This is a genomic window from Paenarthrobacter sp. RAF54_2, from assembly GCF_052113945.1.
Classification (GTDB): Bacteria; Actinomycetota; Actinomycetes; order Actinomycetales; family Micrococcaceae; genus Arthrobacter.
In genome coordinates this window covers 1-55,543 of the sequence record NZ_JBFRDV010000014.1, presented here as the reverse complement: position 1 = coordinate 55,543, position 55,543 = coordinate 1, and the positions used below count along the sequence as shown (strand labels likewise).

Genomic DNA, 55,543 nt, shown 5'->3' with positions numbered 1-55,543 from the left:
GCACGATCTCCAATTTGCCAGGCCAGCAGCGCGCGGCTGTCCGTCAGCTTTTCGGCCCCCAGCGGGCAACGATGGCATCCTCAATAGCTTTCCGCTGCGAGATCCCATGTTCAGCAATAGCTTGGTCCAGCAGTTCCATAACCGATATGGAGATTCGAGGGCCGATTGCGATGGTGGCCTCCCGCTTCTTTGTCGTCGCAGCAGCGGGAGTCTGTTGGAGGGCGGGCGCGGCAGCGGGTTGAGTCTTAGTGCGGGCGCGACGATGTCTACGGGATCCAGGCGCTCGTCCGGCGCCGGTTTGGGGCCGCGACGGGCTGGAAGGACCGGCCTGTCTTTCATAGTCTCTGTCATCGGATGATCTTCTCTGCTAGTTCCTTGTAGGCGTCAACGACAGGCGAGCCCTTTCGGTACTCCCCGTACCATTCCTGAGTAAGCCTCATCTTCTGGACGATTGTCCGGTGCGGAACTAGCGGCATCAGCAGCATGCCAGTATCCCTCAGCTGATCGATACTGTTTGCAGCGATCCTGCTGATCGGGCCGTTGATTCAGTGGCTGATGCCCTTGTTTACTGTTCCCGCACGCCCGCAAGAACCCATGCCAGCCGCTGCTGTGCGCAGGCAGTAGGCATTCGGGGAGGGCAGTGACGCCAAGCCACGCCGACTCGCGAAACGCAAGTGCCGCCGTCGTACTTCCTGTGAAAAGTACGACGGCGGCACTCGCCGTTTGTTCCGGGGCTGAACGCTAGGCGGTCTGGCCTGCGTGCTGGCCTTCCGAGATCTCTTCAACAACCTTCGCGTTGAACGCCGGGAGGTCGTCCGGATTCCGGCTGGTGACGAGGCCTTGGTCCACCACCACTTCCTCGTCGGTCCAGTTGGCGCCCGCGTTCCGGAGGTCGGTCTGGAGCGTATGGTATGACGTGACGTTGCGGCCCTTGATGACGCCCGCGTCGATGAGGATCCACGGTCCGTGGCAGATCGAGGCCACCGGCTTGTGTTGCTCGAAGAAGGCCCGCGTGAAGTTCTGGGCGTCCTTGTCGACCCGTAAATGGTCGGCGTTCACGACGCCACCGGGGAGTACCAGTGCGTCAAAGTCGGATGCGTTCGCGTCGGCTACCGCGAGGTCGACGTCGAAGGTGTCACCCTTTTCGACGCCGTTGAATCCCTGGAGCTTTCCCTTGGAGAGGGCTACGAGCGTGGGCTGGCCTCCGGCGTCCTTCACGGCCTGCCAGGGGCTGGTGAGTTCGACCTGCTCCACGCCGTCCGTCAGAAGGAATGCGACCTTCTTGCCTGTGATGCTGTGTTCTGACATTGTTCCTCCTCCATTTGCGCGGTGGATTGCTTCTTGAGCGTGGGCCGCCGCCGTGAGAGTTGTTTGTCTGACTTGTTCAAGCCTAGGGAAGGTCATTTTAGTAAGCAAGCTGAGTATTCATTTGCCGTCGATTCCGGGTGCGCACCGCCGGTCTCCGGGTCTACCCCTACTTCCCCTTCTTCCCCCGCTTAGCCGCAGCATTCATCGCCGACTTCACCGATGGCGGCAGTCCCGCCGTCTCGGTTTCCGGCTCAGCGACCGTCCCGCGCCAGCGGGCCAGTCCTTTCATGCCGTGATAAATCACCAGCGCAGCGGCAGACCCCAAAGCAATGCCGGTGAACTTCAGCTCGCCAATGGTCCACGTGTAATCAGCAATCCCGATAATCAGGGCAACAGCAGCCGTCGTCAGGTTGATCGGGTTGGAGAAGTTGACCTTGTTCTGCACCCAGATCTTCACGCCGAGCACACCGATCATGCCGTACAGCATGGTCGCCGCGCCGCCGAGGACGCCGGGTGGCACGGTTGCGATCAGTTCGCCGAATTTCGGGGAGAAGCTCAGCAGGATGGCGAAGATGCCGGCCACCCAGTAGGCCGCCGTCGAGTAGACCTTGGTGGCGGCCATGACGCCAATGTTTTCCGCGTAAGTCGTAGTACCGGAACCGCCGCCGAAGCCGGCAAGTACGGTTGCGGCGCCGTCCGCCATCAGCGCCCGCCCGGAGACGCCGTCGAGGTTTTGACCGGTCATCGCGGCCACCGACTTCACGTGCCCCACATTTTCAGCGACCAGCACCAACACCACCGGCACGAACAGCCCCACAACGCCGACGTGGAACTCGGGCGTTTGGAACAGCGGCAGGCCCACCCATGCGGCAGCGTCCATCTTCTCGTAGCTGACCTCGCCGCGCATCATCGCCACGAGATAGCCCACCACCACGCCCACCAGAATGCTCAGGCGCCCCAGAATTCCGCGGAAGAGGACGCTGACCAGGATGATCGTGACCAGCGTGACCAGGGCGGTGACCGGAGCGAGGTCGAAGTTGTTCTTCGCGGCCGGGGCCAGGTTGAGGCCGATCAGCGCGACAATCGCGCCCGTGACGATCGGCGGCATGAGCCGGTTGATCCATTCAGCGCCAAACTTCTGGACCACTGCGCCAATAAGGGCCAGCACGACGCCGGCAAGCACCACGCCGCCCAAAGCGCCGCCAACGCCGTACTGCTGCTGGGACGCCATGATTGGGGCGATGAACGCGAAGCTCGAACCCAGGTAGCTGGGCACGCGGCCCTTGGTGATGACGAGGAAAAGCAGCGTGCCGATGCCCGAGAAGAGCAAGGTGGTGGCGGGCGGCATGCCGGTGATGATGGGGACCAGGAAGGTTGCGCCAAACATCGCAACGACGTGCTGCATGCCGATGCCAATAGTCAGGGGCCAAGCCAGCCGCTCGTCGGGCGAGACCACGTGGCCCGGGCGGATCGACTTCCCGTTGCCGTGGAGCTTCCATTTGGTGCCGAGCATGCTCATGGCGGGCCTTCCTCAGAAGAATGTTGGGATTCGGTGCAACATTACCGCCATTGCGGGGCCCGCTCTACGCGCCTCGCTCGCCGTTTGGCAAGCAAAACGGGCCCCGCAAGGCGGAACCTGCAGAAGGACTGTGCCGAACGTCACGGTCCGTCATGGGAAGAGGACATGTGAAGTTGAAGTTGCAACCATGGAAAGCAGAAGCGCCTGGCCATCCCGAAGGCCCGGGCCCAGCGAAAGGTTCACGAATGACGATCGCCCACGAAGAAGCAGTCATTGACGCCGCAGCAGTCGACGCCATTTTTGCCGAAGCACGAACCGCCAACAGCTTTGCCGGTGAGGTCACCGACGAGCAGGCACGCGCCATCTACGAGCTCACCAAGTTCGGCCCCACAGCTTTCAACTCCCAGCCCCTGCGTGTGACTTACGTCCGCTCGGACGAGGCCCGCGCCAAGCTGGTTGATGCGCTCTCCAAGGGCAACCAGGCCAAGACTGCCTCGGCCCCGCTGGTCGCCATCCTCTCCTACGACACCGATTGGCAGGGTCAGTGGGACAAGTTCCTTCCGGCCTACGGCGCCCCCAAGGCCATGTACGACGCCGACCCCGCTTTCGCCGCTGCTACGGGCAACAACAACGCCCACCTGCAGGCCGGCTACTTCATTCTGGCCGTACGCTCGCTCGGCTTCGCTGCCGGCCCAATGACCGGCGCTGACTTCGCCGCAATCGACGCCGAATTCTTCCCGGCGGCGGACCAGAAGAGCTTCCTCGTGGTCAACATCGGCCAGCCCGGCCCGGACGCATGGGGCGAAGCCAAGCCGAAGTTCGCATACGAAGAAGTTGTTCGCACCGTTTAGTCTTTCCGGCTGTTCCGCCGATGCTCTCGTACGTGACGTGCGAGAGCATCGGCGTTTAAGGCCCCGGATGTGAGAGAAGATCCGGGGGTTTGGATGTTCTCTCACGTCCTGCGGCTATTTCGGCATCCCTCTCGCAGATCCCGTCAGTTCTGACTCGCTGAGTGGCAAACTATGCCTATGCGGAACCTCATCTGGGTGGCATTTACGGAGCCCGTACGGCCGGGGCTGGTGTTTCCGCGCAGCGACTGGCCCCTACACATCACGTTGTTAAGGTTCGACGTCGGAACTGACGTGAGTGCCGACGTCGCCGATGTCCTCGCGGACTTGGCCGAGGCGCCAGTCCAGGGAGCCCTCGGCACGCAACTGACCATTGGCGATGAAGCGGGCTTCGGCCACATGGGGTCGATTCCCGTGAGCCTGGTGGAACAAAACCCGTTGCTCCAAGGCCTGCACGAGGAACTCTTCGACGCCGTGGTCAGCGTGGGCGGGCGCATTGCGACACCCAACTACGTCCTCGAACGCTACCGACCGCACATCTCGCATCACGACGGCAAGCGCCCAAAGCCGGGAGACGTCGTCGTGCTTGACCAGGTTGCGCTGGTGGACATGGCGCCGGAAGGCAACCACACCATCCGGCGCATCCTCAGACTCTGGACGCAGGATGCGGCAGAGGCTGAGGATACGCAAACCGCGTAATGACGCGTAGTGCGCGGCCAGCGCATCAGAACCTAGGCGATGACCCCATCCACCAAAGCCTTGGCTTCCTCCTGCACCTTGGCCAGGTGATCGGCGCCCTTGAAGGACTCGGCGTAGATCTTGTAAACGTCCTCGGTGCCGGAGGGGCGGGCCGCGAACCAGGCGTTCTCGGTAACAACCTTGAGGCCACCGATTGACGCGCCGTTGCCCGGGGCTTCCGTGAGCTTGGCCGTGATGTCTTCGCCAGCCAATGAAGTGGCCGTGACGTCCGCGGCGGAGAGCTTGCCCAGCTTGGCCTTCTGCTCGCGGGAAGCCGCGGCATCGATTCGGGCGTAGACCGGCGCGCCGAACTGGTCGGTGAGCCCCTTGTACAACTGCGACGGCGATTTGCCCGTGACAGCGGTGATTTCCGAGGCCAACAGGGCCAAGAGGATGCCGTCCTTGTCCGTGGTCCACACGCTGCCGTCGCGCTTGTTAAAGGAGGCGCCGGCCGATTCCTCGCCACCGAAAGCACCCTCGCCGGACAGCAGGCCCGGCACGAACCACTTGAAGCCGACGGGAACTTCAACCAGCTTGCGGCCCAGCCCTGCAGCGACGCGGTCGATGATCGAGGACGAAACCAGCGTCTTGCCCACAACGGATGCGGGATTCCAGCCACTGCGGTTGCGGTACAAGTAATCGATGGCCACGGCAAGATAGTGGTTCGGGTTCATGAGTCCACCATCCGGCGTGACGATGCCGTGGCGGTCGGCGTCGGCGTCGTTACCCGTGGCGACGTCGTAGGCGGCGGTACCGTCCGCACCCAGAGACATGCGCTTGATGAGCGAGGCCATAGCCGACGGCGAGGAGCAGTCCATGCGGATCTTCTCGTCCCAGTCCAGTGTCATGAAAGCCCACTGCGGGTCCACCGTGGGGTTCACGACCGTCAGGTTGAGCTGGTGGCGCTCACCGATCTCGCCCCAGTAGTCAACGGACGCGCCGCCCATGGGATCGGCACCGATGCGGACACCGGCGTTGCGGATCGCGTCAAGATCCAGGACGGACGGGAGATCGTCAACGTAGCTGCTCAGGAAGTCGAACTTTCCAGTGGTGTCCGCGTTCAAAGCATCGTTCAACGGAATGCGCTTGACGCCCCGGAGGCCGTTCTCGAGGAGCTGGTTGGCGCGTTCGGCGATCCAACCCGTGGCGTCGGTGTCGGCCGGTCCGCCGTGCGGGGGGTTGTACTTGAAGCCACCGTCGCCAGGCGGGTTGTGGCTGGGCGTGACAACAATGCCGTCAGCCTGGGGTGTCCCCGGCGCAGCTTCGCGGTTGTACTTGAGGATGGCGTGGCTCAATGCAGGTGTGGGCGTGTAGCCGTGGCGCGCATCCACGAGTACTGTGACGCCGTTGGCCGCGAGGACCTCCAGCGCGGAGTTCTGCGCGGGCTCGCTCAGGGCATGGGTGTCGCGTCCGATGAACAGCGGCCCGGTGATGCCCTGGCGGCCGCGGTATTCAACGATTGCCTGCGTGATCGCGAGGATGTGCGGCTCGTTAAACGACGACTTCAGGCTGGATCCGCGGTGGCCCGACGTTCCAAACGCCACGCGTTGCGCGGGATCGCCCAAATCCGGGGTGACGTCGAAGTACGCGTCCAGCAGGGCTGTGATGTCAACAAGGTCTTGGGGGAGGGCAACTGTGCCCGCTCGGCTAGCCATGTCGTCCAGCATGCCAGACCACTGCACCCCCTGACAGGAAATGTCCCGCGATCCGGCCCCTGTGACGCAGAATGGCGGTGATGTGGCGCCGGATGAGCCAAAGATTTACCTCGCGTTTACGAGCGGCGGCTTTAGTGGGAGGATTCCGCCCTGACACCGTGTGACGCCTGCCATGGCACTGCGGGGAACCGGAAAAGCGCGTTGCCTTATGCGGCGCACCCGGCGGCGGTAGGGTGGGAAACAAAGACTTAGCGAGGGGGATTCCCATGTCAGATCAACCATCCAAGGGCAACGAGGACAAACCGGCGGGCTACGAACCGCCGCAGTACATCCCGCCCGCCGAATTCAGCCCGCCGGAGCAGAGCTCACAGACGCAGCCGCTTCCGCCGTACGACCAAGGCGCATACACGCAGAACGCCCAAGGCAAGGACGATTTCTACACTCAGCCGCTCCCGCCCCCAAGCCAGAGCCAGAGCAGCGCTGGCCAGAGCAGTGCCAGCCAGGGCCCGTACACACCCGGTGATTACAGCCAGCCGAGTCCCTCTCCCTACGGGCAGCCGCCGAGCCCTTATAACCAGAGCCAGTACAACCAGGGCCAGTTCAACCAGGCCCCGTACCAGCAGCAGCCCTACGGCCAGCAGAACCCGTACGGCCAGCCCGCGTATTACGCCATGCCCACCCAGCCAAAGGGCCTGAGCATTGCGAGCATGTGCTGCGGCATTGCCACTTTTATTGGCTTCGGGTTCTTCATCCTGCCGCAGATCGCAGCCGTGATCCTGGGCCACCTTGCCCTCAATCGCGAGCCCGCCAGCAAGGGCATGGCGATTGCCGGCCTGATCATGGGTTACGTCGGCGTGGCGATCACGGTGGTCGTCTTGATCTTCTTCTTTGCTGCGCTCGGGGCGTCTAGCAGCAGGTACAACTACTAACGCTCACTGCGCCTCTTGCTGGCGGCAGCTTTACACAAACGCGCACGACGGCGACCCTTACGTCAGGTGGGAATCCCACCCAACGTAAGGGTCGCCGTCGTTATTTAGCGCAGGGTGGGTCGAAAACCAGCTACCGAACCCCGCCCATCAGCTTCTTGATGGCCGGTGATCCAGCAGCGAGGGCCACAGCCAACACCACAGCCACGCCGCCAATGCCCAGGAAGTACGGGAGTTCGTCGTCGGGGTTGTAAAGGCCGGCAAGGATGCCTGCCAGGGTGGTGCCCAGGGAGACGGACAGGAAGAACAGCGCCACCATCTGGGTGTGGAAAGCCTGTGGGGCGAGCTTGGTGCTCACGGAAAGGCCAATGGGGGAGAGGAAGAGCTCCGCCAGCGTGAACAGGAACAGGATTCCCACCAGTGCCAGCAGCGGGGTCTTGCCCTCGCCGGCCAGAGGAATGAAGCAGAGGAAGGCAAGCCCCATGATGAGCAGGCCCGCCGAGAACTTCAGCGGGGAACTCGGCTGCTTGGCACCCAGCTTGGTCCACAGTGCAGCCATGACGCCGGCTAAGATGATGATGAACACCGGGTTGATGGACTGGACCCATGCGGCCGGCATTTCCCAGCCGAAGAGGTTGCGGTCCAGTTTCTCCTCGGAATACACGGCGATGAACGTGAACTGCTGCTGGAACAATGCCCAGAATGCGGCCGATGCGATGTATAGCGGGATGAAAGCGAGCACACGTTTGCGCTCCACGCCGGTAACGAGCGGGCTGCGGAAGATCAGGAAAAGGTAGATCACCGAGGCGCCGATGGCGGCATAAGCCATGCTGCGTGCCAGGTTGTCGGCGTTAACGGTGCCCGTGCCGAGCAGTACGCCGATCACGATCAGGATGCCGAGGAAGATCAGCCCGTACCGGGTGCGGTCAGCAGCCGGCAGCGGGTTGGGAACGCGGTGCGCTTCGGCGGGGAGCTTGTTGCGGCCCAGTGAGTAGATGAGAAGGCCGATCGCCATGCCCACTGCCGCTGCGCCGAAGCCCCAGTGGAAGCCGTTGCTCTCCTGCAGCCAGCCGGTGACCAGCGGGCCGATGAGTCCGCCGATGTTGATGCCCATGTAGAAGATGGAGAAACCGGCGTCGCGGCGTTCGTCCTTCTCGCCGTACAGGCTGCCGACCAGCGCCGTCGCGTTGGCTTTCAGGCCACCGGAGCCGATACCCACAAGTACCAGGCCCGCGATCAGTCCGGGAATGCCGGGCAGGAGGGCCAGCGCGATGTGGCCGGCCATGATCATGAGGGCTGAGCCGAAGAGGACCTTTTCGGAACCGAAGATACGGTCAGCAAGCCAGGCGCCGAGGATGGTGGACAGGTAAACGCCGCCACCATATGCGCCCACCAAGCCGGCGGCGAGGCCCTTGTCTATGGACAGCCCGCCTTGGTCGGCGGTGAAGTACATGTAGTAAAGCAGGATGCCCTGCATGCCGTAGAAGGAGAATCGCTCCCACATCTCCACGGAGAAGAGGCTGGCCAGCATCTTTGGGTGGCCGAAAAATGACGTATCGCCCGATGGTTTTTGGGGCGTAGCCGTGGTTAGAGGTGTGCTCATTTCCTCAATGCTGGCATTGACTGCGGGCATTGTCACATCGAAAGGTGCCCATGGCAACCACTTTCCATATGGTAGACAACCACACATTCCCGCTTACTGAAAGGCCTCCAGAACGGCCGCGAGCTGGAGAAGCTGCAGCTCAGAGCCCTGTTTCCCGATCACCTGAATGCCCATCGGCAGGCCACTTGCTGTCACGTGGACAGGAATGCTGATCGCCGGCAACCCGGACACGTTGACCATGGAGGACCATGGCGCGTACTCGCACTGCCTTTTGTAGTCCTCGTCCGCATCACCGGCCCATTCGCTGGGCCACGGCTCGCTGCTGTGGCCGCCGCCCGTGAACCAGCCGATCGGGCGCGGTGTCTGCGCCAGCGTGGGCATAAGGACGACGTCCCACTCCGCGTATTGCGCGATCGTGTCGAGCTCGAACTGCCGGAGGAAACTCAGGGCTTCATTGACCTTCAACGCGCTGCGCTGCTGCGCACGACGACGGAACGTCCGGGTGAGCGGGGTCAGGAGCGCCTCGCGCTGGGGTGCGATTCGCGCACTGCCGACGCCGGCAGTCCAAGCTGCGGTGAACGCCTCGGGGTAGCGGTTGTCGTAGCGGATCTCCGCTTCCGCAACACCGTGCCCCGCCTCCTCAAGCAGCTTGATCCCACGCGCCAGGGCGTCCAATGCTTCCTGTTCCACCTCGAAAGGGAAAACGCCGGCCCACGGGCTATCCAGGCTCACGCCTACATTGAGCGGCGTTGGGGCGTGGCCAACGTTGGCGAGATAACCGCCGTCGGGCGCTTGTTCGCGGGGGACCAGCGCATCCATCAGCAGGGCAGCGTCCGTCGCCGTACGCGCCAGCGGTCCGGCGACCACCAATTTAGCTGCATCGCCCGCGCTCGCTCCGGACGCCACCACGCCGCGCCCGGGCTTGAGTCCCACCAGTCCACAGGCACCGGCCGGAATCCGGATGGAACCGCCGCCGTCGGTCCCGGGAGCGAACGGAACCATGCCCGCTGCCACGGCGGCAGCGCTTCCGCCGGACGATCCACCGGAACTTCGGCTTAAGGAATGGGGATTGCGCGACGGCGGTGCGATGCGGTTTTCGCTGTACGCGGTGAGTCCGAACTCCGGAACCTGCGTCTTGCCAAGCGAGATGCCGCCCTGGCCTCTCAAAGTGGCTGCGAGGGCGCCGTCCTCCGGCGCAGGTTTGTGCTCCAACGCGGCACTGCCGTGAGTAGTGGGAATGCCTGCCACGTCAGTGAGGTCCTTGAAGGCCAAGGGCACACCATGCAACAGCGGCAACTCAGAAAGGCGGCCATCGCTGCGCAGTTTCGAATGGAGATTGTCTGCCCTGCTGGCGTCGGCCATCGCTTGCTCTGGGGTAACGGTGATGAAGGCGCCCAAGTGCCTGTTGCGGGCCTCGATGACGGAAAGGAAATGACTAGTCGCCTCCCTCGCCGACAGTTCGCCGGATGCGAGGGCATCGCGAAGCTCCACAGCGCTGAGGGCTTGAGGGGAAAGATCAACCAAGGAAACGAGACTCCAACCGTTCCTCCACGGCGATGGCGTCGACGCTCTCGCCAGCACCTGCAGTAACCCGGAATGCAGCCTTGTTCTTGACTTCGGACACCACTTCCACAAGTTCGGTGCCCCGGTAAACCAGCCCCACGCCGTCGTCGGTGCAATGCGCCTCGCCCAGCGTGCCGTTGGCCACGAGCTTGTGGATGGCAGGAGCGCGGCGGGGCTCGGAATCGTAGTGGACGCCGTTGGCGTAAGGAAGGAAGCCAAGCGCGTTGGTCACCGGCTGCAATTCAGGCCCGAAGGAGTCCGTCACGCCGCTCTTGAACCAACAAATGGAACCCGCGGAAACGCCGGCCAGGACCACCCCGCTTTCCCAAGCCTTCCGCAAAATTCCATCCAGGCCGTGTGCCCGCCACACGGCAAGCAGATTGACCACCGAACCACCGTGGACCCACACCACATCCTGCTGCAGAAGATGCGCTTCGGGGTCCTCAATATTGGGCATGGTGAAGAGGTTCAGATGAGCGAAATCAAACCCGGCGATGCGGGCGGCCTGATCCACCTCTGCTGCCCACCAGCGTTGGTCACCCGAGGCCGTACCAATGTGGGTCACACGGGGTGCGCGGCCACTTACTCCGGATAACTCCACGGCGTAGTGCATGAGGTGGTCGAACTCGATGCGGGTCCGGCTGCCTGGCTTGTAACCGCCGGATGTTGCGAGGATGGTGGGTTGGCCAGCCGCCATGGTCCTGCTCCTAACAGCCGATTCAAGGGAGTCCTTGCGTCCCAGTCTTAGTGCCGTAACCGCGGCGCGCAAGCGACGTCTCGCTTCGCGGCCGCTGCGACTAGGCTGGATGATGACCTGAATCGATGGGAAGGAACCGCCATGAGCGACTTCGAAACCGTGCCTGTGGGCGATATTCCGGCTGATGCCAGCATCCTGGACGTTCGTGAGGACTATGAATGGGTTGCCGGACACGTTGAAGGTGCACGGCATATCCCCATGGATCAACTGCCGAACCGCTTGGATGAACTGGATCCGGACGACGACCTTTTCGTCATCTGCCGTACTGGTGGCCGTTCCTTCCGAGTAGTCCAGTGGTTGGTTGGCCAGGGCTACTCCGCCGTGAACGTCGCCGGTGGCATGGATATGTGGTTCGAAGCCGGCCGGCCGATGGTGTCTGACAACGGCCTCAAGCCAGTGGTTCTCTAACTTCCGGCTAGCCTTTCCCACGCATATAACCACCAAGGAATACTCAATGTCAGCACCGACCTACACGTTTCTGGGCCCTGAGGGAACGTTCACTGAGACCGCCCTCATGCAGGTCCCCGGGGCCGCTGATGCCTTCCGTATTCCTTGTACCAACGTGAACACGGCGCTCGAGCGGGTGCGCAATGGCGAGGCCGACGCCGCCATGGTTCCCATCGAAAACTCGGTGGAGGGTGGCGTGACTGCGACACTGGATTCCATTGCCACCGGCCCGGAACTCCGGATCATCCGTGAGGCGCTGGTTCCTATTACCTTCGTGCTCGTGGCGAGGCCCGGCGTCGTGCTTTCGAGTATTAAGCGCATTTCCACACATGGCCACGCGTGGGCTCAATGCCGCCTGTGGGTGGATGAAAACATTCCGAACGCGGACTATGTCCCCGGTTCTTCTACCGCCGCATCAGCCATGGGCCTCCTTGAGGGAGATGCGCACTACGACGCCGCTATTTGCGCGCCGCTGATCGCGTCTGAGCAACCCGGACTCAACGTTCTGGCTGAAAACATTGGCGACAACCCGGACGCAGTCACCCGCTTTATCCTGGTGAGCCGGCCGGGTGCCTTGCCTGAACGCACGGGTGCCGACAAGACGACGGTTGTTGTGCCGCTGCCGGAGGACCACCCCGGTGCCCTCATGCAGATCCTTGACCAGTTCGCTTCGCGTGGGGTCAACCTGAGCCGCATCGAATCACGCCCCACCGGCCAGTACCTTGGCCACTACTTCTTCAGCATCGATGCCGACGGTCATGCGTCGGATTCCCGTGTTGCTGATGCCTTGGCTGGTCTGCACAGAATCAGCCCGGCAACCCGTTTCCTGGGCTCTTATGCTCGTGCCGATAAGCAAGCTGCGGTGGTTGCCCCACATACTTCGGATGCCGCGTTTGCCTCCGCTCATGCGTGGGTCCAATCGATTCTGAAGGGCTAGGTTGCGCTGGGTCTGGGGCTAAATAATTGAACCTTCAACCCCTTTCGCGCTGATGCAAGTGTGCGTATGCTTGCCTGATCCATAAACGATGGATGAATGCCCAAAAGAAGGGAGCGGTCATGTCTGTCCACCGAGATGACAAAGACGGCCAGGGCATGATCGTCAATCCCAAGCCCTCCGGCGAGAACAAGGACGACTGGGACGGCGACGAAGCTGACCGCGCGGATCGACTCCGTTTTGAAGAAGAACAAGCGATGATCCGTGAGCAGGCCGAGGCCCGGGCTGCCGCGAAGGCGGCGGCCGAAGCAGCCGCAGCAAATGCGGCCCAACCCGAGAAGGGCGCAGTCTAGAGGGTTTGAGCCTTCGGTACCCGCACCAACAGCGAACCCGGCTGGACCTGAACGGTGACCTGCGTGGCCTCGCCCGCGGGGTCGCCGTCGAGCTGGGTCGCCATAGGTTCCTGGCTGCGAATGGTGACCTTGCCGGAGCGATAGAAATTCATCACCGGCAGATTCCGCTTGTGCTTGAACAGGATCTTTGCGTACATCGCAATCCATCCGAAGGCACTGCGGGGGCTGATGACGACGATGTCCAGCATGCCGTCATCGATCATGGCTTCCGGAATGAAATCAATACCTCCCGGAATGAGGCCACAGTTGGCGAAAAGCACGCTGCGGATTTTCCGGGCCTGTTCAGGCTGGTCATCCATGGTGATGGTGACTCGCTTGCGGCGGCCGGGCAGATGCCGGACCCCAGCCTCGGTGTAGGCCAGCCAACCCACGGTCTTCTTCAAGTCTTCCTTGGTATCGCCAATAACCTCGGCATCCAGGCCCATGCCGGCGATCACCAGGAACGTGTGCGTGGATGATTCTCCCGTGATGTCGTTGTCTATGGCCATGGTGGCGGTGTCGATAAAGCGCTGATGGCCAAAGAGGGCGATCTGGATGCAGTCGGCGATGTCGTTGACGTCCAGTTCGACATTTCGAGCCAGAAGGTTGCCGGTACCCAGCGGGATGAGGCCCATCGCCACGCCCTTATGCGCCAGCGACTCAGCCACGACACGCACTGTGCCGTCGCCGCCGCACGCAAGAACGACGTCGGCCCCGTACTCCAGCGCTTGGCGCGACTGCCCGTAACCGGGGTCCTCCAGGGTGGTCTCGAAGAACTGTGGGCTGTCCCAACCGGCGAGGTCGCATGCGTCGATGATTGCTTGGCGGGCCTCGATCGACTTGTTTTTCACAGGGTTGAGGATCACCGCAACCTTCTGATGCCCAGGCTCCGGCTTGTGCGTGTCCTCCCGAACCGCGCTCCTGATGTGACGGGCTCTCAACCGGCGCACACCCCACCAACTGGAGACGGCAAACGCCACGCCCCCAGCGAGAATCACGTACAGGATCCAGTCGCTCATGGTGCTCCAACACTATCGCCCTGCGTAGTCCTGATTTCACGGTGTTAATTTCGGCGCTTGCACGGCTCTGGGTCCGCACGGGAAATCAGCGGCCCATTCGATACTCTTGTGTGGTGATCGACGTAAAAGACCTCAGCGAAAATCCGGACAAGTTCCGTGCCAGCCAGCGCGCCCGTGGCGCCGACGAGTCTGTTGTGGACGCGATCATCTCCGCAGACTCCGATCGCCGCGCCGCGCTGATCCGCCACGAAACCCTCCGTGCCGAGCAGAACGCCTTCGGCAAGAGGGTTGCCCAGGCAAAGGGTGAGGAAAAGCAGGCTCTGCTGGCGGAGGTCAAGGAACTGGCCAACTCGGTGAAGGCCGCTTCCGCTGAAGCCGCTGCTGCCCAGGCCAAACAGGAAGAGCTGCTCCGCGGCATCCCCAACCTGATCGTGGATGGTGTTCCTGAGGGCGGCGAGGACGATTACGTTGTGGTCAAGACCGTGGGTACCCCGCGCGAATTCACGGATTTCGAGCCGAAGGACCATTTGGAAATCGGCGAACTGATAGGCGCGATCGACATGGAACGCGGCGCCAAGGTTTCCGGTGCGCGCTTCTACTTCCTCCGCGGTGTTGGCGCCCGGTTGGAAATGGCACTTCTGCAGATGGCCATGGACCAGGCGATCGAGGCCGGCTTCGTCCCCATGATCACCCCCACTCTGGTGCGCCCGGAGACCATGCAGGGCACCGGCTTTGACGTAAAGCACGACGCCGAGATCTACCGTCTCGCCGAAGACGACCTTTACCTTGTGGGAACCTCCGAGGTGGCCCTCGCGGGCTATCACGCAGACGAGATCCTGGACCTCTCGGCCGGCCCCATCCGCTACGCCGGCCAGAGCTCCTGCTACCGCCGCGAGGCCGGTTCGCACGGCAAGGACACCCGGGGCATCATCCGCGTGCACCAGTTCAACAAGGTGGAGATGTTCATCTACACCACGGTTGAAGAAGCAGCCGCGGAGCACCAACGACTGCTTGCCTGGGAAGAGGAAATGCTGGCCAAGTGCGAGCTTCCCTACCGCGTGATCGACACGGCTGCAGGCGACCTCGGCATGTCCGCGGCCCGCAAGTTCGACTGCGAAGCCTGGGTTCCTACGCAGAACGCCTACCGCGAGCTCACGTCCACGTCCAACTGCACCACATTCCAGGCCCGCCGCCTCAACATCCGCGAACGCGTGATCAACGAGGAAGGCGTTGCCAAGGGCACCCGCGCCGTCGCAACCCTGAATGGCACCCTGGCCACCACCCGCTGGATCGTTGCCCTGCTGGAGCACCACCAGAACCCGGACGGCTCGGTCAACGTTCCCAAGGCGCTGCAGAAGTACATTGGCGGGCTTGAGGTTCTGCCGGTCCTGTAGTTCTCTCCGCGGAAGACCCCGCCCAACGGACCATTCACCCTCGCGCGCGGCGGTGAATGGTCCGTAGGGCGGGGTTTCTTGTCCTGGAAAGTCCGGCTGCTTCGAGCTTTGCAAGCAGCTTCTCCGGCCTGATGGCAGTGGTCCAGTCCCACCGCACTACGTGGAAGCCCATGGCACGGAGTCGGTCCTCGCGTTTCTTCTCCTTGAGCACGGTTTCACGTGCAGTTCCCCCATTGAGGTATTCGTCATTGAGGTACTTTGCATCTCCGTCGACCTCGCCAATAATCTTGAGTTCCCGCCAGTAGAAGTCCGTCCGGGCAACGAATCCCAAGGCGTCATGGAATTCGGCCTGAAGCTCGGGGGCTGGAAAACCAAGTAGATGCATCTGCGCACGGCTCAGGGACTCGCCAGCTGATCCCGAGCGAGCGTCGGCGAAGTCAAGGACTGAGCTGACCCAGAGTCTCTTTGCGGCGGATGCCAGGCTCTCTCCTGCAAGATGCAGGTCTTCAACGCTGGCGGCCGAAGCTCCGAACCTTTTTGGGCTGATGGCGTGATCCGCTAGAACCACCGCCCGTGCGAAGGGAAGCCGGGCCATTACGTCAGCCGCTGTTGAATTAAGGTCCGTGACGGTCAGCCCGTTCAGGTGTACTGGACTCGCTTGATAGGCATGGCGATAGATGCCGTAACTCTTGGTGCGCTCCAGTCCTGTGCTGCCAGACTTCGTGCCTCCGGAGGCCTGAGTAGTCGGTCGCTTGGAACCCGCGTGGCTGGATGACGAATTGGCCAAATGGATGTGCGCCGGGATTCCGACAACCTGCATCCCCCAGAGTACGGCCGCCGTCTCGTAGCAAAAGTGTGCAGAAGGTAGTTCCAGAGCGACTGCCCTGATGGTCGCGGAGTAGCGCTCCCAAGGCTTTAGGGACATCCACCGGCTCTTGTCCATGTAGACTCCCTTGCGCACTCTGACCAGCTCACCCTTCGTAAATCGCCTGCTGAGCGAACGAATATCTCCCGAGTTGGCTCTCTGTTGCGTGGACACCAGGAACTCGGCTGTTTCTTTCATGGAAACAACTTTCGATGGCGGAGGGAGCCGGCGGGTACGACAGGTCCGGTGGAGGGTGTCTGGTGCGGGCGGGGAGTGAGGGGCGGAGTGTTCACGCGGCGTTAATCCGGTGCTGTGTCCTCGGTCCTAGTGCGGTGTCAGAGGTGTCTGCTCTACTGGAACCATGACTATTTTGACTGACACTCCAGTTGCTGGCATCGATGACCAGCCAAATGACAACAACAAACTCATGATCGCATTGGACGTTGACGGCACGCTCGTGGACCACGACGGCCACATGTCTCCCGGGGTTAGGGCGGCTGCACAAGAGGTAGTGGCAAGCGGGCACGACGTCATGATCGCCACCGGCCGGTCGCTGAATGCCACCCTGCCCATCATCGAGCAAATCGGCTTGGAACGTGGTTACGCGGTGTGCTGCAACGGCGGCGTGACGCTTCGACTGGTTCCCACCTTGGAGGCCGGCTACGAGATCATCCACAAGGCAACGTTCGATCCCGCTCCGGCTCTGAAGGCCCTGCGCGAACGCCTGCCCAATGCGAAGTACGCGCTGGAGGACGAAGACGGGAACTTCCTCTCCACGGAGCGTTTCCAGGACGCCAGCTTTGGCGTCGAGGCAATCGGCGTGGACTTCCAGACCATGTTGGAGGCCACGGCTGTCCGCGTGGTGGTCTTCAGCAGTGACAACACCTCGGACGACTTCAACCACGCCATCCGCCACATCGGCCTTTCCGGCGTGACGTACTCGGTGGGCTGGACGGCATGGCTGGACATTGCCGCGGAGGGCGTCACCAAGGCCAGCGCGCTTGAGGCCCTGCGCCAGAGGATCGGCACGGAACAGGCCAACACGGTGGCGGTGGGCGATGGCCGCAACGACATCGAGATGCTCACATGGGCAGGCAGGGGAGTGGCGATGGGCCAGGCTCCCGAGGAAGTAATAGCCGTCGCGGATGAGGTCACCGCGTCAGTATTCGACGACGGCGCCGCCCTGGTTCTGCGCAGCGTGCTGTAGCAGCCGGACCCCTTAGTCCACCCGCCCGCGCCAGGCACCGGTTTCGCGGCCGCGGTCCTCGATGAAGTCCTTGAATTTGTCCAGGTCCGCGGCCACCTGCATCTCGTCGGCGGAGAGCGCGGCGCCGGCCTTCTCCACGAATCCTTCAGGCTCCCATTCGAGGGTCACGTTGACGCCGCAGTGCTCGGGTCCGAGGTTGTCGAAGCGGACTGTGCCGGCGTTGCGGGGTGCGTCGATGCTTTCCCACGCAATGACGGTATCCGGAACTTGTTGGGTAATGCGGGCATCATATTCGCGCCGGACTCCGCCGACCTTGGTTGAGAAGTGGAGTGTTGAATCGTTGATCTGGCGGACGTTTTCCACGCCGCTCATGAACTCGGGAAACTTTTCGAACTGGGTCCACTGGTTGTAGGCGACCGAAACCGGTACCTCTACCTCGATGGCCTTCGTGACGGTTTGCATGAGAGACACCTCGATTTGGATTGTTGTGGTTTAGGTGAGGGGTTTAAGTGAAATGGGTCTGGACGGGGCCGCCACCGGCTGAGTCAACGATTGCCTGCGCAACATCCCGGAGCTTGACGTTCCGGTTGCTTGAGGCCTTTTTGATCAGCTCTACGGCTTCAGCCTGGCTGCATCTGTTTTGGGCGATGATGATGCCCGTGGCGACGTCGATGACCGTCCGCGAGGCCATGGCTGCGCGAAGGTTGGCGGCTGTCTGGCTGTGTTGCGCAATGAGCACTGCCAGCTGAATGCCCTTGGATGCCTGCTGCACATAATCGCTGGCCCTCTGGACGGCGATCTGGTCAAAGCCGTTGGGGCGTTCGGAGTAGAGGTTCAAGCCTGCCCGTGCGGTGTCATCCGTGAGCGGGAAAGGCACAGCGAGGACGGAATGAACACCATTCGCTAGAGCCAGGTCGTTGTACTCAGGCCACGTGTTGTCTTTTTCAAAGTCCGGAATATGCACTTGGGTGCCTACCCGGCAGCAATGGATGCAGGGACCGTCTGCGAACTGATACTGGAGTTCGTCCAGCATCTGCGCTCGCTCGCTGCTGCTGGCCACGGTGGCCGTCGCCCTATGCCGAAGCATGGTGATTCCGCAAAAGACTTCATTGTCAGGTTTGGTGAACATCGCCGCTGAGTGGCGTGCAAGCTCGGTCAGGAAGGCCTCCACGTCGGGTGTGTCCAGAAGCAGGTCCTGGATCTCCGCTGCTACAAGATGCGGTTCGGTGAGTTGTTGGTCTTCCACGTGGATCTCCGATCCCTGGATGCGGCTACCCTTCGAGCCTAGTCCTGAATACCCGTTGAAAGCTAATAGTAAGTGTGCTTCTCTTTTTAAGGAGTCTTGCCGTGGGCTCACTCACTCCGAGCAGGTCTAAGGATTGAAGCCACATGCGACAAACCCGACCACACGACGTCCAAACCCGGCCTCCTGCGCCGGAGAGCACCATCCGTCAAAGCTTTCAAGACGGCTTGGTTTTGGACCATCTCAATCTCGCAAAGTCCATTGCCGCCAGGTATTCCGCCCACACGCACGACATCGACGACGTCCGGCAAGTTGCGTACATGGGCCTAATAAAGGCGGCCCGGGGATTCGATGAAACCAAGGGTGTCAGCTTCCCCGCCTACGCCGCCCCGACCATTGCGGGCGAGGTCAAAAGGTATCTCCGCGATCACTGCTGGGTAGTGCGGCCACCGAGGCCCATCCAGGATGTGCGGCGCCAAGTCCTCGCCAGGACGGAGGAACTGACCCAAGCCCTCCAGAGGACCCCAACGCCGGAAGAAGTGGCGGCGGACCTTCGACTGGAGCCCTGCCAAGTCAGGGAAGCGTTGATGGCCGGCACCAGCAAGCGGCCGGATTCCCTCGACGCCCCTGCTGCAGAGGGCCGCGACGGACTGCAAGGATGCCTTTCCGCTTTCGGATGCCCTACGGATCGGCTGGAGGACGTGCTCGCCCTGCGCAATGCCATCCGGGACCTGAGCGCTGAGGACAGGCACCTTCTGTATCGCCGCTACTACCGGGAGGAAACGCAGTCCACCATCGCGGAAGCTCTGGGCATGTCCCAAATGCAGGTCTCGCGGCGGCTTTCCAAAATCCTGGTGTCCCTGCAGACACAGTTACTGGATGAGGAAGCGCACCTCCAGGATGGAACTGCGCCGTAGGAACAGCGACCTAATAAACACAATAAGCAAACAACAACCAGCAGGACTCAGCAGCCCAACCCGTCCACGGCATCCAACACGTCACGGACGGTCACGGCAAGGAGCGCGGGATCGGGATCGGCGGCGAAAACGTCACCACGGCGGAGTTCGACGGCGGTAAGCACCACGTGCGGTCCAGGCGGCGGACCCCATTCTTCGGCAGGAGCGGGGCCGAACAGGACCACGGAGGGCCGGGCATAGGCGGACGCCAGGTGGGCCGCACCGGTGTCCGCGGAAACGACGAGCCGAGCATCCGCGATGGTTGCTGCGAACTCTGCGAGGCCCTGCCGCCCAGCCAGGACGCCGCCGTCGAGGTTTGCTCCTTTGAGGTTTGCCAAGGCGGCAGTCTCCACTGCCCGCTCGCGCTCGGACGTGCCCCCGGTCAGCACGATATCGTGCCCTGCCCGGGAGAGTTCGACGGCAACTTCGGCGAATCGCTCGATCGGCCAGAGCCTGCTGCCGTAGGCGGCGCCCACATGGATAACGGTTGCGCCGGGCCGGGGTGACGGAATGTTTGGTTTGTTGAGTCGGTAGTCCAGCGGATCGGCGTCGATGCCGTACCAGTTGAGGAGCCTGGCCCAGCGCTCGCGCTCAGGGATTCCGGTTGTCCAAACCGGTCCGTCGAGGCCGGGAGTTTGGTAGGCGAGCACCCGCTTCGCGCGAAGTTCGTTGATTCGTTGGCGGCTTTCGGGTCCGTTCCCGTGCAGGTTGACGGCGACGTCCACGACGCCTGGGGGGATGCTCAGTGGATCATCGAGGCCCGGCGTGGGCAGGTGGTCGATGCCGCCCACCAGTTCCAGGGCCTCCGAAATCCAGGCCGGCGCCGCATACAAAATGCGGTGCTCGGGGTACGCCCGGCGCAGGCCGCGAAGCGCCGGAACGGCAACCAGGAGGTCCCCGAGTTTCAGGGCGCGCAGGGCGAGCAGCAGGGGTTGTCCGTTCTTTTCGGCTGTGTCCATGGTGACCTCCCGCTAGGAGTCTAACGGCCAAGGCCAGCGCCGGCGCCGCAGGGAAACTTCTCGCCGCCACGCTGTTTAGTGTCGGGAGAACTGGGGAACGTTGCGGGTATGGGAGGAACTGGAACGTTGAAAGCGGTCCTGTTTGACCGCGATGGAACGCTCGTCGTTGACGTGCCATATAACGGTGACCCGCAACTGGTGCGGCCCATGGAAAGTGCCCATTTGGCGCTGGCGCGCGTACGCCGGGCGGGACTGGCAACAGGCGTGCTGAGCAACCAGTCGGGCATTGCCCGTGGCTTGCTGACCTTTGATCAGGTCCTCGCCGTGAACCAGCGGGTGGATGAGCTCCTGGGCCCGTTCGATGTGTGGGAAATCTGTCCGCACGGGCAAGCTGATGGTTGTACCTGCCGTAAGCCTGCGCCGGGAATGATTCTCGCCGCCTGCAGCACACTGGGGCTGCACCCGTCCCAGGTTGCCTTTGTTGGGGACATCGGCGCCGACGTGGAAGCAGCGACGGCGGCCGGCTCGCAGGCAGTACTCGTGCCCACTCACGTGACCCGGGCCGACGAAATTGAGGCGGCAGGGGTGGTCGCGGAGAACCTGTTGACCGCCGTCGAGCTGTTGCTTGATGCCGCGACAACCGGGACAACCGGGACGACCGCGACAACCGCAACCACCGCGACAGGAGGGGCATCGCCGAAACCCGACGCCAGGCAGGACGCACCTGTATGAGCCGCGTCCTGGTAGCCCGACTGGACAGCATGGGCGATGTTCTCCTTGCTGGACCCGCCCTCCGTGCCGTGGCGAACGGAAGCAGGCCGGACGGCAGCCGACGCAACGACGTCGTCCTCCTCTGCGGGCCCGAAGGCGCCGGCGCTGCGGAGATGCTCCCCGGAGTCACCCAGGTCCACACCTGGCCGTGCCCATGGATCGTCAATCCGGGGCCAGCCGTGACGGCTGAGCTGACCAATGGCCTGATTGAGTTCGTGCGCAGCTCCAGGATTGAGGAAGCTGTGATCCTCACGTCCTTCCACCAGTCCCCGCTTCCGTTGGCACTGTTGCTGCGGCTGGCAGGCGTCAAGCGCATCACGGGCGCCTCCACTGACTACGCCGGCTCCCTGCTGGACGTCCGGTTGAAACCTGGCGAAGACTTCCCCGAGGACCAGCCCGAAGTGGTGCGTGCTCTGGGGATTGCGCAGGCAGCGGGCTTCCAGCTTCCCCGCGGCGACGACGGCAAGCTGCACATCAACCCGCTGGACGAACCCGAGGAGCTGGTGGACGAACTCACCCAAAAGGGCCCGTACATCGTGGTCCACCCCGGTGCAGCCGCTCCGGCGAGGGCGTGGCCCGCACTCCACCACGCAGCCACCGTGGAACTCCTTGAAGCGTATGGGCACCGCGTGGTGGTCACGGGAGGGCCTGGCGAAACGTCGCTGACGGCAACCGTTGCAGGACCCTCGGCACACAATCTCGGCGGCCGGACAGACTTGCGCACGCTGGCAAAGGTACTCGCGGGGGCCGCCGTCGTCGTCACCGGCAACACGGGGCCCGCCCATCTGGCCGCAGCGGTCGGCACGCCGGTGGTGTGCCTGTTTTCACCTGTGGTTCCTGCCATCCGCTGGGCGCCCTACGGCGTTCCGATGGAACTGCTTGGCGACCAGGAAGCAGCCTGCAGGAACACCAGGGCTCGCGTATGCCCGGTCCCGGGCCACCCGTGCCTGAGCTCAGTTACCCCTGAACAAGTCCTGGAGGCGGTGGAACGGCTGTTGGGGGGAGTCTCCTCCCTCAGCACCCGAAGAAAGGTGTGGAAACCATGAGGATTCTGGTCTGGCACATCCACGGAGGATGGATGGAGGCGTTCGTCAGGGGCCCGCACGAATACCTCCTTCCTGTCGAGCCCGACGGCGGGGCCTGGGGTTTGGGGCGAGGCGGCCGTGAGTGGCCGGTCGCCGCGCAGGAAATTGACCTCGATACCGTTGATCCGGACAGCGTGGACGTTGTGGTCCTGCAACGTCCGGAGGAGATCGCCGCCGTTGCTCGGAAGCTTGGTCGCAGGCCCGGGGTGGACCTGCCTGCCGTCTACCTTGAGCACAACACTCCCAAAGGCGACGTTCCATTCACGCTCCATCCCTTGGCAGATCAGCACACTATCCCCGTGGTCCATGTGACGCACTTCAACCAACTCTTCTGGGACACCGGATCCACGCCAACAGTTGTAATCGAGCACGGCATCCCCGATCCGGGCCGGCTTTATACCGGTGAACGCGAAGAGATGGGAGTGGTGGTCAACGAACCCGTCCGTCGCGGCCGAGTGACGGGTACGGACCTCCTCCCTGGCTTCGCTGGAGTGGGGCCGTTGAGGGTGTTCGGAATGGGGACGGAGGCCTTGCCGGAAGCGCTGAACCTGAAGGGGTTCGGCCTGAGTGAGGAGCGCCTGCGGATCTCAGGTGATGTACCCGCGCCACGGCTGCATCAGGAACTCGCCCGCTGCCGGCTCTACCTGCATCCCCTTCGCTGGACATCGCTCGGGTTGGCCTTGCTCGAAGCCATGCACCTGGGTATGCCTGTTCTGGCGCTGGCAACCACGGAGGCGACGCGCGCCATCCCTCCGGGAGCCGGCCTTGTTTCGAACAGCCTGGACGAACTGCAACGGTTCGCGCGGCGCCTGTTGGATGAGCCCGATGACGCCTACGCGATGGGGATGGTGGCCCGGGCTGCAGCCTTGGAAAGCTATGGGCTGGGGAAATTTCATCAGGCCTGGGATGAACTCCTGGCCGATCTCCCCACGGCCCGCCCCTCACCTACCCATACCCGTCTTCCCGAAAAGCAGATTCCCGAAAAGCAGGTCCCCAACAACCAGCCCCCCAACACGGAACGCCGCCCGCAACCCGGCCCGGAGTCCGTCAGCCATGACACAGAGAGGACGCACCCATGAAAATCTCCATGGTTTCCGAACACGCCAGTCCATTGGCCGCCCTGGGAGGCGTTGACGCCGGGGGGCAAAACGTCCACGTGGCGGCCCTTTCATCGAGCCTGGCCAGCCGTGGCCACCAAGTCACCGTGTACACGCGGCGGGATGATCCGGATCTGCCTGCAAAGGTGCAGGTTGCGCCGGGACTCACTGTGGTACACGTCGACGCCGGTCCGGCCCGCCACATCCCCAAGGACGAGCTGCTTCCGTTCATGGGTGAACTGTCTGATGGCATCTGCCGGGACTGGGCGGGCTTGGTCCCGGACGTAGTCCACGCGCATTTCTGGATGTCCGGACTGGCCGCGATCCAGGCTTCCAGGCGCGCTGGTGCAGCTGAGCCGATCGCAGTAGTTCAGACCTTCCACGCACTGGGTTCGGTCAAGCGCAGGCACCAAGGTTCAGCTGACACCAGCCCACCCGCGCGTGCCTGGCTTGAGCCGTGGGTAGGGCGCACCGCGGACTGGGTAATCGCCACCTGCCCTGACGAGGTTTTTGAGCTCAAAGCGCTGGGCATTGGCCGGTCAAGGATTTCCATTGCGCCCTGCGGCGTGGACCTTAACCTCTTCCCAGGCACAGGAGAACCAGAAAGCAGGTCCCGCACACACCGCATCCTGAGTGTTGGCCGCCTGGTTCCCAGGAAGGGCGTGGACCTGGTGATCCAAGCCCTGCCTCTCCTGGCCGACGCTGGCTTCGACGACGTCGAGCTCCTGATCGTCGGGGGCTCCGGCGATGCCCTGAACCTTGAAGAGGACCCGGAAGCCCAGCGACTACGCGCGCTGACCAAAGAACTTGGCGTGGAGGACAAAGTGACCATGCGGGGCCAGGTCCCGCGCGACGCGATGCCCGGAATCTTCCGCAGCGCCGACGCCGTGGTCTGCACGCCGTGGTACGAACCGTTCGGCATTGTTCCCCTTGAGGCCATGGCCTGCGGAGTGCCCGTTGTGGCCGCTGCTGTTGGCGGACTCCGGGAGACCGTCGTCGACCAGAAAACCGGACTGCACGTACCGCCGCGGGACCCCGAAGCAATTGCCGACGCCGTGGGGCGGCTCCTCGCGGACCCCACCTTGCGTGCCGAAATGGGTCGGGCCGGAAACCGCCGCGCCCGCTCACGCTACTCCTGGGACCGGATCGCCGCAGACACCGAGAAAGCGTACCGGTCCGTCTTGGCCGCGGGTCTGTCCCGGCAGGCTGGCGAAGGCCTGGAACCACTGGAAGGAACAGCACTGTGACTACAGAATCGACAGTTCCCAAGAGGATCACGCCCACCACGCAGCCCGTCCCGGACACCGTGCCCGTGGGGTGGAGCGGGTCTGCCTACACAGCCGCACGTGGACCACAGATCGCAGCAGAGGTTGCCGCGCATCTGGACAACGTACTTCCAGCGCTTGAGTCCCTGCGCTCGCAAGCCGCCCGCCTCTCCGAATGGGGAACAGAACTCGCCCACCGGCTCCTGTCCGGACAACGGCTGCTGGCCGCCGGCAATGGGGGATCGGCGGCTGAAGCCCAGCATCTCACCGCCGAACTCGTGGGCAGGTTCGATGCCGAACGCGCGCCCTTCTCGGCGATTTCCCTGCATGCCGAAACCTCTGCCCTCACGGCACTCTCCAACGACTACGGCTACGAGGAAGTCTTCGCCCGCCAGGTCAGGGCACACGGCCGTGCAGGGGACGTCCTCATCCTGCTCTCCACGAGCGGGCGCAGCCCGAACCTTCTCAACGCCGTCAGGGCAGCAAACGAACGCGGCATCACCACCTGGGCCCTGACGGGCGCTGGCCCCAACCCGCTGGCCGACGCCTGCGATCAAGCCATCACAGTGGAAGCCATCGCCGCCAACGCCCAGGAAGGCCACCTCATTGCCGTCCACGCGGTGTGCCGTGCCTTCGATGCGGAAGTCGCGAGGCGGACTGTGCCCGGCACGATCGGAGACGGAGCGCAACCATGAAAGTGACAGTGGTAGGTGACCTCCTCCTGGACGTTGACATCAACGGCACCGCCACGCGGCTCAGCCCCGACGCGCCTGTCCCCGTTGTGGACGTCGCCCATATCCGGCGTCGGGCCGGCGGCGCGGGTCTCGTGGCTACCCTCCTTGCACGCGACGGTCACGACGTCGCCCTGGTCACCGCGCTATCGGACGACGACGGCGCCAGCCACCTCAGGCGCGCCCTGACCGGCGTCGCCGTACTCACCGGAGCCCCGCTCGCCCCAACGCCCACCAAGACCCGCGTACGTATTGGCACCCACCCCATGGTCCGGTTCGATGAAGGATGTGCCCCAGCTCATTCACCGTCATGCACCGCGGAGATGCTCGCAGCCATTGCCTCCGCGGAAGCGGTTGTCGTGGCCGACTATGGCCGCGGAATCACGGCCAATGCTGACATTCGCACTGCGCTCGCCGACGCCGCACGCCACGTACCGGTGGTGTGGGATCCGCACCCTGCCGGTTCGGAGCCGGTGCCGGGTATCGCCGTCGTGACGCCCAACCTCGCAGAGGCCCGGGCCGCTGCCAAATCCGCCGGGCTGGATCCATCCACGACTGATGCGCAGGACGCGGGGAAACACTTGCTGGATCGCTGGCGCAGCGATGCTGTCCTGGTCACGACCGGCGAAAACGGTGCGGTTTTGGTGGAAGCTGCGGGGCCGGGCAAGGTCATCCCCGCTCCGAAGACAGTCGTGGACGATCCTTGTGGTGCCGGGGACCGCTTGGCCGGGAGCCTTGCCGTGTATTTGGGTCTGGGACTCGCGCTGCCTGCTGCTGCGGCCAGGGCTGTTGAGGATGCCTCTGCATTCCTCGCCAAGGGTGGGGCCTCCTCCCTGGCCATGGATACGAGCAACGCTGCAACCGGAGGCGACGGGCCAGCCAGCCAGCCTGTAAGCGCAAAGGCGAGTCCCGTCGTCGAGCTTTTTGGCCGCTTTCCGGGCCTGGAACCCGGAATCCAACTCGCGCGGACAGTCCGCGCGAAGGGCGGGACCGTCGTGGCGACCGGCGGCTGCTTCGACCTCTTGCATGCCGGTCATGCCAGGACTTTGGCCGCAGCCCGCAGCATGGGCGATTGCCTCATTGTTTGTTTGAATTCGGATGATTCTGTCCGGCGCCTCAAGGGCATGCACCGGCCGATCGTCAGCATGGAGGACCGGGCAGAGCTCTTGCTCGCGTTGTCCTGTGTTGATGCCGTGGTGGTCTTCGATGAGGACACCCCCGAGGCCTGCCTGGACCAACTCAGGCCCGATATCTGGGTCAAAGGCGGAGATTACGAACCCGATGAATTGCCGGAAGCCAGCCTCGTGGCTGCGTGGGGAGGGCGTTGCGTTACGGTGCCCTTCCATCCGGCCCGCTCCACCAGCGGCCTGGCTGAAGCACTGGCCAAAGTCAGCTGACCGTACCTGCCAACAAAGAATCGACCACCGAAAGGAACCGTATGAACACGCAAATTCCCGGCCGCGTCATCGTCACCGGAGGCGGCTCGGGCCTCGGCGCTGCGATCGTCGATGCCATCCGTGACGCCGGAGGAACTCCCTTCGTCTTCGACCGCAACATCAGCAACGTGTCCGGCGCGAAAGCCCTTGAAGTCGACGTCTCCAATCGTGAATCAGTGGAAGCGGCTGTAAAGGAGGCAGCCGAAAGCCTCGGCGGCCTGGACGGAGTCGTGACCGCTGCGGGCATCGACCGCTGTGGCAAGTTGGCGGACGTTCCAGCAGCCGAGTGGGAAAAGGTGATTGGAGTGAATCTCCTGGGCACCGTTTCCGTGGTCCGTGCGGCGTTGCCCTACTTGAAGGAATCCCGGGGCCGGGCCATCACCATCGCCTCAACCCTGGGCCTGCGGGCTCTGCCGGACGCGACGGCGTACTGCGCCTCCAAGTTCGGCGTCATAGGATTCAGCCGGGCATTGGCCGCTGAAACCGGGGGAGTCATTGGTGTCACCACCATCATTCCGGGGGGCATGAAGACGCACTTCTTTGATGACCGCGACGAACAATACAAGCCGCAGGACGACTCCAAGCTCAACGATCCTGCGAATGTGGCGCAAGCCGTGGTGTTCGCGTTGTCGCAGCCGTTCGGCAGCGAGGTCCGCGAGCTCCTTATTTGCCCCGCAGAAGAAGGCTCGTGGCCATAAGGTCATGCACGTCCTGAACAACGTCGGCCACGGCGATGCCCCTGATCAGGGTGTCGTCGTGGCCGCAGTGCTGTGCAGACCAGCCCACCTGGGTCACATCCGCCCCACACACCGGGCACTCGGTCACCCACGACATATGGATACGGTGCAGGCTCCGGCCTCGGGGCCCTGCGTTGAAGACGTTGCCTACCCAGAAGATTCCGACGGTTGGTGTTCCAAGGGCTTGCCCCAAATGCCGGGGACCGCTGTCGCTGGCAAGCATCACGGTGGCCGCGTCCAAGAGCGCCGCGAGTTCGCCGATCTCCAGTTCGCCGGCAACTGAGCGCACGGCCTCCTTGTTCGTCAGTTGCCTTGCCGCGAGTTCTGCCACTTCCTGGGCCAGCGCCTTTTCGGAGCGGTCACCCACCACCAACACCTGCGTACCTTCCTGCGCCATGGTCGCCGCGGCTTCAGCAAAGTACGACGCCGGCCATCGCCGCCGCGGATCGCTGGCACCTGGGTGGACCACCAGGAGGGGACCCCGTTGGGGATTAAGCAGACTTTGGACGCTTTGTTGGTATTCGGGCAGGGGCCGTAAGGGTGGAGAAATGATGGTTGGGACGCCCGCCAGGCCTGCTACCTCAAGCCATCGGTCAGGCTCGTTTTGGTAGTAGATGTAATCGAGATTCCGCTCCAGGGGTTGTGCGTCCTTGGTTCGGGTGCCCACGGTGTGCCGCGCCCCCAGACGGAGCAGGAAAGGGTTGGAGTACCGGCCGCCGCCATGCATTTGCAGCGCGAGGTCGAACTTGCGGGCGCGCATGGCGGAGAAGAATTCCTCTTGGGCAAGTCTGTCTTCGGTATCGTCGTTTTGATCGCCGTCATTTGGGCCGCCGTCTTTGCGGTCGCCGTCGCGGACGCCTTTGGCGAATGGGAGGATTTCGACGTCGTCAATGGGCCCATCTGTCCCGGCCGCCAACGCTGCGTGGATCGGCGTGCCCAAGAGCGTGATCGCGGCTTCAGGATAGGCCGCTTTCAGGGCATAGAGCGCAGGGTATGCGTAGATCACATCGCCCAGGCCGCCACCCCTGAGGACCGCGATCCGTTCCACGTCCGGGAACTTCTCCAGCACCGGGCCAACGCCTGAATTCGGTTGAACGACCATCTGGACTTCCCTTCGTCAAAGGTGGTGGAAAACTACCGAACCCGGCGTGTGAACCGCGGGCTGTGGGGTACCTGAGGGGAGCAGGAACATGCCGCCTCTACCGGAAGGTACCCAATGGCACGCCTATCCAATCAAGAAGGTTTGGCCGAGTGGCTGCCGCGTCGCTTGGCCGAGGAACGGCCCGTGGTTACGGTCGTCGGCGACGCCATCTTGGACGGTTGGTGGGATGGGCTGATTGAGCGCTTTTGCCGCGAAGCTCCCGCCCCGGTGGTCCAGGTCAAGCGCCGCGACTTCGCCCCCGGGGGAGCCGCCAATACTGCCATGAACCTGGCGGCCCTTGGCGCGGACGTCAGGTTTGTCTCCCTGGTGGGCCAGGATACTGCGGGTCAGGAGCTCCTTGGGAGACTCGCGGCTGCCGGCATCGACATATCAGGCGTGGTGCAGCATCCCGGCATGATCACCACCACCAAGTTCCGGATAAGCAGCGCCGGCCAGGTGATGCTTCGCCTGGATGACGCCGCCACTGACGTTCCCCCGGAGGGCCTCCAGGAGTTGGCGGCCACCATCCCGGGAGCACTGGCGGGTTCCAACGCCGTGGTGCTCTGTGACTATGAGGCCGGTGCCTTGGTGGGGCCGGTGCGTGCAGCTTTAATGGATGCACTCGGACCCGCACGTAGTCCTCAGACTGGTTCTCACCCTGGCTCCAGCCACAAGCAGGGCACCCTCCTGGTGGTCGATGCCCATCATCCTGCCCGGTGGGCCGACCTCAAACCGGATCTTGCCACCCCGAACGCCCAGGAAGCTGCCGGGCTGCTCGGAACAGAGCTTCCCGGTGGCGCTGCACGTTGCCCCTTCGTGGAGKCCCACGCGGACCAGCTCCTTCGCGCCTCAGGTGCGGGCGCCGTCGTCGTGACTTTGGACCGTGACGGGACACTGACGCTGCGTTCCAGCGATCCGGACGCAAGCGGTGACGAAAAGAACGGATCCCTCGCCAACCACCGGACCTGGGCCAGGCCGGAAGCCGAGAAGCAGGCTTCCGGCGCCGGCGATACGTTCGTAGCTGCGCTGACCTTGGCGCGCGCGGCCGGGCTGCCCCTGACTACGAGTGTTGACCTCGCCCAAGCCGCGGCTGATGTGGTGGTCCACCGGCCCGGCACGTCCATCTGCACCACCGAGGAACTTGCCCGACACCTCGGCGGGTTCGCCGATACTGCGTTGACTGCCGACGAACTGGCCAGGCAAATAGAGGCCCATCGCAGGGAGGGCCGGAGGATCGTGCTGACCAATGGATGCTTCGACGTCCTGCATCGCGGCCACACCCGCTACCTGAACCAGGCCAAGCAACTGGGCGATGTCCTGGTGGTGGCACTTAACAGCGATTCCTCGGTGCGGCAGCTCAAGGGGCAGGACCGGCCCGTGAATCCCGAGGCGGACCGTGCCGCCGTGATCGCCGCGCTCAGTTGCGTGGACCACGTCACGGTGTTCGATACCCCAACACCCATCCCGCTCATCGAGATGCTGCAGCCCGATGTGTACGCCAAAGGTGGCGACTACACGCCGGAAATGCTGGCCGAGACCGCGGCTGTGGAGCGCTATGGCGGCACGGTGACGATTTTGGATTATGTCCCGGAACACTCCACGACGGCGGTACTGGAGCGCATTCGCTCCACAGGCGAGAACCCGCATGCCTGAATGGCCTTGCAGGAACGCGAAGGGAGAGTTTCATGCGCATAGTCATCACGGGAGCCACCGGTAACGCAGGTACGGCGTTGCTGAAGCGGTTGCAGGCTGCGCGCTCGGAAGAGGGCGCGGCCCTTGACCTCGTGGGGATAGCCCGGCGCGAACCCGACAAGAGCGCAGCCCCTTACAACGCGGTGGAATGGCACAAGCTGGATGTTGGCGACTATAGGGACCGGGAAGCACTGGAGAAAGCTTTCGCAGGTGCCGACGCCGTGGTGCATTTGGCCTGGCAGATCCAGCCAAATCACGATCGCGAACTTCTGCGCCGGACCAACGTGGCAGGAACAGCCCACGTATTGGGCGCGGCCAGGAAGGCCGGCCTGAAGCACGTCGTCTGTGCTTCATCGGTTGGTGCCTATTCGCCCGCCCCCAAGGATCAACGGACCAAGGAAGGGTGGCCGGCCGGCGGTATCAGGAGATCCCATTACAGCGTGGACAAGGCAGCGCAAGAGCGGCTTTTGGATGGTTTTGCCAAAGAAAATCCGGATATCGTGGTGGCTAGCCTACGCCCGGCACTGATCTTCAGCGCCGAGGCAGGCAGCGAAGTGGGTCGCTACTTCCTGGGGAGCGTTCTCCCGCGGCTCATTCCCCGTAAGCCCTGGCTGCCCATTCTCCCCATTCCCAACGAGCTGATTTTTCAGGCCGTTCACGCCGACGACGTCGCCGATGCGTACTGGCGCGTGCTGGAACGTCGCGCAGAAGGAGCGTTCAACATCGCCGCAGAGCCCGTGCTGGACCCCAACGCCCTCGCCTGGATCCTCAACGCCCGGCGGCAGTTGCCGTTACCGCTCCCGGTGCTGCGCGCCGTCGTCGAGGTCAGTTGGCGCTTGCGGTTGCAGGTAACCGACGGCGGCTGGGTGGACATGGCGGCCGGGGCACCCATTATGGACACAAGCCGCGCCCACCGCCTCCTGGGTTGGATGCCGCATCGCTCATCGCTGGAGGCGCTGACCGAAGTGCTGGATGGCCTCACTGCCGGCAAGGGGCGCAAAGCCTCGCCACCGTTGACGCCACGCTAGTTTTTGGTGTGTATGGACCTAATCCGCAGGGGATACCACCGTGATGATGCGGCGCAAACTCATGGCCACTGACGCCGCAGCGTTCACTGATGCCTGGCCAGCTGCAGCTTCCGTGACCGCATCCCCGAGCTCCGAGATGCTGTCCTTCGCCTCCGCTAAATGGCTTTTCAATTCCTCGTCATCCCCGCCCCGCCACTGATCAATCACCCGGGAAACGGCCTCCAGCGCCTCGGACAGGTTGGCCAGGACGCTGTCCGGGATGACTGTCCCCGCATCCTCTTCCCAGATCACGCTGGCCAGGACGTCCGTGATGTCCTGGACATGGAAGGTCAGCCGTTCCACTATCCGCAATCCAGCCAGATCGCTTGGTAGGCGGCCAGCACGACGCCGGCTCCTGGGGTTCGCTTTTGCGCTCAGTTCCGCTTCATGAACGGCAGTCCGCACGGCTGCGGCGGTAGCTGACAATTCGCCGCTACGGCTTGCCCAAGCTTCGTGGTTGGGCGGCCAGGATTCCTCCATTGCGCGCGCCATGTCCTTCAATTGTTGGGACAGAGCGCGTTGGTGCCCGGACAGGGCGGGGTCGATTCCTTCAAGGTGCAACGGCGGAAACACCAGCCAGTTCACAGCGAAGCCAACGGCAACGCCCATGGCCATCTGCAGGACGTAGGCAAAGGAGAAGCCCTCCGCGTTGGAATCCCCAAGGACAAGGACGAACAAGGCGGCCATGGGAACCCATTCGGAGGCGGTGCCCAGCCGGGGGAGACCGCCGATGATGACGCCCAATCCCACCACCACGGCAACTGCCAACGCCGTCGGCGCTGCCACCGTGGTCACCGCAAAAGCCATGCCGATACCCAGAACCAGGCCCATGAGGCTCTGCAAGCCGTGCCTCGCGGAGTCCGCCACCGTGGGATGCATGCTGACGAGCGCGCCGAGTGGTGCGTAGTAAGGGTAAGACGCGGCAGGGCCCGGCATGAAGGGCGCGAGATACCAGGCCAATCCCGCTGCCGCGGCAGTTTTGGCTGCAAACAGGAGTCGGTGACGGGTGACAGTTTTTCGAAGCGCGGGAATCAGCCGTCGCCTGGAGGGCTTGTGGCTCATTGGTCCAACGTAGACGGGTCTTGCTGCGCGTGTCGAGCTGGGATTTCGATCAATATGTGGCGATTGAATCCCCGGCAAGCGGGTACACACCCATTGATAGTAACGATACTTACTATCCCGGCTGCTGTCCGCAGCCTGCCAACTGTGGAAAGAGAGCGACAATGACTGAGAGCCAATCGCCGCAGGACGGAAGCTTCGCGGCGCCACGGACTGGGGTCCCCGCCGGGACCGAGCCTTACTCGGGAAGTTACCTGGACTCACCGGTCGAAACCGATACCACCGGCATGGAAACAGATGCCGGCGCGGGAACCACCGGTTACGGAAGTACCACTGGAGGATTCGGAACCACGTCCGGCACAGGAACCGTCGAATCGGCCAAGCAGGAAGCCGCCGAAGTCGCCGGCACAGCGCGCGATGCTGCTGGCGGTGTGGTTGAAACAGCCAAGGCCGAAGCCGGAAACGTGGCCCAAGAGGTCAAGATGAACGCCCGGCAATTGCTGACGCAAACCAAGGGCGAGCTGACCGACCAGGCCGCCACCCAACAACAGAGGATTGCGGAGGGTTTGCGGTCCATTTCCGACGAACTACACACCATGGCCAATTCGACCCAGGACGGCGGAGTCGCCACGGACCTGGTGCAGCAAGCGGCCCAGCGCTCCTCCTCGGTTGCCCACTGGTTGGAGAACCGGGATCCCGGTTCACTCCTGGACGAGGTAAAGAGCTTTGCCCGGCGTAAGCCCGGCACGTTCTTGCTGTTGGCTGCCGGTGCTGGCGTCCTCGCCGGACGTTTGGGCCGGGGAATGGCGGACAATTCGCCCATGACGGGAACGGCCACCTCGGATACCACCCCGCGTGCCCAGTACTACCCAACCCAGGGTGGCGCTGTGTCGCCTCCGGCCGTTGATCTGCCCGGGCGCCAGACGACCACCGCTGGATACGGAACGACGGGTGCTGGAACTGGTGCTGGATACGGAACCGGTGCCGGAACAGACGCCGGATACGGCGCGGGTGCCGGAACTGACGCCGGATACGGCGCGGGTGCTGGAACTGATACCGGATATGGCGCGGGCACCACGGGTGGCCTTGAAGGATCAACCATGCCGTACCCGGAAACCGATGCCGGTGGAGTTAAGGCGCAAGGAGATCCACTTGTGGGTCCCGACGATCCCAGCGATCCCGATGATCCCGTATATGGAGGTCCCCGATGAGTAGTCCTGCCGACCTTCCTCCCACTGAAGCCCATATGAAAGCCGAATCCGTACCCCTCGGCGAACTGCTGAGTGACCTGACGCGCGACGTCTCCACGTTGATGCGACAGGAAGTTGAGCTGGCCAAGGTAGAGCTCAAGGAATCGGCCACCAAGGCCGGAAAGGGCGCCGGGATGATGGCCGGAGCCGCTTGGGCCGGGCATTTGACCGTGCTGTTCCTTTCCCTGGCGCTTTGGTGGGCCTTGGGTCAGCTCATCGGCCTGGGATGGTCCGCAGTTGTTGTGGCGGTCATTTGGGGCATAGTCGCAGCAGTGCTGGCCTCGATGGGTCGCAAGGAGTTGAACACTATCAAGGGCATGCCGCGCACCACCGAGACAGTCAAGGAAATACCTCCAACCTTCAAACCGAATACTGAGGAGACACGATGACGCAGAACCCCGACGCCCTGCGCGCCGACATCGAACAAACTCGCAGGCGGCTCAGTACCAACGTTGACGCCGTTGCTGACAAGGTCACGCCCTCGCACATCGTCAACCGCAGGGTAGACAGGATCAAGACGGCAGTGTTTGGCGCCCGCGACGATGTTCAGGACAGGGCGGGCCATGTTGCCCACCAGGCCCAGGACACTGTTTCCGGTGTGGTCTCGGACATTGGTGATGCACCACAGGTGATCACACGAAAAGCCCAAGGCAGCCCCATTGCTGCCGGCTTGATCGCCTTCGGTGCCGGTCTGCTGGTTTCGGCCCTCATCCCGCCGTCGGACAAGGAGCGCGAGGCTGCGCAGGCAGTGAAGGAAGCAGCCCAGCCCCTGACCGAGGAACTGGGCCACGCAGCCCAGGAGATGGCCGAGCATCTCAAGGAGCCGGCACAGGACGCAGTCCAGAACGTCAAAGACAGCGCCACTGAAGCAGCTGCCAACGTGAAGGACGAAGGCCAGGCCGCTGCTGCAGATGTTCAGGACCGCGCCGCCATGGCCAAGGAGAACCTCGGCAACCAGTAATCGCGTTACTCACCCAACTGAGTCGCAGTTAAGGCCGTTTTGAGCTGTCAGAGCGGGCTTAACTGCGACTCAGTTGGGTTCGTGGCTGCGGGTCCGCGGGGGCTCGTTAACGCACTTCGAGGATCATTTGCAGCAGGCGGGCTGCGGCGGGTCGGGCAGCATGTTCTTCCACCCACTGCGCGCGGGCAAGTGCTTTGCTGACGGCCTGCGTCGTGATGCCGAGTTCCTGGGCAACAGCCTTTTGTTGGCCGCGGACTCCAGGAGTGAGAAGGTCCAGGACCCGCCACTCGGCCGCGCTTCGGTGCTGCACGATGTGTCCGAGGAGCCGTAGCACTGCTTCGGCTTCTGCTGCCAAAGCCGTGAAGGGACCATCCACGGCAACGGGGACCCGTTCCTTCCCGTTGCGGAGGCGGTCGACAGCCCGCCGGGCATAGACAAGGCCGTGCCCGGAAGCGTCTTTGACAAGGTTGGGAAGGGGCTCGTTGATGGGCCCAACGCCGATTCCCACGTACCACTGACCGGTGCGGAGGGCGATCAGTGCTGTGTCAACAGCTTGGTGGCCGGACTCGACGATGCCCTGCACCTCATCCTCAACCGAACGGTCGAAGTCGAGCCGTGCCGGAATATGCCGCAGGTCCTTGAGGAGCTCGGGCACGAGGTCGCCATCCCGGCGGCTGTCGCGTTGGTTGATGGTCAGAGTGAACATAGTGGATCACATGCTACCGGCTGGTAGCCGCTCTGCAAGGGCTTATTTTTCTTATTTCTTTAGCTGCTGCGCGGCGACCACTTTGGGGTCCGGGACCGGCTGCCGGCCCTGTGCCACGCCGGATCGTCGGTCAAGAGCGGCGAACTTGGGATCCCACGTATCGTCCGAGCTCCCGCTGAACGCCGCAAGAATCAGCATCACCACGAAGAATGGGAAGAAGGACCAGCAGATGGCACGCCAACCGCCCAACCAGGCACCCGCCGTCGTGCCGTCCTTGATCCGTACCGAGCGCATGCCCGCGGCAGCATCTCCCACACTGCCCGCTGTACCCCAGATCATGCCGTAAACGAACAAGCCAACGAACCAGAGAACAATGTAGAGCGTCAGCCAGAAGCCGTCATTGAAGGCCAGGAGCGAGCCACTGTTCATCATGGCATTGCGTGCAACGGCCACGATCGTGGCCAGGACGCCGTACCCGGCAAGAAACACGATTGCGTCAAGAACGCGGCCCCAGAAGTGGGCTCCTCCGGACGCTTTTACGAAGTAGGCTCCAGTCTCGGGATGGCGGCGTACAGGGCGGCCGTTGACGGCATCAACCAAGCCAGTAGCGGTTTGGGACTTCGAATTGCTCATGGGTCAGGCCAGCCCAGCCAACCCGCCGAGGACGCGGGCAAGGGTGGATGCGGACGTCTCCTTCAACTCAAGGGAGACAGATTCGCCTTCTACGCTGGGAGTTACGCGGGGAGTAAGGACGTGCACGCTGGTGGGACCGGTGTACACGGTGACAGTCGGAAACTCGTTCGTGTCAGTGTTGAAGACCACCACGTTGCTGGCCGCCTGGGTATCGGCAAGGGCCGTTGCAGCATATTCTTCGAACGCAGCCTCCGTATAAACAGTGGGATCGGTGTCGCGGTGGGCGGCCGTGTTCGGGTCAACAAATTCAGTAAGGCGCGGAGCCAACTGATCACGGGTGACAACAGTGAAGCCGTGCAGCCCGCCTTCGTCCACTTCCTCCAGCAGCACGCCGTCGTCGTGGATGTAGCCGTAGAGCCAGCGCTTGCCGGTGGAAACGGTCCGTTCAACGGAGACCACGCTGCTGCCACTGCGGCGCAGCGTCAGGGCACCGGTGATTTCCTCAATTGCATGCAGGCGGGTGGGCTCGGTCTCGCCTTCAAAGACCACGGGGTAGACGAGTTCCTTGGCGAGCAGTCCGCGCAAGGCCACCGCGCACATCAGCTCCTTGCTGGCATCCTGTGCCGTGAGCCACGGAAGGGCCACGATTTGCTCGTGCTGGACGCCGTCCAAGGCAACAACCTCTTCATCGGTCAAGGTCGTCAGGGCCTTGCCTGTGGCGCTGGCCGACGCCAGAACCTTCGCTGCAGCCTGTACATCCCGCTCGGTCCAATTCATGGTGCTCGTGGTCATCCGAATATCCCTCCGACAAAGTTTCCGACTGACTTGGCGGCATTACCGACCCCGTCTGCCACCTTACTGCCTACATCCTTGGCGAAATTGCCTACTTCCCGGGCGCCGTCGGCGATGTAACTGCCGGGGTTCCGGGCGAAGTTGCTGATGGAATCCCAGTTGTCCGCCACCAGGTTGCCCAAGGCCCAGGCGCCGGCGACGATGCCCGCACCGATCACGATCGGGGCGCCAATGGGCCCCAGCAAGGCTGCACCACCAGCGGTCATCAGCATGATGCTGCCCACCCCGCCTACTACGGACAGGCCGCCGGCTACCCGGTCTCCAGTACCGCGCCAGCCGTCGTGCTCGGGACTGATCATGTCGCTGATGCCGCCAACGATGTTTAGCGGCGCTGCCAAGGCTCCGGCGATTCGGAGGCCCTTGGAGAACTTGGTGGCGTCCTGGAAAGCCTGGCTGTAAGGAATGTTCGCTTTGAGGTCGGTGATGACGTCAGTGACCTGCTCGCCGCTGCGCAGGGCGCTCAGGGCATCCCGCAGGACTGTACCGCCAGCCCGCCAATTGGTGAGTACCTCGCGGGTCTTGACCCATTCGGCATGGCCGAGCTTGCCGTATTTGTAAGCAGTCCAGAGCTGCGCGCCGAGTTCCTTGACACCCGTTGCCGTGTCGTAGACATCTGCAAGGACGCCCACAGATGTACCCGAGCCGTCATTGTGGCTGGCAAATTCCTGCTGGTTGGCGTTCTTCTTGAGTTGGCTCGCGTTGTCCCTCAGCATGTTGGCGGCCTTCACCAGGCTCTGCCTGTGCTGGCTGTTCCAATCGCTCTTGAAGACTGTGGCGTCGCGCCCCTGCCAGGCGGTTGCGGAGTTGATGGCGTTGGACAGCTGCGCGCTCTGCAGATTGATGGCATCGGCAGCCTTGCCCATGACACCGGCCAGACTGCGAAGCTGCGCAATGTCCGCGCCGTAGAACCCAGCCATGTGGAACCCCCTGTTACATGCGTCGTAAAGTCTCGTCCCAGCCTAGGGGGACTCCGAAGCTGCCGCGATGGGGAGAGATACCCATGTGGACAACGCGGGGTCAGTTATGGCCCATGTGGGGGTCCACAAAGGGCCAGAAGTGACCCCGCGTTGCTTAAAGCACGACGGCGGGTGGTGCTGTTCACAGGGAACAGCGCCACCCGCCGTCGTAAGTGTTGCTAGTGGCCTTCGGCCGAGAAGCGCTTGATGGAAGCTTCCAGCTCGGCTTCGGCAGCGGCGCGATCGCCCCAACCCTCAGCCTTAACCCACTTGCCGGGCTCCAGGTCCTTGTAACGGGTAAAGAAGTGCTCGATTTCCTTGATGAGGAATTCGCTGACGTCGCTGACTTCCTGGATGTGGTCGAAGCGTGCATCCACCGGAACGCAGAGGACCTTGGCGTCTCCGCCGCCGTCGTCGGTCATGTTGAAAACGCCGATGGGGCGGGACTCAACAATGACGCCCGGGTGGAGGTCGAAGTCCTGCAGGAGCACCAGTGCGTCCAGCGGGTCGCCGTCTTCGCCCAGGGTGTTCTCGAAGAAACCGTAGTGCGTGGGGTACTGCATGGAGGTGAAGAGGACGCGGTCCAGGCGGACGCGGCCGGTTTCGTGGTCAACTTCGTACTTGACGCGCGATCCCTTGGGGATCTCGATGGTCACGTCGTGCTTCATGGCGTGCTCCTTGACGGGTGGGGGTGGGGCGCGGCATGCAAAAGTGCAGCCAGCGCCGCCGACTACTATTGAGGATATAGCGAGAGGCCCGGGTTTCTTGAACCGGCGGGGACATTTTCAGGACTGACAGGACCAAGCAACTGCATGAAGGGCGTTAAAAACGGGGGTGCCCGGAAGTGGGTGTCCACGGCGTGGGGGCGCTTGAAATGGCCGATGCTGTTGACGTTGGTTCTGCTGTGCCTGGGAGCGATCGTGGTGGTCGGCATGGTGCCAGGACTCCTCAGCGCACCCAAGTCCTCCCCTTCCGCGCCGCCATGGCAGCAGGAACCTGACCGCCTGTCCGAGGCCAACGGCGTGCTTCCCCTGGACGCAGATGCGCCCGTGCCAGTACCGGCTGAGCTCTCGCGACTTGTGAATGACGCCCTGAAACCTTCCGGTGCCGGTAGCATTACGGGCATTGTCATGGACGCCTCCACAGGCACGGTCCTGTTCGACCGCGATGCCAACGCCAACCGTATCCCGGCGTCGAACATGAAGCTGTTGACCGCCGTCGCCGCTTTGAAGGCGCTCCGTCCCGAATCCCGCTTTACCACCCGCGTGCTGTCCGGTTCTGATGCGTCAACCGTGGTGCTGACCGGGGGAGGGGACGTGCTGCTCGGCGGAGGTGCCACGGATCCAGCTGCCGTGATGGGCCGGGCCGGGCTTGCAACCCTGGCCGCCGATACCGCCGCTTCTCTGGCTGCGGCGGGGGTCAAGGGGCCGGTGACCGTGCAGGTGGATGATTCCCTGTTCAGCGGAGCGCCCCTCAATCCTGCGTGGAGCCTGGACGACGTCGCGGCTGGCGAGACCGCCCCCTTGTTTTCCCTTGCCCTGAATTCCGGGCGCTACTCACCCGCGGTTACCACTGGGCCCCGTCCGCAGGATTCGGCCGTCACCACCGCCCAGGCTTTCGCCGAACAGTTGGTGGCTGCCGGCGTCCAGGTGAGTCCCGGCGTCGAGCGTGGCAAGGGCGTCCCCGCCAAGGTGCTGGCCGCCGCCGAGTCCGCCACTGTGAGCGAGCAAGTGGACCTCATGTTGGAGACCTCGGATAACTTCCTGGCGGAGGCGCTCGGACGGATGACCGCCATTGCATCAGGTCAGGAGGCGACGTACGACGGCGCCACTTCAGCCGTGCGGCAGCGGCTGGGGGAGTTGGGAATCGCCACAGGTTCAATGCAGTTGGCGGACGTTTCGGGGCTGGCCTTGGAGAACCAGGTCACTGCCCGCCAGTTTGCCGAGGTAGTCCGTGCCATCACCAGCGGACGGGACTTGAGCCTGAGGACGGCCTTGGACGGATTCCCGGTGGCGGGCCTTACGGGCACCTTGGACGACAGGTATGTGGACCCGAGTACAGCCCAGGGCGCAGGCCTTGTCCGCGCCAAAACCGGCACGCTCAACACCGTCATTGCGCTGAGCGGGTACGTAGTGGACGCTGATGGACGCCTGCTGGTGTTCTCGTTCATCGGCAATGGCTTGGAACCGGGTGCGGCTGGAAACAAGGAGGCGATGGACCGCTCGGCGTCGGTGCTGGCCTCATGTGGGTGCCGCCAGCCCGGTTAGGGAACAGCAAACCCCGTCGCTCCGCGCGGAGCGAACTTAAGGGTCGGTTGTCAGAGTCATGTGGTGTGATGGACCGTATGGTGTCATCTGCCCGAGATTCGTCAGCAGGGGCCCCGTCCCTGATCAATTGGGACCTGGCCGCCTCCACGGCTGCCCGGCTTACCCCTCCCGGTCCCGCGCTGAGCGCCGGGGAGATCGGCAAGGCGGTGGATAACCTGCGCTTCAACGCCGATATCTCCGTCCCGCATGTCCATGACATCACCGGCCTTGAAGCGGCGCGGGACCTGCGGGATTCGCACGTCCTCGTCGTGGACCGAGCCTCCTGGTCCAAGGCCAACACCCAGAGCTTCTCCGTCATGCTCCAGCCTGTCCTGGAGAAAATGCTGGAGTCCCGCAGCAGCCTGTCCCTGTCACCTGCTGCCGCTGCCGCCAGTGGGGCCATCACGGGCAGCCAGCTCGGCGCCATCCTTGCTTTCCTGTCCAGTAAAGTCCTGGGCCAATACGATCCCTTCGCGGCCTTGGCCCCGGACGCCAACGTTCCTTCGGGCGGCCGGCTGCTCCTTGTTGCCCCCAACATCATCTCCGTGGAACGCGAACTCAATGTGCACCCGGACGACTTCAGGCTCTGGGTATGCCTCCACGAACAAACCCACCGCGTTCAGTTCGCCGCAGCGCCGTGGCTGCGGGACCACATGCTCGCCGAAATCGAAAAGCTCAGCGGTCATCTCCTGGGCAACATGGATTCCCTGGTTGAACGGGCAGCCGCCGTAGCCAAGTCCCTGAAGGACCGCGCTGCATCAGGGAACGTGCCAAGCCGGGGCGCCATTCTGGACCTGCTGCAGGATCCTGAGGAGAAGGCTTCCCTATCCCACATCACTGCCGTCATGAGCCTCCTCGAAGGTCACGCCAATGTGGTGATGGATGCGGTCGATTCCAGCATCGTCCCGTCCGTGAAGACGATTCGCCAGCGGTTCAATGATCGCGGCAAGGACCGCGGCATGATCGAGAAGTTCATCCGCAATCTCCTCGGTCTCGACGCCAAAATGCGCCAATACACAGACGGCGCAAAGTTCGTGCGCGAGGTTGTCGAGGTGGGTGGCATGGAAGGCTTTAACCGGGTATGGAACTCGGCGGAAAACCTCCCCACCGAGGAAGAGATCCACAATTCCAGGATGTGGCTCGAGCGGATGGGGCTTTGAGCGCACCCGTATTTGATGGCCCCTCAGATGGTGGTTCCAGCCGTGGTTCCGAGAATGGAGCGACAGGCAAGGGCCGACGCCGGCCCGGTCGTTTGGCGCCCGTCGTCGGCAAGGCACGCAAGCAGTTGCAGAACGCCTTGGCCGCTGCGGATTACCCGGAACGTGTTCTCGTAGCCTGCAGCGGAGGACCGGATTCGCTTGCGCTGGCCGCGGTGGCTGGATACTTCGCCCGGCGCGGCCACGTGGACGGGCATCCCATTTCCGTGGCAGGTGTGGTTGTTGACCACCAACTTCAGGCTGGCTCGGCAGAGGTAGCTTCGCGGACGGCAGCTGTCTTGCGGGAACTGGGCCTCTCACCTGTGGAAGTGCGTACGGTGGAGGTGGCGTCCACTGGATTCGGGCCCGAAGCTGCAGCCCGCGATGCCCGGCACGCAGCACTCGATGCCGCTGCGGCTGACCTTGGTTGCGATCGAATCCTGCTCGGGCACACCTTGGACGATCAAGCCGAACAGGTGCTCCTGGGCCTGGCCCGTGGCTCGGGTACGCGTTCTTTGGCCGGCATGAGGCCGGCCCGGGGACGCCTGCTAAGGCCCTTCCTGGGCCTAAGGCGGGAAGAGACCCTGGAAATCTGCGAGGTCGAGGAACTGCAGCCGTGGCATGATCCGAGCAACAGTGACTCGGCTTTCGCACGCTCGCGAACCCGCGTCGAGGTAATGCCCGTCCTCGAAGAAAAGCTGGGGCCAGGCGTTGCCGAATCTTTGGCACGGACAGCCGCAATCCTGCAGCAGGACGCCGATTTCCTGGAGGATCTCGCAAACGAGACGTATCTCTCGCTGGTGCAGCGAACAGACGACGGCGCGTGGTTGCCGGAGGACGCCGTCCGCGGACTTCGCGCAGCGCTGAGGTTCCGCGTCATCGCCAAGGCCGCTGCCGACGTCGGGGGCCAACAACCCGGCTACGGGCGGCTCCAAGCCGCGGAAGCGCTGCTTCGCCGCCAGGGTTCGGCCGGCCCTGTGGAACTTCCGGGCCACGTTAGTGTCTACCGCTTGTCCCTCAGCGATTTGGAGCAGGAACGGGCCGCCTCCGGCGGTCCCGGGTACGCTGCTTCGCCCACCGGCGGTCCCCGCGAGGCCGCACGCTGTGGGAAGCTAGTATTCCGGCATCAGAAATCGCCCCAACAGTAGCCGCACCCGAGCATCAAAACAGGAGCCATTGGTGGATTCAAACGACGTCCAGGCAGATCTCAAGCACGTTCTTTACACCAAAGAGCAAATCCAAACGCGCATTGCTGAACTGGCGGCGCAGATCGACAAGGACTACGAAGGCCGCGAACTGCTGATCGTCGGTGTCCTCAAGGGTGCCGTGATGGTCATGGCGGACCTGGCGCGTGCCTTGCACAGCCACGTCAGCATGGACTGGATGGCAGTGTCTTCCTACGGCTCCGGCACCCAATCCTCCGGTGTTGTCCGGATCCTCAAGGACCTCGATACCGACCTCATGGGCAAGGACGTGCTGATCGTCGAGGACATCATCGACTCCGGCCTGACACTGTCATGGCTCAAGTCCAACCTGGAATCCCGCGGTACCGCCAGCGTTGAGATCTGCACGGCTTTCCGTAAGCCCACCGCAGCCAAGGTCGAGATCGACGTCAAATACGTCGGCTACGACATCCCCAACGAGTTCGTTGTGGGCTATGGTCTGGATTACGCCGAGAAGTACCGCAACCTGGACTTCGTGGGCACGCTGGCTCCGCACGTTTACGAGTAACACACGCCCTTTCACGGGATCACAGGGACGTGGGGACCGGTTGACGAACAAAAGCATTGGCATCAAGGACGTAGCTGTTGCCGCCGGCGTGTCTGTCACCACTGTTTCCCACGTCCTGAATGACGTCGCCTACGCCCGCATCAGCCTGGAAACACGGGAGAAGGTCAAAGCCACGGCGGAACGCCTGGGCTATGGCCCAAACCGGCTGGCCCAGGCCCTGCGAACGCAACGGACCGGGATGCTGGGGCTCGTCAGCGAGGAAATCGCCACCACACCACACGCAGGGCGCATCATCTTGGGTGCGGATGAGGCCGCCAGGGCGCGGGGCTACAACCTGATGATCATCAACACCTCAGGCGCAGCAAGTGATGAGTCCCGGCAGGCCGACGTCGAGGCCCTCCTGGAGCGGCGCGTGGATGGCATCCTGTACGCCACCATGTACCACCGCGAGGTCACCTTGCCGGAAAACCTGAGTTCAGTTCCAGCAGTGCTTGTGGACTCCGAGAGCGTGGCAGGAAGCGTCGCTTCGGTAGTGCCCGACGAAGAAGGCGGGGCGAGGGTAGCCGTGCAGAGCCTCCTGGATGCCGGCCACCGACGGATCGGTTTCCTGAACAACACCGACGACGTCCCGGCTACCCGGGACCGCTTGCGTGGTTTCCGGAACGCCTTGAACGAAGCAGGGCTCGACGGCGCCGCCGCACCTGTGGAGTCCGAACTCTCGGAGGTGATGGGTGGCTATATTGCCGCCTTGCGGATGTTCAAGCGAAAGGACCGGCCCACGGGCCTGTTCTGCTACAACGACCGTATGGCCATGGGCGCCTACCGGGCAGCGGCCGAGGTAGGAATCAGCATTCCCAATGAACTGTCCGTGGTGGGTTTCGATGACCAGGAGCTCATCGCCGCCAACCTCTATCCTGGCCTGACAACAGTGGCGCTGCCCCACTACGAGATGGGCGCCTGGGCTACTGAACGCCTGATCGATGCCATCGAGGGCAAAGCGGACCTCGCCGTCCTGGCAGCTAAACCGACGATTCTGGAGTGTCCCCTGGTGGCCCGCGAATCCATCACGAATCCCCATCCAGGGCTGTCCTAGAGCGACGCAGGCGAGTATCCTGTGTACGCCCAGAGGGAACTTTTGAGCATTCCAGTGCGTGAATAACTGGGAACGGTGTATAGCTAGAAACTGAAGCAGCACCATTCGCGCGCAGAAGTTGCGCCTCGCAGCACTACCAGGAGGGACGGGGCAAAACCCCGATCAGATGAAAGCTAAGAGTTTCTTCAAGGGCCCGGGCATCTGGATTGTTGTCGTCGTCGGCTTGCTCCTGGTGGCATTCGCAACGCTGGCTCCGGGCGGTTCCACACGTATTGACACCAAGGACGGCCTCGAGCTCCTCGCGCAAAGCGGCAAGGTGGAGCAGGCCAAGATTTTCGACGCCGAGAACCGCGTTGACTTGGTACTGAAAGACAACCTGAATATTGATGGTCAGGACAAGGGCAAGAACGTCCAGTTCTTCTACGTCACGGACCGTGGCCCGGACGTCGTCAAGGCTGTCACCAGCGCCAACCCGGACAAGGGCTTCACGGACCAGCCGGTCGAGAACAACTGGTTCTCCGGTCTGTTCTCCCTGCTCATCCCCGTGCTGTTGCTCGGTGTGCTGTTCTGGTTCCTGCTTTCCCGCATGCAGGGTGGCGGCTCCAAGGTGATGCAGTTCGGCAAGTCCAAGGCCAAGCTGGTCAACAAGGACATGCCGCAGGTGACCTTCTCTGACGTCGCCGGTGCTGACGAAGCCGTGGAAGAGCTCCAGGAAATCAAGGAATTCCTCCAGGAGCCGGCAAAGTTCCAGGCCGTTGGCGCCAAGATCCCCAAGGGTGTGCTGCTGTACGGCCCTCCAGGTACAGGTAAGACGCTGCTGGCCCGCGCTGTTGCCGGCGAGGCAGGCGTTCCCTTCTTCTCCATCTCCGGCTCGGACTTCGTTGAGATGTTCGTCGGCGTTGGTGCTTCCCGTGTTCGCGACCTTTTCGAGCAGGCCAAAGCTAGCTCCCCTGCCATCATCTTCGTTGATGAAATCGACGCCGTTGGTCGTCACCGCGGTGCCGGTATCGGCGGCGGTAACGACGAGCGCGAGCAGACCTTGAACCAACTCCTCGTTGAGATGGACGGCTTCGACGTCAAGACCAACGTCATCCTCATCGCGGCCACCAACCGTCCGGACGTGCTGGATCCCGCGCTGCTGCGCCCGGGCCGTTTCGACCGCCAGATCACCGTTGAGGCCCCGGATATGATCGGCCGCGAACAGATCCTTAACGTCCACGCCAAGGGCAAGCCGATGGCCCCGGGCATCGACCTCAGGGGTGTTGCCAAGAAGACTCCCGGCTACACGGGTGCGGACCTGGCCAACGTCCTGAACGAAGCTGCGCTGCTGACTGCGCGTTCAAATGCCAACCTGATCGATGACCGTGCCCTGGACGAGGCCATCGACCGCGTCATGGCAGGCCCGCAGAAGCGCAGCCGCGTCATGAAGGAACTCGAGCGCAAGATCACCGCGTACCACGAAGGTGGTCACGCACTCGTTGCTGCCGCGCTGCGCAACTCCGCTCCGGTCACCAAGATCACCATCCTTCCCCGTGGCCGTGCCCTTGGGTACACCATGGTGATTCCTGAGGACGACAAGTACTCGGTTACCCGCAACGAACTTCTGGACCAGATGGCGTACGCCATGGGTGGCCGCGTTGCCGAGGAAATCGTGTTCCATGACCCGTCCACCGGTGCGTCCAACGACATCGAGAAGGCCACGTCAACGGCACGGAAGATGGTCACCCAATACGGCATGAGCGAACGCGTTGGTGCTGTGAAGCTGGGCCAGGGTGGCGGCGAGCCGTTCCTTGGCCGGGACGCCGCGCAGGAGCGCAACTTCTCGGACCAGATCGCCTATGTTGTGGACGAGGAAGTACGTCGCCTGATCGATCAGGCGCACGACGAGGCCTACGCCATCCTCACTGAAAACCGCGAAGTTCTCGATCGGCTGGCACTGGAACTCCTTGAGCGCGAAACCCTCAACCAGGCCGAGATTGCCGAGATCTTCCACGACATCCGCAAGCGCGATTTCCGTGAGATCTGGCTGTCCAAGGAGTCCCGTCCTGTCCAGTCGATTCCGCCGGTAGAGTCGCGCGCAGAGAAAGCTGAGCGCGAGGCCCAGGAAGAGGCCAAGAAGGCCCGTCTGGACGAACCGCTGGATGCCGTAGCCCCGCATGCCCAGGGCGTCAGCAGCCAGGAGTCATTCCAGTCACCGGGACCCGACGGCGGCAACGACTCTCCGCTTCACGGCTAAGCTTTCTGCTGTGACTCATTTCGACGACGACGACCTCGCCGCCGACCACGGCTCAGCCGCGGACGGCAAGCGGGGCCACAAAGTAGACCGCCCGCGCATTGAAGCGGCAGTACGTGAAATCCTGCTGGCGATTGGTGAAGACCCTGATCGCGGGGGCCTGCATGACACGCCCAAGCGCGTTGCCAAGGCCTATGCGGAGGTCTTCGCGGGCCTCCACCAGCACCCGGCAGATGTCCTCTCCACCACGTTTGACCTTGACCATGAAGAGCTTGTCCTTGTGAAGGACATTCCCTTCTACTCCACGTGTGAACACCACCTGGTGCCGTTCCACGGGGTGGCTCATGTCGGTTATATTCCGTCACATGAGGGCAAGGTGACGGGCCTGAGCAAGCTGGCCCGATTGGTGGACATTTATGCGCGTCGGCCCCAGGTGCAGGAGCGGCTCACCACCCAGATCGTTGAGGCACTGGTCAAGCACCTCAACCCGCGTGGGGCCATAGTCGTCATCGAATGCGAACACATGTGCATGTCCATGCGCGGCATCCGCAAGCCCGGCGCCAAGACTGTCACCAGTGCGGTGCGCGGTCAGCTCCATGACCCGGCCACCCGCGCCGAGGCCATGAGCCTCATACTCGGAAGGTAAGCAATATATGGATTCCCTCGCTGCAGCACCCGGAACCGGCCCGGCCACAAGCCCACTGCCGATTCTCCGCAAGCCGCGGCCCGCGGCCAGGTTTGAGGACCTGCCAACGGACCGCACGCTCGTTATGGGAATTCTCAACGTCACACCGGATTCCTTTAGCGACGGCGGCACCCACCGCACGCCGGACACCGCCATCGCGCTCGGCCTGCGTATGTTCTACGCCGGCGCGGACATCATCGACGTCGGTGGCGAGTCCACGCGCTCCGGCGCCGAACCCGTTTCCCCTGAAGAAGAACAACGCCGGGTCCTCCCGGTAATCCAGGCGCTGGTGAAGGCTGGCGCACTCGTCAGTATCGACACGATGCACACCTCAACCGCGGCCGCTGCCGTTGAAGCCGGCGCGGCGATCATCAACGACGTCTCCGGCCTGACCATCGAGCCGGACATGCCCGAGCTCGTGGCACGAACCAAGGTCCCGTACATCCTCACGCATCGTCGTGGCGATGCCCGCACCATGGACAGCCTCACGGAGTACAACAATGTGACTGAAGACGTTGTGGCTGAGCTCAGCGGTGTCCGCGACAAACTTTACGCGGCAGGCGTCGCTCCGGAGCAGATCATCGTTGACCCCGGGATTGGCTTCTCCAAGAACGAGAACCAGAACTGGGAAATCCTTAAGAACCTGGACAAGCTGTTCTCACTCGGCCACAAGGTCATGGTGGCTGCGTCGCGCAAGCGGTTCCTCGGCTCGCTCCTCACTGTTGCCGGCAAGTCTGCCGCGCCGCTGGAACGCGACGCCGCCACGGCAGCTATCACCGCTTTGAGCGCCGCGAAGGGCGCCTGGGCTGTGCGCGTCCACGACGTCGGTCCCAGCCTTGACGCCGTCAAGGTCGCCGCTCGAATCGCCCGCTGACCGGAGGACCTTGTGGACAGGATCACGCTGACCGGTGTCACCGCCGTCGGCCATCACGGAGTGTTCGATTTCGAGCGCCGCGACGGCCAGCCGTTCGTCGTGGACGCCGTCCTTCATACTGACTTCAGCAAGGCTGCGGAGACGGATGACCTCCAGTACACCGCGCACTACGGTGAGGTGGCTGAGCTCATCACCTCGCACATTGAGGGCGAGCCGCTGAACCTGATTGAGGGGTTGGCAGTGAGGATTGCCGATGGCATCCTCGCCAATTACAACGTTTCCGCAGTGGATGTCACCGTCCATAAGCCGAAAGCGCCCATTGAGGTTCCGTTTGGCGATGTCACCGTGAGTGTCCACAGGGAGCGATCATGAACTCCGGATACACCAAAGCGATCCTGGCCCTCGGCAGCAACCTTGGCGAGCGGAACGACACCCTCTCCACCGCCGTCGCCGATCTCGTGGACCCGCCGGACATAAGGCTCCTTGGAGTGTCTCCGGTGGTCCAGACAAAAGCAGTCGGCGGCCCGGAAGGGCAACCCGATTTCCTGAACATGGTCATGGCAGTTGAGACAACGCTCAGTCCACTTGAGCTGTTGCGGCACTGCCACGACGTCGAGCAGAAGCACCACCGCACCCGTGAAGTGCGTTGGGGTCCGCGGACGCTGGACGTAGACATCATCGTTTTCGGTGAGGTGGTCAGTGACGACCCCGTCCTGACCCTGCCTCATCCGAGGGCGGCCGAACGCGCCTTTGTCCTGTACCCATGGTCGCTGCTGGAGCCGAACGCCCAACTGAACGGGCAGAGTGTTGCCGAGTTGGCGGCCGCAGCTGAGGACATGCCCGACATCCGTCGGTTCGACGGCTACGGAGACATCGCCGGTGTTCCTGCGACGGGAGCGGTGGAGTAGAAGTGAAGCCCATGCGCCCCGCGGTCCTGGTCATCATCGCCATCATCGCTGCCGCCATCGGTTGGCTGGCCACGGCGGCAACCAACCGCTTCAGCATGCCCACTCCCGTGCTTCCGGTCTCCGCGCTGGTCACCATGGGTGTCATCGCAGTACTCACCCTAATCATGGGAATCCGGGTGCTGCGGTGGCGCAACGGCAAGAAGAAGAACCTGCTCAACCCGATCCTTGCCGCCCGGACGCTGATCCTTGCCCAAGCCTGCGCATATGCCGGGACGCTCCTTCTGGGCTGGCACGCCGGCATCTCCTTTGACCTTCTCCGAATCGGGACTTTGCGGAGTGGTGAAGGCATCCTCTGGAACGCCGTCCTGATGGGCGGTGGTGGCGTGGTGATGGTGGTCGTCGGCCTGGTGGTCGAGAGATTCTGCCGGATCCCACCGGAAGACCTCGAAGGTGGCACTCCAGGACCGGAAACCCGCCGCGGGGAAACAAAAGGCGAAGGCGAATATGCATACCGGGGCGATTGACCCTCCCGGCGTCCAGTGGCTGCGGGTCTCCCCGAAGTACGTCACGGTCCGCTTGGTGGAGTGGGCCATCGGAAACCTGGTGATGGTGGCGATCCTCAGCCTCCCCCTGGTGTTTGTGCAGCTGGGTTGGTGGCGTTGGCCTCCGCTGTGGCTCGCCATCACAGTACCCGCGGTGATGCTTGTCCTGGCGTTGTGGCGGCTCGTGCTGATTCCGCGCCAGGTCCGTGCAATCGGTTACGCGGAGCGAGATGACGATCTCCTCATTCGCCGTGGCATCTTCTTCCAACGCACCATGGTGGTCCCGTACGGCCGGATGCAGTACGTGGATGTGACTGTTGGTCCGGTGGAACGCGGCCTTGGTCTCTGCACCTTGAAACTTCACACGGCTTCAGCTGGAACCAGCGCTTACCTGCCTGGACTTCCTGCCGAGGAAGGCGCACGGCTGCGTGAACAGCTCTCGGCACGTGGAGAAGCCAGGCTGGCCGGGCTGTGAGCCCGGAGGGTAGCGCCACCGTGGGCCTCCCGGCTAAAGCGGACGACGGCGATTGGCGGCGCGTGCACCCAGCGTCCCCGTTCGTACGCGGCTGGGTGGCGCTGGCCGCCGTCGGATACTTTTTCGGTCGCGACGCCTTTGAACGCGTACTGCAGGGGCGCGACATCCTGGATCCCAACCTCAACGGACGGGTGCCCTGGCTGTTGGCCGGTGGCGGCATTGTGCTTCTCCTGACCGTGGGCGGATTCATCCTGAGCTGGTACTTCACGCGCTACCAGGTGGCCGAGGGCTATGTCCGGGTCAACACAGGATTCGTGTTCAGGCAGCAGCGGCAGGCTCGGTTGGACCGGGTCCAGGCGATCGACATCGTGCAGCCACTTTTGGCGAGGATCTTTGGCCTCGCTGAGCTCAAGTTTGAAGTCGCCGACGCCGGTGAGTCGGCCGTGCGGCTCGCTTACCTTCCGCTGGCCCAGGCCAAACAGTTACGCGCCACTATCCTTGCCCGTGCCGCCGGAGTGGTGAGCGGCCCGGAAACTGCGCAAGAAATCCCCGAAGCGCCGGAGCACGTTGTCTTGTCCGTGCCGCCTTCCCGGCTTATTGGCTCGCTCCTGCTGAGCGAGCAGACCGTCGGGATCCTGCTCGGCGCCGCCGCATCCATAGCCATCTCCGTGTACACCGAAAACAGCGCCATCTTCCTGGCGCTGATCCCGGCCGTGCTGGGCATTGGTGCTGCTTATTGGAACTCATTCAACAAGGGCTACAACTTCACCGCGGCGATTTCCCCTGATGGGATCCGGCTACGCTACGGGCTCCTGGACACGCAAGCCCAGACCCTGCCCCCGGGCCGAATCCAGGCACTGAAGGTCAGGCAGCCGCCCATCTGGAGGATCTTCGGCTGGTACCGCATGCAAGTTAACGTGGCCGGCTACGGTGGCGCGGCAGGCAATGAGAACGCTGCGCGGACCACTTTGCTGCCAGTGGGCTTGAAGCCGGATGTCATGCGGATGCTGTCCCTCGTGCTGCCGGACCCGGGTGTTGAGGATCCGGAACGGGTGTTCACTTCCGCGCTGGAAGGGTTGGCTGGGCCTACTTCCACGGATGGTTTCGTCACTACTCCGCGCAGGGCCTGGCTCCTGGCGCCGCTGGGCTGGCGGCGCAATGGTTTCCTGGCCACGCGAACGGCATTGTTGATTCGATCCGGCCGATGGTGGCGCACCCTGGTCCTGGTTCCCCATCAGCGAACACAGTCCATGGCCTTGCAGCAAGGTCCGCTGGCGCGGCGTTTCGGGGTGGCTGATCTTGTCCTCCACACCACGGCGGGACCTGTTGTGCCGCGCCTCTATCAGGCTGACGTGGAGCAGGCTGTGCAGCTGTTCGACCAGCAGGCCGCCCGTGCCCGCGAGGCGAGAAGGCGGCAGACCAGCGAGCAATGGCTTGCGCAGGTAAGCGGCCAGGCTCCACCCCAATCAGAACCTCAATCACTACCGCAAGCACCAACCCAGGAGGACCCTCAGCATGGTTAGGCCAGGAAGACTCGGAGTCGGCATCATCGGCGCCGGAAAGGTGGGTGCCGTCCTGGGTGCCGCTTTGCGCGCGGCCGAGCACGCCGTCGTCGGGGTTTCCGCCGTTTCCGAAGCGAGCCGCGAGCGGGCAGAGACTCTACTGCCGGGAGTCCCGATCCTTGGGATCCAGGACATTGTGGAGCGATCGGAACTGGTGCTGCTGGCCGTTCCCGACGATGCCCTCGGTGAGCTTGTTGAGGGACTCGCGAAGCTCGGTGCATGGCAACCTGGCCAGTTGGTGGCGCATACATCCGGGCGTTTCGGCGTAGGGATCCTGCAACCGATCCGCAGCGCGGGTGCCATTCCGCTGGCGATGCATCCTGCCATGACGTTCACCGGCATGAGCCTGGACCTGACCCGCCTCATGGATTGCACGTTCGGAGTCACAGCCGACGCCGCCATGTTGCCGATTGCCCAGGCCCTGGTAGTGGAGATGGGTGCCGAGCCGGTAGCGATCGCCGAGGCAGACCGCACCCTGTACCACGCGGCCCTCGCGCACAGCTCCAACCACATGGTGACGCTTGTTGCGCAGGCATCCCAGTTGCTGCGGGAAATCGGCGTCGAATCCCCGGAGTCCATGCTGGGTCCATTGCTGCGCGCCACACTTGAGAACGCTCTCGCGTCCGGAGAGTCTGCGCTTACTGGTCCCGTCGCGCGCGGCGATGTAGGCACTGTGGCTGCGCACGCCCAGGCGCTGAAAGAATACGACGGCGGTGCGGGCGGGGACGTGCTTGCGGCCTACCAGGCCATGGCCCGGGCAACGGCCCGGCGTGCCGGGAATCGTGGGCTACTGCGCCCTGAACAACTGAGTGACATTGGCGAGGCCTTGGGAACAGAGCCCACGGCGCCGGAAGGAATCTGAACAGCATGGCCATCAAACTCGTAACCACCGCGGCCGAACTGCGTGCTGAAAGCGCCCGGCTCCTGGCTTCCAAGGGAGGAAGTTCCCAAGGCTTGGTGCCGACTATGGGCGCCCTGCACTCCGGCCATGCAGCGCTGGCGAGGACCGCGGTGGCAGAGAACGACGTCGTGGTAGCCACCATTTTCGTGAATCCGCTCCAGTTCGGCGACGCCGTGGATCTCGACCGCTATCCCCGCACCCTTGAGGCCGATATGGCCATCCTGGACGACGAGGGAGTGGACCTTGTCTTCGCACCCTCCGTGGACGAGGTGTACCCGGGTGGCCAGCCGCTGGTTCGCGTCACGGCCGGCCCGCTCGGCGGGAAATGGGAAGGCGCTTCACGACCCGGGCACTTCGACGGTGCCCTGACCGTGGTGGCCAAGTTGCTGCACTACGGACTTCCCGGCGGTGCAGCTGCGGACGGTTCGACGCCGGCCTACCGCGCCTACTTTGGCCAGAAGGACGCCCAGCAGCTTGCCCTCGTGAAGCGGATGGTCGCGGATCTGAACTTCCCCGTGGAGATCGTGCCCGTGCCAATCGTCCGCAGTGACGACGGGTTGGCTCTTTCAAGCCGTAACCGCTTCCTCTCGGACGAAGAACGCGAGGCAGCGCTGGTGCTCTCACGGGCTCTGCGCCTCATTGAGTCCCGCGCGAACGCACATGAACCACTGGACCTGGATTCCGCCGTCGCCCTTGTTGAATCCCAGCCACTGGTGGAACTGGACTATTTCGACGTCGTGGATCCCACCACTCTTGAGCCGCTGGCCGAGAACTGCAAGGAGACTCCGTTCCGCGGCGAAGGGCTGGCAATCGTTGCCGCAAAGGTGGGTCCTGTGCGGTTGATAGACAACGTTCCGCTTAATTCCTGAGGTTGAATACCTAACGTTTGGATTTTCTGCTGACGGGAATCTCTTGGGCGTCTAGACTGTTCCTGTCTTCACCGGCACCGATCGCCGGAATCCAAGCCCAAACCTGAGGAATCCTCATGTCTACCGACGTCACGTCCGACGCCAACAGCGAGCCCGGTTCCGGCGCGTCCGCAAGTGCTGCCTCCACAGAGGAAGCGCTCACGCAGGCTCCTGTATCAGCGAAGATGTCCCGTGAATCCGTCACGGTCATTGTCACCTTGTTGGTCGCCACGTTTGTGGTGATCCTCAACGAGACCATCATGAACGTGGCGCTCCAGCGGCTGATGACCGATCTGAAGGTGGATGCGCCCACGGTCCAGTGGCTCGCCACCGGGTTCATGCTGACCATGGCGGTCGTCATTCCGACCACTGGGTTCATCCTGCAGCGATTGACCACCCGGGGCTCGTTCATGCTCGCCATGGGACTCTTCAGCGGCGGAACTCTGCTCGCCGCCCTGGCACCCGGGTTTCCCGTGCTTCTCCTGGCACGCATCGTCCAGGCCGGCGGCACGGCCATCATGCTGCCATTGCTGATGACCACCATTCTCACGCTTGTACCGATGTCCCGGCGCGGAGCCGTTATGGGCAACGTCAGCATCGCCATCTCTGTCGCTCCCGCCATGGGCCCCACCGTTTCAGGCATCATCCTGGACCACTTCTCCTGGCGCTTCATGTTCGTGTTCGTGCTCCCCGTAGCGCTGGCTGCCTTGGCGATTGGCGCCAAGTTCCTCACCAATGTGGGGGAGCGCGGGAAGACTGGCTTGGACTTCACTTCAGTGGTCCTCACCGTTCCTGCCTTCGGTGGCTTGGTCTACGGCCTCAGCCAGATCGGTGGCGCCAACGCCGGGGTGGTCCCGATCATCGCACTCGTGGTTGGAGTCGTGTGCCTGGCGCTGTTCGTCTTCCGCCAACTCAAATTGCAGAAGACCGATTCGCCGCTGCTGGATCTCCGGGCCTTCAACTTCCGAATGTTCACAGTGTCCACACTGCTCATGGTCGTAGCGATGATGGCCCTGTTCGGTGGCGTCATCCTGCTCCCGCTCTACCTGCAGAACACGTTGCACCTGCAGCCGATGGAAACAGGCCTGGCACTCTTGCCCGGTGGTTTGGCCATGGGTCTGCTGGGTCCTGTAATCGGACGGATCTTCGACAAAGTGGGTCCACTGCCCCTCACCGTATCCGGTTCAGTCCTCATGGTCCTGACGCTCTGGCAGTTCTCGCGCTTGGACCAGGCCAGCGCTCTGGGATGGGTGATTGCGCTGCACGTAACGCTGAGCCTCGGCCTGGCATTGCTCTTCACTCCTGCCTTCACCACCGGCTTGAACCCGCTGCCTCCGCACCTGTACTCCCACGGATCGGCCATCATGAGCACAGCCCAGCAAGTGGCCGGCGCCGCTGGCACTGCACTACTCGTGTCCATCTTCGCCGTGGTGTCCGCATCCTCGGGCCTGGTAGCCGGGATGCAGGCAGCCTTCCTGGCGGCAACCATCATTGCCGGCGCTGCAGTGGTGCTCGGTGCGATGATGCGTAAAACCGAGGGCGCAGGCCACGGCGGTCACTGAGTCTTGATGCCGTTTGGCCGGGTCCAGCCGTTCGGCTGGGCCCAAACAGCCTCTTGCCCTTTCCAACGTTCTCTCACATCCTGACCCGATTTGCCCGACGTTCTCTCAGGTCCTGACCCGTTTTGCCCGATGTTCTCTCAGGTCGTGACGCGTTTTGCTCGACGTTCTTTCAGGTCCTGACCCGTTTTGCCCGATGTTCTCTCAGGTGCTGATGCGCTTGGGCCGGTTGCTGCTGAGCTCAGTGCCTATTTGGCTTTAGGCTCGACGGCGGATCCTGGGTGCCGCTTCAAAGCGCGGCTATTGCCACCATTTCTTTGTGTGACGGGGTTCACGGATACTGGTTCTTCGGATATTGAGACGTTTCTGGGCTGTTTCCCCAGTGTTTACGGCGTTTTAAGCGGCGTCTGGGTGGATTTGTTCGGACGGTATGGCGCGTGTAAAGTTAGCTGAGTCGCCGCCGCTGATGCGGAAATAATGGTGACGAAATCCCCTTCAAATTGCCGGATTCCGGTGGTGCTTTTTGCGCCTCTGATCTGGTTGGGGGAGCTGAGGACGGTTTGCTTCATGCGACCGAATCGGGTAAGTTTGAAAAGTTGCTCCGGAGCGATCCTGTGGCCCTGTTAGGGTGCGGGTGGTGCCGGTTAGTGTCTGTTGTTTGAGAACTCAATAGTGTGCCAAGTTTGTTGATGCCGATTGTTTTATTGATTGGTTGAAATTATGGCCAGGCCGTTGCGCACCCCCGTGTGTGGTGGTTTGGTTTTCAGCTGGTTTCGAATTTTGTGCAGCCGTGCCTGT

Annotated in this window: 55 protein-coding genes; 37 read left to right on the top strand and 18 right to left on the bottom strand. The window is 63.2% G+C overall.

The window, feature by feature from the left end; genetic code table 11:
- Window positions 1-741: 741 nt before the first annotated feature.
- Window positions 742-1,308 (bottom strand): type 1 glutamine amidotransferase domain-containing protein, encoded by a 567-nt coding sequence (locus tag AB4Y87_RS15345; protein ID WP_442005192.1) that lies wholly within the window; start codon window positions 1,306-1,308, stop codon window positions 742-744.
- Window positions 1,309-1,474: 166 nt separating this feature from the next.
- Window positions 1,475-2,827, bottom strand: coding sequence for a uracil-xanthine permease family protein (locus tag AB4Y87_RS15340; RefSeq protein WP_442005191.1), 1,353 nt, complete (start codon window positions 2,825-2,827; stop codon window positions 1,475-1,477).
- A gap of 245 nt (window positions 2,828-3,072) precedes the next feature.
- Between AB4Y87_RS15340 and AB4Y87_RS15335 the strand changes: the two genes are divergently transcribed.
- On the top strand, window positions 3,073-3,678 hold the full coding sequence (locus AB4Y87_RS15335) for a malonic semialdehyde reductase (RefSeq protein WP_442005190.1): 606 nt from the start codon (window positions 3,073-3,075) through the stop codon (window positions 3,676-3,678).
- Between the two features lie 177 nt (window positions 3,679-3,855).
- Window positions 3,856-4,374, top strand: coding sequence for a 2'-5' RNA ligase family protein (locus AB4Y87_RS15330; protein ID WP_442005189.1), 519 nt, complete (start codon window positions 3,856-3,858; stop codon window positions 4,372-4,374).
- Between the two features lie 32 nt (window positions 4,375-4,406).
- Here the strand turns inward: AB4Y87_RS15330 and pgm are convergent, their stop codons facing one another.
- Window positions 4,407-6,068: a phosphoglucomutase (alpha-D-glucose-1,6-bisphosphate-dependent) gene (gene pgm, locus AB4Y87_RS15325; protein WP_442005188.1), complete on the bottom strand. Its 1,662-nt coding sequence runs from the start codon at window positions 6,066-6,068 to the stop codon at window positions 4,407-4,409.
- Between the two features lie 266 nt (window positions 6,069-6,334).
- Between pgm and AB4Y87_RS15320 the strand changes: the two genes are divergently transcribed.
- Entirely contained in the window at window positions 6,335-6,997 is a 663-nt protein-coding gene (locus AB4Y87_RS15320; protein ID WP_442005187.1) for a DUF4190 domain-containing protein, read from the top strand.
- 130 nt (window positions 6,998-7,127) lie between these two features.
- Here the strand turns inward: AB4Y87_RS15320 and AB4Y87_RS15315 are convergent, their stop codons facing one another.
- From AB4Y87_RS15315 to AB4Y87_RS15305, 3 genes are all read right to left on the bottom strand, one after another.
- Entirely contained in the window at window positions 7,128-8,627 is a 1,500-nt protein-coding gene (locus tag AB4Y87_RS15315; RefSeq protein WP_442005186.1) for a peptide MFS transporter, read from the bottom strand.
- A gap of 63 nt (window positions 8,628-8,690) precedes the next feature.
- Window positions 8,691-10,121 carry an amidase gene (locus tag AB4Y87_RS15310; protein ID WP_442005185.1) on the bottom strand — a complete coding sequence of 477 codons (1,431 nt, stop codon included), beginning with the start codon at window positions 10,119-10,121 and terminating at the stop codon, window positions 8,691-8,693.
- Window positions 10,114-10,857 carry a Type 1 glutamine amidotransferase-like domain-containing protein gene (locus tag AB4Y87_RS15305; protein WP_442005184.1) on the bottom strand — a complete coding sequence of 248 codons (744 nt, stop codon included), beginning with the start codon at window positions 10,855-10,857 and terminating at the stop codon, window positions 10,114-10,116. The genes AB4Y87_RS15310 and AB4Y87_RS15305 overlap by 8 nt, the downstream gene beginning before the upstream one ends.
- A gap of 141 nt (window positions 10,858-10,998) precedes the next feature.
- Here AB4Y87_RS15305 and AB4Y87_RS15300 point away from each other — a divergent pair, with 141 nt between their 5' ends.
- From AB4Y87_RS15300 to AB4Y87_RS15290, 3 genes are all read left to right on the top strand, one after another.
- Window positions 10,999-11,325 carry a rhodanese-like domain-containing protein gene (locus tag AB4Y87_RS15300; RefSeq protein ID WP_442005183.1) on the top strand — a complete coding sequence of 109 codons (327 nt, stop codon included), beginning with the start codon at window positions 10,999-11,001 and terminating at the stop codon, window positions 11,323-11,325.
- Window positions 11,326-11,371: 46 nt separating this feature from the next.
- Window positions 11,372-12,301, top strand: coding sequence for a prephenate dehydratase (pheA, locus tag AB4Y87_RS15295; RefSeq protein WP_442005182.1), 930 nt, complete (start codon window positions 11,372-11,374; stop codon window positions 12,299-12,301).
- Window positions 12,302-12,420: 119 nt separating this feature from the next.
- Complete coding sequence (locus AB4Y87_RS15290) at window positions 12,421-12,651, top strand: hypothetical protein (protein WP_216924263.1); 231 nt, start codon at window positions 12,421-12,423, stop codon at window positions 12,649-12,651.
- Here the strand turns inward: AB4Y87_RS15290 and AB4Y87_RS15285 are convergent.
- Window positions 12,648-13,709, bottom strand: a complete 1,062-nt coding sequence (locus AB4Y87_RS15285) for a diacylglycerol/lipid kinase family protein (protein ID WP_442005181.1) — start codon at window positions 13,707-13,709, stop codon at window positions 12,648-12,650. The two genes, AB4Y87_RS15290 and AB4Y87_RS15285, sit on opposite strands and share 4 nt — an antisense overlap.
- A gap of 113 nt (window positions 13,710-13,822) precedes the next feature.
- Here AB4Y87_RS15285 and serS point away from each other — a divergent pair, with 113 nt between their 5' ends.
- The gene (gene serS, locus AB4Y87_RS15280; protein ID WP_442005180.1) at window positions 13,823-15,103 is read left to right on the top strand and encodes a serine--tRNA ligase; all 1,281 of its coding nucleotides are present in this window, start codon (window positions 13,823-13,825) and stop codon (window positions 15,101-15,103) included.
- Between the two features lie 34 nt (window positions 15,104-15,137).
- Here serS and AB4Y87_RS15275 read toward each other — a convergent pair whose 3' ends face one another.
- Complete coding sequence (locus AB4Y87_RS15275) at window positions 15,138-16,166, bottom strand: hypothetical protein (RefSeq protein WP_442005179.1); 1,029 nt, start codon at window positions 16,164-16,166, stop codon at window positions 15,138-15,140.
- A gap of 163 nt (window positions 16,167-16,329) precedes the next feature.
- On the opposite strand from AB4Y87_RS15275, the gene AB4Y87_RS15270 reads away from it, so the two are divergent.
- The gene (locus tag AB4Y87_RS15270) at window positions 16,330-17,175 is read left to right on the top strand and encodes an HAD family hydrolase (protein ID WP_442005178.1); all 846 of its coding nucleotides are present in this window, start codon (window positions 16,330-16,332) and stop codon (window positions 17,173-17,175) included.
- 12 nt (window positions 17,176-17,187) lie between these two features.
- On the opposite strand, the gene AB4Y87_RS15265 is transcribed toward AB4Y87_RS15270, so the two are convergent.
- Window positions 17,188-17,637, bottom strand: a complete 450-nt coding sequence (locus AB4Y87_RS15265) for an SRPBCC family protein (protein ID WP_442005177.1) — start codon at window positions 17,635-17,637, stop codon at window positions 17,188-17,190.
- Between the two features lie 43 nt (window positions 17,638-17,680).
- The gene (locus AB4Y87_RS15260; protein WP_442005176.1) at window positions 17,681-18,421 is read right to left on the bottom strand and encodes an ANTAR domain-containing protein; all 741 of its coding nucleotides are present in this window, start codon (window positions 18,419-18,421) and stop codon (window positions 17,681-17,683) included.
- A 143-nt stretch (window positions 18,422-18,564) separates the two neighbouring features.
- On the opposite strand from AB4Y87_RS15260, the gene AB4Y87_RS15255 reads away from it, so the two are divergent.
- The gene (locus tag AB4Y87_RS15255; RefSeq protein WP_442005175.1) at window positions 18,565-19,335 is read left to right on the top strand and encodes a sigma-70 family RNA polymerase sigma factor; all 771 of its coding nucleotides are present in this window, start codon (window positions 18,565-18,567) and stop codon (window positions 19,333-19,335) included.
- 47 nt (window positions 19,336-19,382) lie between these two features.
- On the opposite strand, the gene AB4Y87_RS15250 is transcribed toward AB4Y87_RS15255, so the two are convergent.
- Window positions 19,383-20,333, bottom strand: a complete 951-nt coding sequence (locus AB4Y87_RS15250) for a glycosyltransferase family 9 protein (protein ID WP_442005174.1) — start codon at window positions 20,331-20,333, stop codon at window positions 19,383-19,385.
- Window positions 20,334-20,441: 108 nt separating this feature from the next.
- Between AB4Y87_RS15250 and AB4Y87_RS15245 the strand changes: the two genes are divergently transcribed.
- Genes AB4Y87_RS15245 through AB4Y87_RS15215 form a run of 7 tightly spaced genes read left to right on the top strand, consistent with a single transcriptional unit; the run spans window position 20,442 to window position 27,416 of the window.
- Window positions 20,442-21,065 carry a D-glycero-alpha-D-manno-heptose-1,7-bisphosphate 7-phosphatase gene (locus tag AB4Y87_RS15245; RefSeq protein ID WP_442005173.1) on the top strand — a complete coding sequence of 208 codons (624 nt, stop codon included), beginning with the start codon at window positions 20,442-20,444 and terminating at the stop codon, window positions 21,063-21,065.
- A complete protein-coding gene (locus AB4Y87_RS15240; RefSeq protein ID WP_442005172.1) occupies window positions 21,062-22,150 on the top strand; it encodes a glycosyltransferase family 9 protein in 1,089 nt (362 codons plus the stop codon). Before AB4Y87_RS15245 ends, AB4Y87_RS15240 begins: the two co-directional genes overlap by 4 nt.
- Window positions 22,147-23,268 (top strand): glycosyltransferase, encoded by a 1,122-nt coding sequence (locus tag AB4Y87_RS15235; RefSeq protein ID WP_442005171.1) that lies wholly within the window; start codon window positions 22,147-22,149, stop codon window positions 23,266-23,268. Before AB4Y87_RS15240 ends, AB4Y87_RS15235 begins: the two co-directional genes overlap by 4 nt.
- A complete protein-coding gene (locus AB4Y87_RS15230) occupies window positions 23,265-24,533 on the top strand; it encodes a glycosyltransferase (RefSeq protein ID WP_442005170.1) in 1,269 nt (422 codons plus the stop codon). Before AB4Y87_RS15235 ends, AB4Y87_RS15230 begins: the two co-directional genes overlap by 4 nt.
- Entirely contained in the window at window positions 24,530-25,246 is a 717-nt protein-coding gene (locus AB4Y87_RS15225; protein WP_442005169.1) for a D-sedoheptulose-7-phosphate isomerase, read from the top strand. The genes AB4Y87_RS15230 and AB4Y87_RS15225 overlap by 4 nt, the downstream gene beginning before the upstream one ends.
- The gene (locus AB4Y87_RS15220; RefSeq protein ID WP_442005168.1) at window positions 25,243-26,679 is read left to right on the top strand and encodes a PfkB family carbohydrate kinase; all 1,437 of its coding nucleotides are present in this window, start codon (window positions 25,243-25,245) and stop codon (window positions 26,677-26,679) included. Before AB4Y87_RS15225 ends, AB4Y87_RS15220 begins: the two co-directional genes overlap by 4 nt.
- A 41-nt stretch (window positions 26,680-26,720) precedes the next feature.
- Complete coding sequence (locus tag AB4Y87_RS15215; protein ID WP_442005167.1) at window positions 26,721-27,416, top strand: SDR family oxidoreductase; 696 nt, start codon at window positions 26,721-26,723, stop codon at window positions 27,414-27,416.
- Here the strand turns inward: AB4Y87_RS15215 and AB4Y87_RS15210 are convergent.
- Window positions 27,382-28,557 carry a glycosyltransferase family 9 protein gene (locus tag AB4Y87_RS15210; protein ID WP_442005166.1) on the bottom strand — a complete coding sequence of 392 codons (1,176 nt, stop codon included), beginning with the start codon at window positions 28,555-28,557 and terminating at the stop codon, window positions 27,382-27,384. The genes AB4Y87_RS15215 and AB4Y87_RS15210 overlap by 35 nt on opposite strands.
- Window positions 28,558-28,671: 114 nt before the next feature.
- On the opposite strand from AB4Y87_RS15210, the gene rfaE2 reads away from it, so the two are divergent.
- On the top strand, window positions 28,672-30,249 hold the full coding sequence (gene rfaE2, locus AB4Y87_RS15205) for a D-glycero-beta-D-manno-heptose 1-phosphate adenylyltransferase (RefSeq protein WP_442005165.1): 1,578 nt from the start codon (window positions 28,672-28,674) through the stop codon (window positions 30,247-30,249).
- 32 nt (window positions 30,250-30,281) lie between these two features.
- Entirely contained in the window at window positions 30,282-31,316 is a 1,035-nt protein-coding gene (locus tag AB4Y87_RS15200; RefSeq protein WP_442005164.1) for an NAD-dependent epimerase/dehydratase family protein, read from the top strand.
- Window positions 31,317-31,334: 18 nt separating this feature from the next.
- Here AB4Y87_RS15200 and AB4Y87_RS15195 read toward each other — a convergent pair whose 3' ends face one another.
- Window positions 31,335-32,417: an FUSC family protein gene (locus AB4Y87_RS15195; protein WP_442005163.1), complete on the bottom strand. Its 1,083-nt coding sequence runs from the start codon at window positions 32,415-32,417 to the stop codon at window positions 31,335-31,337.
- 161 nt (window positions 32,418-32,578) lie between these two features.
- Here AB4Y87_RS15195 and AB4Y87_RS15190 point away from each other — a divergent pair, with 161 nt between their 5' ends.
- From AB4Y87_RS15190 to AB4Y87_RS15180, 3 genes are read left to right on the top strand one after another with little or no spacing between them, the layout of a single operon-like run.
- On the top strand, window positions 32,579-33,625 hold the full coding sequence (locus AB4Y87_RS15190) for a hypothetical protein (protein WP_442005162.1): 1,047 nt from the start codon (window positions 32,579-32,581) through the stop codon (window positions 33,623-33,625).
- Entirely contained in the window at window positions 33,622-34,053 is a 432-nt protein-coding gene (locus AB4Y87_RS15185) for a phage holin family protein (RefSeq protein WP_442005161.1), read from the top strand. Before AB4Y87_RS15190 ends, AB4Y87_RS15185 begins: the two co-directional genes overlap by 4 nt.
- A complete protein-coding gene (locus AB4Y87_RS15180; RefSeq protein ID WP_442005160.1) occupies window positions 34,050-34,625 on the top strand; it encodes a DUF3618 domain-containing protein in 576 nt (191 codons plus the stop codon). Before AB4Y87_RS15185 ends, AB4Y87_RS15180 begins: the two co-directional genes overlap by 4 nt.
- A 106-nt stretch (window positions 34,626-34,731) precedes the next feature.
- Here the strand turns inward: AB4Y87_RS15180 and AB4Y87_RS15175 are convergent, their stop codons facing one another.
- The 5 genes from AB4Y87_RS15175 to AB4Y87_RS15155 form a co-directional block, all read right to left on the bottom strand.
- Window positions 34,732-35,331, bottom strand: a complete 600-nt coding sequence (locus tag AB4Y87_RS15175; RefSeq protein WP_442005159.1) for a hypothetical protein — start codon at window positions 35,329-35,331, stop codon at window positions 34,732-34,734.
- 51 nt (window positions 35,332-35,382) lie between these two features.
- On the bottom strand, window positions 35,383-35,964 hold the full coding sequence (locus AB4Y87_RS15170; protein WP_442005158.1) for a hypothetical protein: 582 nt from the start codon (window positions 35,962-35,964) through the stop codon (window positions 35,383-35,385).
- Window positions 35,965-35,967: 3 nt separating this feature from the next.
- On the bottom strand, window positions 35,968-36,756 hold the full coding sequence (locus tag AB4Y87_RS15165) for a hypothetical protein (protein ID WP_442005157.1): 789 nt from the start codon (window positions 36,754-36,756) through the stop codon (window positions 35,968-35,970).
- Entirely contained in the window at window positions 36,753-37,733 is a 981-nt protein-coding gene (locus AB4Y87_RS15160) for a hypothetical protein (RefSeq protein WP_442005156.1), read from the bottom strand. Before AB4Y87_RS15160 ends, AB4Y87_RS15165 begins: the two co-directional genes overlap by 4 nt.
- Window positions 37,734-37,951: 218 nt before the next feature.
- Complete coding sequence (locus tag AB4Y87_RS15155) at window positions 37,952-38,440, bottom strand: inorganic diphosphatase (protein WP_144663396.1); 489 nt, start codon at window positions 38,438-38,440, stop codon at window positions 37,952-37,954.
- 144 nt (window positions 38,441-38,584) lie between these two features.
- On the opposite strand from AB4Y87_RS15155, the gene dacB reads away from it, so the two are divergent.
- The 16 genes from dacB (at window position 38,585) to AB4Y87_RS15075 (ending at window position 54,748) form a co-directional block, all read left to right on the top strand.
- Window positions 38,585-40,039: a D-alanyl-D-alanine carboxypeptidase/D-alanyl-D-alanine endopeptidase gene (gene dacB, locus AB4Y87_RS15150; protein WP_442005155.1), complete on the top strand. Its 1,455-nt coding sequence runs from the start codon at window positions 38,585-38,587 to the stop codon at window positions 40,037-40,039.
- Window positions 40,040-40,116: 77 nt separating this feature from the next.
- Entirely contained in the window at window positions 40,117-41,238 is a 1,122-nt protein-coding gene (locus AB4Y87_RS15145) for a zinc-dependent metalloprotease (RefSeq protein WP_442005283.1), read from the top strand.
- 125 nt (window positions 41,239-41,363) lie between these two features.
- Window positions 41,364-42,422, top strand: a complete 1,059-nt coding sequence (gene tilS / locus AB4Y87_RS15140; protein WP_442005282.1) for a tRNA lysidine(34) synthetase TilS — start codon at window positions 41,364-41,366, stop codon at window positions 42,420-42,422.
- A 31-nt stretch (window positions 42,423-42,453) separates the two neighbouring features.
- On the top strand, window positions 42,454-43,005 hold the full coding sequence (gene hpt, locus AB4Y87_RS15135; protein WP_216924216.1) for a hypoxanthine phosphoribosyltransferase: 552 nt from the start codon (window positions 42,454-42,456) through the stop codon (window positions 43,003-43,005).
- 40 nt (window positions 43,006-43,045) lie between these two features.
- On the top strand, window positions 43,046-44,098 hold the full coding sequence (locus tag AB4Y87_RS15130; RefSeq protein ID WP_442005154.1) for a LacI family DNA-binding transcriptional regulator: 1,053 nt from the start codon (window positions 43,046-43,048) through the stop codon (window positions 44,096-44,098).
- Between the two features lie 166 nt (window positions 44,099-44,264).
- Window positions 44,265-46,334 carry an ATP-dependent zinc metalloprotease FtsH gene (ftsH, locus tag AB4Y87_RS15125; protein WP_442005153.1) on the top strand — a complete coding sequence of 690 codons (2,070 nt, stop codon included), beginning with the start codon at window positions 44,265-44,267 and terminating at the stop codon, window positions 46,332-46,334.
- Window positions 46,335-46,344: 10 nt separating this feature from the next.
- Entirely contained in the window at window positions 46,345-46,977 is a 633-nt protein-coding gene (gene folE / locus AB4Y87_RS15120; RefSeq protein ID WP_442005152.1) for a GTP cyclohydrolase I FolE, read from the top strand.
- Between the two features lie 7 nt (window positions 46,978-46,984).
- Window positions 46,985-47,890 (top strand): dihydropteroate synthase, encoded by a 906-nt coding sequence (gene folP, locus AB4Y87_RS15115; protein WP_442005151.1) that lies wholly within the window; start codon window positions 46,985-46,987, stop codon window positions 47,888-47,890.
- A 12-nt stretch (window positions 47,891-47,902) separates the two neighbouring features.
- Complete coding sequence (gene folB / locus AB4Y87_RS15110; protein ID WP_442005150.1) at window positions 47,903-48,262, top strand: dihydroneopterin aldolase; 360 nt, start codon at window positions 47,903-47,905, stop codon at window positions 48,260-48,262.
- Window positions 48,259-48,798, top strand: coding sequence for a 2-amino-4-hydroxy-6-hydroxymethyldihydropteridine diphosphokinase (gene folK, locus AB4Y87_RS15105; protein WP_442005149.1), 540 nt, complete (start codon window positions 48,259-48,261; stop codon window positions 48,796-48,798). The genes folB and folK overlap by 4 nt, the downstream gene beginning before the upstream one ends.
- Before the next feature lie 2 nt (window positions 48,799-48,800).
- On the top strand, window positions 48,801-49,322 hold the full coding sequence (locus AB4Y87_RS15100) for a DUF3180 domain-containing protein (RefSeq protein WP_442005148.1): 522 nt from the start codon (window positions 48,801-48,803) through the stop codon (window positions 49,320-49,322).
- Window positions 49,303-49,815 (top strand): PH domain-containing protein, encoded by a 513-nt coding sequence (locus tag AB4Y87_RS15095; protein WP_442005147.1) that lies wholly within the window; start codon window positions 49,303-49,305, stop codon window positions 49,813-49,815. Before AB4Y87_RS15100 ends, AB4Y87_RS15095 begins: the two co-directional genes overlap by 20 nt.
- Window positions 49,812-51,338: a PH domain-containing protein gene (locus tag AB4Y87_RS15090; RefSeq protein ID WP_442005146.1), complete on the top strand. Its 1,527-nt coding sequence runs from the start codon at window positions 49,812-49,814 to the stop codon at window positions 51,336-51,338. The genes AB4Y87_RS15095 and AB4Y87_RS15090 overlap by 4 nt, the downstream gene beginning before the upstream one ends.
- Window positions 51,331-52,239, top strand: coding sequence for a Rossmann-like and DUF2520 domain-containing protein (locus tag AB4Y87_RS15085; protein ID WP_442005145.1), 909 nt, complete (start codon window positions 51,331-51,333; stop codon window positions 52,237-52,239). The genes AB4Y87_RS15090 and AB4Y87_RS15085 overlap by 8 nt, the downstream gene beginning before the upstream one ends.
- A gap of 5 nt (window positions 52,240-52,244) precedes the next feature.
- A complete protein-coding gene (panC, locus tag AB4Y87_RS15080) occupies window positions 52,245-53,147 on the top strand; it encodes a pantoate--beta-alanine ligase (RefSeq protein ID WP_442005144.1) in 903 nt (300 codons plus the stop codon).
- Window positions 53,148-53,263: 116 nt separating this feature from the next.
- Window positions 53,264-54,748, top strand: a complete 1,485-nt coding sequence (locus AB4Y87_RS15075) for a DHA2 family efflux MFS transporter permease subunit (protein WP_442005143.1) — start codon at window positions 53,264-53,266, stop codon at window positions 54,746-54,748.
- The last annotated feature ends 795 nt before the right edge of the window (window positions 54,749-55,543 follow it).

What these genes read in the sequence shown, in the direction of transcription:
- AB4Y87_RS15320 (WP_442005187.1), top strand. Translation starts at nt 6,335, where the DNA reads ATGTCAGATCAACCATCCAAGGGCAACGAGGACAAACCGGCGGGCTAC.
- AB4Y87_RS15075 (WP_442005143.1), top strand. Translation starts at nt 53,264, where the DNA reads ATGTCTACCGACGTCACGTCCGACGCCAACAGCGAGCCCGGTTCCGGC.
- folK (WP_442005149.1), top strand. Translation starts at nt 48,259, where the DNA reads ATGAACTCCGGATACACCAAAGCGATCCTGGCCCTCGGCAGCAACCTT.
- AB4Y87_RS15230 (WP_442005170.1), top strand. Translation starts at nt 23,265, where the DNA reads ATGAAAATCTCCATGGTTTCCGAACACGCCAGTCCATTGGCCGCCCTG.
- AB4Y87_RS15200 (WP_442005164.1), top strand. Translation starts at nt 30,282, where the DNA reads ATGCGCATAGTCATCACGGGAGCCACCGGTAACGCAGGTACGGCGTTG.
- AB4Y87_RS15180 (WP_442005160.1), top strand. Translation starts at nt 34,050, where the DNA reads ATGACGCAGAACCCCGACGCCCTGCGCGCCGACATCGAACAAACTCGC.
- AB4Y87_RS15300 (WP_442005183.1), top strand. Translation starts at nt 10,999, where the DNA reads ATGAGCGACTTCGAAACCGTGCCTGTGGGCGATATTCCGGCTGATGCC.
- AB4Y87_RS15165 (WP_442005157.1), bottom strand. Translation starts at nt 36,756, where the DNA reads ATGACCACGAGCACCATGAATTGGACCGAGCGGGATGTACAGGCTGCA.
- AB4Y87_RS15195 (WP_442005163.1), bottom strand. Translation starts at nt 32,417, where the DNA reads ATGAGCCACAAGCCCTCCAGGCGACGGCTGATTCCCGCGCTTCGAAAA.
- AB4Y87_RS15220 (WP_442005168.1), top strand. Translation starts at nt 25,243, where the DNA reads ATGAAAGTGACAGTGGTAGGTGACCTCCTCCTGGACGTTGACATCAAC.
- AB4Y87_RS15170 (WP_442005158.1), bottom strand. Translation starts at nt 35,964, where the DNA reads ATGAGCAATTCGAAGTCCCAAACCGCTACTGGCTTGGTTGATGCCGTC.
- AB4Y87_RS15145 (WP_442005283.1), top strand. Translation starts at nt 40,117, where the DNA reads ATGGTGTCATCTGCCCGAGATTCGTCAGCAGGGGCCCCGTCCCTGATC.
- dacB (WP_442005155.1), top strand. Translation starts at nt 38,585, where the DNA reads ATGAAGGGCGTTAAAAACGGGGGTGCCCGGAAGTGGGTGTCCACGGCG.
- AB4Y87_RS15335 (WP_442005190.1), top strand. Translation starts at nt 3,073, where the DNA reads ATGACGATCGCCCACGAAGAAGCAGTCATTGACGCCGCAGCAGTCGAC.
- AB4Y87_RS15270 (WP_442005178.1), top strand. Translation starts at nt 16,330, where the DNA reads ATGACTATTTTGACTGACACTCCAGTTGCTGGCATCGATGACCAGCCA.
- AB4Y87_RS15340 (WP_442005191.1), bottom strand. Translation starts at nt 2,827, where the DNA reads ATGAGCATGCTCGGCACCAAATGGAAGCTCCACGGCAACGGGAAGTCG.
- pgm (WP_442005188.1), bottom strand. Translation starts at nt 6,068, where the DNA reads ATGGCTAGCCGAGCGGGCACAGTTGCCCTCCCCCAAGACCTTGTTGAC.
- AB4Y87_RS15285 (WP_442005181.1), bottom strand. Translation starts at nt 13,709, where the DNA reads ATGAGCGACTGGATCCTGTACGTGATTCTCGCTGGGGGCGTGGCGTTT.
- pheA (WP_442005182.1), top strand. Translation starts at nt 11,372, where the DNA reads ATGTCAGCACCGACCTACACGTTTCTGGGCCCTGAGGGAACGTTCACT.
- AB4Y87_RS15190 (WP_442005162.1), top strand. Translation starts at nt 32,579, where the DNA reads ATGACTGAGAGCCAATCGCCGCAGGACGGAAGCTTCGCGGCGCCACGG.
- AB4Y87_RS15215 (WP_442005167.1), top strand. Translation starts at nt 26,721, where the DNA reads ATGAACACGCAAATTCCCGGCCGCGTCATCGTCACCGGAGGCGGCTCG.
- AB4Y87_RS15095 (WP_442005147.1), top strand. Translation starts at nt 49,303, where the DNA reads ATGCATACCGGGGCGATTGACCCTCCCGGCGTCCAGTGGCTGCGGGTC.
- AB4Y87_RS15245 (WP_442005173.1), top strand. Translation starts at nt 20,442, where the DNA reads ATGGGAGGAACTGGAACGTTGAAAGCGGTCCTGTTTGACCGCGATGGA.
- AB4Y87_RS15305 (WP_442005184.1), bottom strand. Translation starts at nt 10,857, where the DNA reads ATGGCGGCTGGCCAACCCACCATCCTCGCAACATCCGGCGGTTACAAG.
- AB4Y87_RS15185 (WP_442005161.1), top strand. Translation starts at nt 33,622, where the DNA reads ATGAGTAGTCCTGCCGACCTTCCTCCCACTGAAGCCCATATGAAAGCC.
- folP (WP_442005151.1), top strand. Translation starts at nt 46,985, where the DNA reads ATGGATTCCCTCGCTGCAGCACCCGGAACCGGCCCGGCCACAAGCCCA.
- AB4Y87_RS15155 (WP_144663396.1), bottom strand. Translation starts at nt 38,440, where the DNA reads ATGAAGCACGACGTGACCATCGAGATCCCCAAGGGATCGCGCGTCAAG.
- AB4Y87_RS15315 (WP_442005186.1), bottom strand. Translation starts at nt 8,627, where the DNA reads ATGCCCGCAGTCAATGCCAGCATTGAGGAAATGAGCACACCTCTAACC.
- AB4Y87_RS15085 (WP_442005145.1), top strand. Translation starts at nt 51,331, where the DNA reads ATGGTTAGGCCAGGAAGACTCGGAGTCGGCATCATCGGCGCCGGAAAG.
- AB4Y87_RS15175 (WP_442005159.1), bottom strand. Translation starts at nt 35,331, where the DNA reads ATGTTCACTCTGACCATCAACCAACGCGACAGCCGCCGGGATGGCGAC.
- AB4Y87_RS15265 (WP_442005177.1), bottom strand. Translation starts at nt 17,637, where the DNA reads ATGCAAACCGTCACGAAGGCCATCGAGGTAGAGGTACCGGTTTCGGTC.
- AB4Y87_RS15330 (WP_442005189.1), top strand. Translation starts at nt 3,856, where the DNA reads ATGCGGAACCTCATCTGGGTGGCATTTACGGAGCCCGTACGGCCGGGG.
- AB4Y87_RS15255 (WP_442005175.1), top strand. Translation starts at nt 18,565, where the DNA reads ATGCGACAAACCCGACCACACGACGTCCAAACCCGGCCTCCTGCGCCG.
- panC (WP_442005144.1), top strand. Translation starts at nt 52,245, where the DNA reads ATGGCCATCAAACTCGTAACCACCGCGGCCGAACTGCGTGCTGAAAGC.
- ftsH (WP_442005153.1), top strand. Translation starts at nt 44,265, where the DNA reads ATGAAAGCTAAGAGTTTCTTCAAGGGCCCGGGCATCTGGATTGTTGTC.
- AB4Y87_RS15275 (WP_442005179.1), bottom strand. Translation starts at nt 16,166, where the DNA reads ATGAAAGAAACAGCCGAGTTCCTGGTGTCCACGCAACAGAGAGCCAAC.
- AB4Y87_RS15240 (WP_442005172.1), top strand. Translation starts at nt 21,062, where the DNA reads ATGAGCCGCGTCCTGGTAGCCCGACTGGACAGCATGGGCGATGTTCTC.
- AB4Y87_RS15250 (WP_442005174.1), bottom strand. Translation starts at nt 20,333, where the DNA reads ATGGACACAGCCGAAAAGAACGGACAACCCCTGCTGCTCGCCCTGCGC.
- AB4Y87_RS15235 (WP_442005171.1), top strand. Translation starts at nt 22,147, where the DNA reads ATGAGGATTCTGGTCTGGCACATCCACGGAGGATGGATGGAGGCGTTC.
- AB4Y87_RS15160 (WP_442005156.1), bottom strand. Translation starts at nt 37,733, where the DNA reads ATGGCTGGGTTCTACGGCGCGGACATTGCGCAGCTTCGCAGTCTGGCC.
- AB4Y87_RS15345 (WP_442005192.1), bottom strand. Translation starts at nt 1,308, where the DNA reads ATGTCAGAACACAGCATCACAGGCAAGAAGGTCGCATTCCTTCTGACG.
- AB4Y87_RS15210 (WP_442005166.1), bottom strand. Translation starts at nt 28,557, where the DNA reads ATGGTCGTTCAACCGAATTCAGGCGTTGGCCCGGTGCTGGAGAAGTTC.
- AB4Y87_RS15290 (WP_216924263.1), top strand. Translation starts at nt 12,421, where the DNA reads ATGTCTGTCCACCGAGATGACAAAGACGGCCAGGGCATGATCGTCAAT.